Annotated in this window: 50 protein-coding genes, 1 tRNA gene, 3 pseudogenes and 1 riboswitch (2 of these 55 only partly in view); of the genes and pseudogenes, 25 read left to right on the top strand and 29 right to left on the bottom strand. The window is 70.9% G+C overall.

Going from position 1 to position 56,052, the window contains the following annotated elements; translation table 11 throughout:
- A protein-coding gene (locus Leucomu_RS01035) for an LCP family protein (protein WP_128386054.1) crosses the window boundary here: on the bottom strand, positions 1–907 show its 5' portion. The gene continues 419 nt to the left of window position 1, outside the view; 907 of the gene's 1,326 nt are visible here — the first part of the coding sequence; it begins with the start codon at positions 905–907; its stop codon lies off the left edge, out of view.
- A gap of 187 nt (positions 908–1,094) precedes the next feature.
- On the opposite strand from Leucomu_RS01035, the gene Leucomu_RS01030 reads away from it, so the two are divergent.
- The 3 genes from Leucomu_RS01030 to trpS all read left to right on the top strand — a co-directional run bounded on the left by Leucomu_RS01030 (position 1,095) and on the right by trpS (position 4,254).
- Positions 1,095–1,973, top strand: coding sequence for an exodeoxyribonuclease III (locus Leucomu_RS01030; RefSeq protein WP_128386053.1), 879 nt, complete (start codon positions 1,095–1,097; stop codon positions 1,971–1,973).
- A 131-nt stretch (positions 1,974–2,104) separates the two neighbouring features.
- The gene (locus Leucomu_RS01025; protein WP_128386052.1) at positions 2,105–2,974 is read left to right on the top strand and encodes an exodeoxyribonuclease III; all 870 of its coding nucleotides are present in this window, start codon (positions 2,105–2,107) and stop codon (positions 2,972–2,974) included.
- Positions 2,975–3,237: 263 nt separating this feature from the next.
- A complete protein-coding gene (trpS, locus tag Leucomu_RS01020; RefSeq protein ID WP_128386051.1) occupies positions 3,238–4,254 on the top strand; it encodes a tryptophan--tRNA ligase in 1,017 nt (338 codons plus the stop codon).
- 194 nt (positions 4,255–4,448) lie between these two features.
- Here the strand turns inward: trpS and Leucomu_RS01015 are convergent, their stop codons facing one another.
- The gene (locus Leucomu_RS01015; protein ID WP_017884295.1) at positions 4,449–5,486 is read right to left on the bottom strand and encodes a zinc-binding dehydrogenase; all 1,038 of its coding nucleotides are present in this window, start codon (positions 5,484–5,486) and stop codon (positions 4,449–4,451) included.
- 197 nt (positions 5,487–5,683) lie between these two features.
- Between Leucomu_RS01015 and Leucomu_RS01010 the strand changes: the two genes are divergently transcribed.
- The 10 genes and pseudogenes from Leucomu_RS01010 to Leucomu_RS00965 form a co-directional block, all read left to right on the top strand.
- Entirely contained in the window at positions 5,684–7,798 is a 2,115-nt protein-coding gene (locus Leucomu_RS01010) for a bifunctional lysylphosphatidylglycerol flippase/synthetase MprF (RefSeq protein ID WP_128386050.1), read from the top strand.
- A gap of 140 nt (positions 7,799–7,938) precedes the next feature.
- A complete protein-coding gene (locus tag Leucomu_RS01005) occupies positions 7,939–8,535 on the top strand; it encodes a DUF1345 domain-containing protein (protein WP_323368297.1) in 597 nt (198 codons plus the stop codon).
- Positions 8,536–8,594: 59 nt separating this feature from the next.
- Positions 8,595–8,730: riboswitch (FMN riboswitch) on the top strand.
- A gap of 69 nt (positions 8,731–8,799) precedes the next feature.
- Positions 8,800–9,978, top strand: coding sequence for a bifunctional diaminohydroxyphosphoribosylaminopyrimidine deaminase/5-amino-6-(5-phosphoribosylamino)uracil reductase RibD (ribD, locus tag Leucomu_RS01000; protein WP_128386048.1), 1,179 nt, complete (start codon positions 8,800–8,802; stop codon positions 9,976–9,978).
- 2 nt (positions 9,979–9,980) lie between these two features.
- The gene (locus Leucomu_RS00995) at positions 9,981–10,679 is read left to right on the top strand and encodes a riboflavin synthase (RefSeq protein ID WP_128386047.1); all 699 of its coding nucleotides are present in this window, start codon (positions 9,981–9,983) and stop codon (positions 10,677–10,679) included.
- Positions 10,676–11,947 (top strand): 3,4-dihydroxy-2-butanone-4-phosphate synthase, encoded by a 1,272-nt coding sequence (gene ribB, locus Leucomu_RS00990; protein ID WP_128386046.1) that lies wholly within the window; start codon positions 10,676–10,678, stop codon positions 11,945–11,947. The genes Leucomu_RS00995 and ribB overlap by 4 nt, the downstream gene beginning before the upstream one ends.
- Positions 11,948–12,047: 100 nt before the next feature.
- Positions 12,048–12,545 (top strand): 6,7-dimethyl-8-ribityllumazine synthase, encoded by a 498-nt coding sequence (gene ribH, locus Leucomu_RS00985; protein WP_128386045.1) that lies wholly within the window; start codon positions 12,048–12,050, stop codon positions 12,543–12,545.
- 136 nt (positions 12,546–12,681) lie between these two features.
- Positions 12,682–14,817 (top strand): ABC transporter ATP-binding protein, encoded by a 2,136-nt coding sequence (locus Leucomu_RS00980; protein WP_228407167.1) that lies wholly within the window; start codon positions 12,682–12,684, stop codon positions 14,815–14,817.
- A 97-nt stretch (positions 14,818–14,914) separates the two neighbouring features.
- Positions 14,915–15,172, top strand: a pseudogene (locus Leucomu_RS00975) (leucine zipper domain-containing protein); the annotation flags it as partial.
- 90 nt (positions 15,173–15,262) lie between these two features.
- On the top strand, positions 15,263–16,516 hold the full coding sequence (locus tag Leucomu_RS00970; protein WP_228407350.1) for an IS256 family transposase: 1,254 nt from the start codon (positions 15,263–15,265) through the stop codon (positions 16,514–16,516).
- A pseudogene (locus tag Leucomu_RS00965) lies at positions 16,467–17,309 on the top strand (IS481 family transposase); the annotation flags it as partial. The gene Leucomu_RS00970 and the pseudogene Leucomu_RS00965, both read left to right, overlap by 50 nt.
- A gap of 350 nt (positions 17,310–17,659) precedes the next feature.
- Here Leucomu_RS00965 and Leucomu_RS00960 read toward each other — a convergent pair.
- The 8 genes from Leucomu_RS00960 to Leucomu_RS00930 all read right to left on the bottom strand — a co-directional run bounded on the left by Leucomu_RS00960 (position 17,660) and on the right by Leucomu_RS00930 (position 25,482).
- Positions 17,660–18,514 (bottom strand): hypothetical protein, encoded by an 855-nt coding sequence (locus Leucomu_RS00960; RefSeq protein WP_128386044.1) that lies wholly within the window; start codon positions 18,512–18,514, stop codon positions 17,660–17,662.
- A complete protein-coding gene (locus tag Leucomu_RS00955; RefSeq protein WP_128386043.1) occupies positions 18,511–20,238 on the bottom strand; it encodes a polysaccharide deacetylase family protein in 1,728 nt (575 codons plus the stop codon). The genes Leucomu_RS00960 and Leucomu_RS00955 overlap by 4 nt, the downstream gene beginning before the upstream one ends.
- 102 nt (positions 20,239–20,340) lie before the next feature.
- The gene (locus Leucomu_RS00950) at positions 20,341–21,438 is read right to left on the bottom strand and encodes an acyltransferase family protein (protein WP_128386042.1); all 1,098 of its coding nucleotides are present in this window, start codon (positions 21,436–21,438) and stop codon (positions 20,341–20,343) included.
- Positions 21,439–21,515: 77 nt separating this feature from the next.
- Positions 21,516–21,587: transfer RNA gene (locus Leucomu_RS00945), tRNA-Thr, on the bottom strand.
- Positions 21,588–21,730: 143 nt separating this feature from the next.
- Positions 21,731–22,201, bottom strand: coding sequence for an alpha/beta hydrolase (locus tag Leucomu_RS15325; protein WP_228407165.1), 471 nt, complete (start codon positions 22,199–22,201; stop codon positions 21,731–21,733).
- Positions 22,147–23,298 (bottom strand): alpha/beta fold hydrolase, encoded by a 1,152-nt coding sequence (locus tag Leucomu_RS00940; RefSeq protein WP_228407164.1) that lies wholly within the window; start codon positions 23,296–23,298, stop codon positions 22,147–22,149. Before Leucomu_RS00940 ends, Leucomu_RS15325 begins: the two co-directional genes overlap by 55 nt.
- On the bottom strand, positions 23,295–24,461 hold the full coding sequence (locus Leucomu_RS00935; protein WP_128386041.1) for a DNA polymerase III subunit delta': 1,167 nt from the start codon (positions 24,459–24,461) through the stop codon (positions 23,295–23,297). Before Leucomu_RS00935 ends, Leucomu_RS00940 begins: the two co-directional genes overlap by 4 nt.
- A 388-nt stretch (positions 24,462–24,849) precedes the next feature.
- Complete coding sequence (locus tag Leucomu_RS00930; RefSeq protein ID WP_128386040.1) at positions 24,850–25,482, bottom strand: YigZ family protein; 633 nt, start codon at positions 25,480–25,482, stop codon at positions 24,850–24,852.
- Positions 25,483–25,539: 57 nt separating this feature from the next.
- Here Leucomu_RS00930 and Leucomu_RS00925 point away from each other — a divergent pair, with 57 nt between their 5' ends.
- Together Leucomu_RS00925 and Leucomu_RS00920 are read left to right on the top strand one after the other, a co-directional pair.
- Entirely contained in the window at positions 25,540–25,908 is a 369-nt protein-coding gene (locus Leucomu_RS00925; RefSeq protein ID WP_128386039.1) for an RNA-binding S4 domain-containing protein, read from the top strand.
- Positions 25,908–26,918 (top strand): 3-methyladenine DNA glycosylase, encoded by a 1,011-nt coding sequence (locus Leucomu_RS00920; protein ID WP_164884481.1) that lies wholly within the window; start codon positions 25,908–25,910, stop codon positions 26,916–26,918. The genes Leucomu_RS00925 and Leucomu_RS00920 overlap by 1 nt, the downstream gene beginning before the upstream one ends.
- 106 nt (positions 26,919–27,024) lie before the next feature.
- On the opposite strand, the gene Leucomu_RS00915 is transcribed toward Leucomu_RS00920, so the two are convergent.
- The 5 genes from Leucomu_RS00915 to Leucomu_RS00895 all read right to left on the bottom strand — a co-directional run bounded on the left by Leucomu_RS00915 (position 27,025) and on the right by Leucomu_RS00895 (position 31,007).
- Positions 27,025–28,095, bottom strand: a complete 1,071-nt coding sequence (locus Leucomu_RS00915) for an Rv2578c family radical SAM protein (protein ID WP_128386038.1) — start codon at positions 28,093–28,095, stop codon at positions 27,025–27,027.
- 129 nt (positions 28,096–28,224) lie between these two features.
- Positions 28,225–28,521: a chorismate mutase gene (locus tag Leucomu_RS00910; RefSeq protein WP_017884278.1), complete on the bottom strand. Its 297-nt coding sequence runs from the start codon at positions 28,519–28,521 to the stop codon at positions 28,225–28,227.
- Positions 28,522–28,655: 134 nt separating this feature from the next.
- Positions 28,656–29,942 carry an adenylosuccinate synthase gene (locus Leucomu_RS00905; protein WP_017884277.1) on the bottom strand — a complete coding sequence of 429 codons (1,287 nt, stop codon included), beginning with the start codon at positions 29,940–29,942 and terminating at the stop codon, positions 28,656–28,658.
- A 160-nt stretch (positions 29,943–30,102) separates the two neighbouring features.
- A complete protein-coding gene (locus Leucomu_RS00900) occupies positions 30,103–30,516 on the bottom strand; it encodes a DUF3151 domain-containing protein (RefSeq protein WP_017884276.1) in 414 nt (137 codons plus the stop codon).
- Positions 30,517–30,518: 2 nt separating this feature from the next.
- Positions 30,519–31,007 (bottom strand): YajQ family cyclic di-GMP-binding protein, encoded by a 489-nt coding sequence (locus tag Leucomu_RS00895; RefSeq protein WP_128386037.1) that lies wholly within the window; start codon positions 31,005–31,007, stop codon positions 30,519–30,521.
- Positions 31,008–31,285: 278 nt separating this feature from the next.
- On the opposite strand from Leucomu_RS00895, the gene Leucomu_RS00890 reads away from it, so the two are divergent.
- From Leucomu_RS00890 to Leucomu_RS00880, 4 genes are all read left to right on the top strand, one after another.
- Positions 31,286–32,668: a dicarboxylate/amino acid:cation symporter gene (locus tag Leucomu_RS00890; RefSeq protein WP_128387730.1), complete on the top strand. Its 1,383-nt coding sequence runs from the start codon at positions 31,286–31,288 to the stop codon at positions 32,666–32,668.
- Positions 32,669–32,854: 186 nt separating this feature from the next.
- Positions 32,855–33,145, top strand: a complete 291-nt coding sequence (locus Leucomu_RS15320; protein ID WP_228407161.1) for a hypothetical protein — start codon at positions 32,855–32,857, stop codon at positions 33,143–33,145.
- Positions 33,146–33,184: 39 nt separating this feature from the next.
- Positions 33,185–34,204: a M20/M25/M40 family metallo-hydrolase gene (locus Leucomu_RS00885; protein WP_228407159.1), complete on the top strand. Its 1,020-nt coding sequence runs from the start codon at positions 33,185–33,187 to the stop codon at positions 34,202–34,204.
- Positions 34,201–35,733 carry an MFS transporter gene (locus Leucomu_RS00880; protein ID WP_228407157.1) on the top strand — a complete coding sequence of 511 codons (1,533 nt, stop codon included), beginning with the start codon at positions 34,201–34,203 and terminating at the stop codon, positions 35,731–35,733. The genes Leucomu_RS00885 and Leucomu_RS00880 overlap by 4 nt, the downstream gene beginning before the upstream one ends.
- 78 nt (positions 35,734–35,811) lie before the next feature.
- Here the strand turns inward: Leucomu_RS00880 and Leucomu_RS00875 are convergent, their stop codons facing one another.
- From Leucomu_RS00875 to Leucomu_RS00845, 7 genes are all read right to left on the bottom strand, one after another.
- Positions 35,812–36,525: a hypothetical protein gene (locus Leucomu_RS00875; protein WP_017884271.1), complete on the bottom strand. Its 714-nt coding sequence runs from the start codon at positions 36,523–36,525 to the stop codon at positions 35,812–35,814.
- Positions 36,522–37,466, bottom strand: coding sequence for an ABC transporter ATP-binding protein (locus Leucomu_RS00870; protein ID WP_017884270.1), 945 nt, complete (start codon positions 37,464–37,466; stop codon positions 36,522–36,524). Before Leucomu_RS00870 ends, Leucomu_RS00875 begins: the two co-directional genes overlap by 4 nt.
- Complete coding sequence (locus tag Leucomu_RS00865) at positions 37,463–37,885, bottom strand: GntR family transcriptional regulator (RefSeq protein WP_017884269.1); 423 nt, start codon at positions 37,883–37,885, stop codon at positions 37,463–37,465. Before Leucomu_RS00865 ends, Leucomu_RS00870 begins: the two co-directional genes overlap by 4 nt.
- Positions 37,886–38,537: 652 nt before the next feature.
- Positions 38,538–39,311 (bottom strand): response regulator, encoded by a 774-nt coding sequence (locus tag Leucomu_RS00860; protein WP_128386036.1) that lies wholly within the window; start codon positions 39,309–39,311, stop codon positions 38,538–38,540.
- Positions 39,308–40,720, bottom strand: coding sequence for a sensor histidine kinase (locus Leucomu_RS00855; RefSeq protein ID WP_128386035.1), 1,413 nt, complete (start codon positions 40,718–40,720; stop codon positions 39,308–39,310). Before Leucomu_RS00855 ends, Leucomu_RS00860 begins: the two co-directional genes overlap by 4 nt.
- Positions 40,721–40,993: 273 nt before the next feature.
- Positions 40,994–41,833 carry an ABC transporter permease gene (locus Leucomu_RS00850; RefSeq protein WP_128386034.1) on the bottom strand — a complete coding sequence of 280 codons (840 nt, stop codon included), beginning with the start codon at positions 41,831–41,833 and terminating at the stop codon, positions 40,994–40,996.
- Positions 41,830–42,840, bottom strand: a complete 1,011-nt coding sequence (locus Leucomu_RS00845; protein ID WP_128386033.1) for an ABC transporter ATP-binding protein — start codon at positions 42,838–42,840, stop codon at positions 41,830–41,832. The genes Leucomu_RS00850 and Leucomu_RS00845 overlap by 4 nt, the downstream gene beginning before the upstream one ends.
- A gap of 229 nt (positions 42,841–43,069) precedes the next feature.
- Between Leucomu_RS00845 and Leucomu_RS00840 the strand changes: the two genes are divergently transcribed.
- Positions 43,070–44,128 carry a threonine aldolase family protein gene (locus Leucomu_RS00840; protein WP_128386032.1) on the top strand — a complete coding sequence of 353 codons (1,059 nt, stop codon included), beginning with the start codon at positions 43,070–43,072 and terminating at the stop codon, positions 44,126–44,128.
- Between the two features lie 289 nt (positions 44,129–44,417).
- Here the strand turns inward: Leucomu_RS00840 and Leucomu_RS00835 are convergent, their stop codons facing one another.
- Entirely contained in the window at positions 44,418–45,041 is a 624-nt protein-coding gene (locus tag Leucomu_RS00835) for a LysE/ArgO family amino acid transporter (protein ID WP_031290071.1), read from the bottom strand.
- 310 nt (positions 45,042–45,351) lie between these two features.
- On the opposite strand from Leucomu_RS00835, the gene Leucomu_RS15315 reads away from it, so the two are divergent.
- The 5 genes from Leucomu_RS15315 (at position 45,352) to Leucomu_RS00805 (ending at position 50,671) form a co-directional block, all read left to right on the top strand.
- Entirely contained in the window at positions 45,352–46,461 is a 1,110-nt protein-coding gene (locus tag Leucomu_RS15315) for a LysR family transcriptional regulator ArgP (protein WP_228407155.1), read from the top strand.
- Positions 46,462–46,550: 89 nt separating this feature from the next.
- Positions 46,551–47,324: a cyclase family protein gene (locus Leucomu_RS00820; RefSeq protein ID WP_128386031.1), complete on the top strand. Its 774-nt coding sequence runs from the start codon at positions 46,551–46,553 to the stop codon at positions 47,322–47,324.
- Positions 47,324–49,066 (top strand): thiamine pyrophosphate-binding protein, encoded by a 1,743-nt coding sequence (locus Leucomu_RS00815; RefSeq protein WP_128386030.1) that lies wholly within the window; start codon positions 47,324–47,326, stop codon positions 49,064–49,066. The genes Leucomu_RS00820 and Leucomu_RS00815 overlap by 1 nt, the downstream gene beginning before the upstream one ends.
- Positions 49,067–49,073: 7 nt before the next feature.
- Complete coding sequence (locus Leucomu_RS00810; RefSeq protein WP_128386029.1) at positions 49,074–49,991, top strand: AEC family transporter; 918 nt, start codon at positions 49,074–49,076, stop codon at positions 49,989–49,991.
- A gap of 104 nt (positions 49,992–50,095) precedes the next feature.
- Positions 50,096–50,671 carry a nitroreductase family protein gene (locus tag Leucomu_RS00805; protein ID WP_017884258.1) on the top strand — a complete coding sequence of 192 codons (576 nt, stop codon included), beginning with the start codon at positions 50,096–50,098 and terminating at the stop codon, positions 50,669–50,671.
- 189 nt (positions 50,672–50,860) lie between these two features.
- Here the strand turns inward: Leucomu_RS00805 and Leucomu_RS00800 are convergent, their stop codons facing one another.
- The 6 genes and pseudogenes from Leucomu_RS00800 to Leucomu_RS15880 all read right to left on the bottom strand — a co-directional run.
- Positions 50,861–51,652 (bottom strand): uroporphyrinogen-III synthase, encoded by a 792-nt coding sequence (locus tag Leucomu_RS00800; RefSeq protein ID WP_128386027.1) that lies wholly within the window; start codon positions 51,650–51,652, stop codon positions 50,861–50,863.
- Between the two features lie 186 nt (positions 51,653–51,838).
- The gene (locus Leucomu_RS00795) at positions 51,839–52,099 is read right to left on the bottom strand and encodes a DUF3618 domain-containing protein (protein ID WP_017884256.1); all 261 of its coding nucleotides are present in this window, start codon (positions 52,097–52,099) and stop codon (positions 51,839–51,841) included.
- A complete protein-coding gene (locus tag Leucomu_RS00790) occupies positions 52,096–52,560 on the bottom strand; it encodes a phage holin family protein (RefSeq protein WP_017884255.1) in 465 nt (154 codons plus the stop codon). Before Leucomu_RS00790 ends, Leucomu_RS00795 begins: the two co-directional genes overlap by 4 nt.
- A complete protein-coding gene (locus Leucomu_RS00785) occupies positions 52,557–53,024 on the bottom strand; it encodes a YtxH domain-containing protein (protein WP_128386026.1) in 468 nt (155 codons plus the stop codon). Before Leucomu_RS00785 ends, Leucomu_RS00790 begins: the two co-directional genes overlap by 4 nt.
- Positions 53,025–53,163: 139 nt before the next feature.
- On the bottom strand, positions 53,164–54,963 hold the full coding sequence (locus Leucomu_RS15310) for an SdrD B-like domain-containing protein (RefSeq protein ID WP_228407153.1): 1,800 nt from the start codon (positions 54,961–54,963) through the stop codon (positions 53,164–53,166).
- Positions 54,964–55,464: 501 nt separating this feature from the next.
- A pseudogene (locus Leucomu_RS15880) lies at positions 55,465–56,052 on the bottom strand (RCC1 domain-containing protein); its annotated part runs 375 nt beyond the window's last position; the annotation flags it as partial.

The raw sequence follows: 56,052 nt of genomic DNA, 5'->3' as shown, positions 1-56,052 counted from the left end.
CGAAGTTGATGCGGTCGAGGTCGATGTCCTTCACCGTGCCCGCGACCTGCTGCATGAACTGCACGCTCGCCATATTGCTCGAGAGCGTCATGTTGTCGACGCCCGCCTTCGCCAGGCTGTAGACCTTCACGGGGTCGGAGAGCGTCTCCGAGCTCTGCAGCTTGCGCACCAGCGCCGACATGAACACCTGCTGGTTGCTGATGCGGCTCGTGTCGCCGCCGTCGCCGACGCCGTACCGGGTGCGCAGGAACTGGAGCGCGTCCTTGCCCTGCAGCGACACCTCTCCGGCCGGCAGGTCGAGTTCGGTGGCGGGATCGACGATCGGCTGCGCGAGGCAGACCTCGACGCCGCCCAGCGCGTTGGACACGCCGATCACGCCGTCGAAGGTGATGAGGCCCGCGTTCGGGATCTCCATGCCCGTGAGCTCGGAGATCACCCGCGCCACGCAGGGCAGGCCGCCGTACATCATGGCGCTGTTGAGCTGCTGCTCGCTCATGGCGGAGTAGTAGTCCTCTTCGCCGTCGGGGCCGGGGCAGCTGGGGAACGGCACCATCAGATCGCGCGGGAAGCTCACGACGGTGGCGTTCTGGTGGTCGGCCGAGACGTGCAGCATGAGGTTGACGTCGTTGAGCTCGCCCTCCTCGCCGTCCTGGTACGACTGGCCGGCACGCGTGTCGGAGCCCACGAGCAGGATCGTCAGCGCACCGTCGAAGGCCTGGCTGCCCGCAGCCACCGCTTCGGCCGACGCCTCCGTACCCAGGTCGACGGTGCGCACGTCCTGCACCAGCCCCCACACCGCGTAGGCGACGGTGGCGACGCCACTGAGAGCGACCACGATCGCGGCGGTCAGGAAGATGCGCAGGGCGTTGGCCCAGCCGCTCGAACGCCGCAGCTTCCCGTGGCGCACGAAACTCGAACACCCAATGCCTGCAGCGTGATTCTTGGCCATGCAACTTCCCGTCTTCGTCGAGCTCGCCCCCTTCTTTTGGGCGCACTCGGTCGTCGTAAGCCTTCTAAAGTACCGGAGGCGACTGAGCGGCCCCTTGGAATTCCGCGGGGCCGAGCGCGAACTCCACCCCCGCTAGGCTGGATCCATGCGCATCGCCACCTGGAACGTCAACTCGATCCGCACCCGTTTCGGCCGCGTCGCCGACTGGCTCGTGCGCGAGGATATCGACGTGCTCGCCATGCAGGAGATCAAGTGCCGGCCCGACCAGTTCCCTGTCGAGGCCTTCGAACGGGCCGGCTACCAGCTCGAGATCCACGGCCTCAACCAGTGGAACGGCGTCGCCTTCGCGAGCCGCCATGAGATGACCGACGTCGCACGCTCGTTCGAGGGGATGCCCGGCTTCGGCAACCCCGTGAAGGGGCAGGAGGACATTCAGGGGATCGGGCCCAACGGTCTGCCGCTCGAAGCGCGGGCCTTGGGCGTCACGGTCGGCGACCTGCGCCTCTGGAGCCTCTACGTGCCCAACGGGCGCGCCCTCGGCGATCCCCACCTCGACTACAAGCTGAACTGGCTCGACGCCCTGCGCGGCGCGACCGAGTCGTGGCTCGACGCCGATCCCGACCTCCCCCTCGCCCTCATGGGCGACTGGAACATCGCGCCCCTCGACGCCGACATGGGCGACCCCTCCTTCACGGTCGGCGAGTCGACCCACGTCTCCCCCGAGGAGCGCGCCGCGTTCGCCGCGTTCGCGCCCCACCTCGAAGACGTCGTACGCCCGATCGTCCCCGAGGGCTTCACGTTCTGGGACTACAAGGCCGGGCGCTTCCCCAAGAACCAGGGCATGCGCATCGACTTCATCATGGGCTCGCGAGCCTTCGCCGACGCCGTCACCGGCGCCTCGATCGAGCGCGACGAGCGCAAGGGCGACGCCCCCAGCGACCACGTACCCGTGGTCTGCGAGATCGATCCCGGGCTGCTCGGAGGCACGTTCGAAGACGAGTACGACCGCCCCATGGTGTTCTAGCCGCGACCGCTGGGAGCCGATCCGGCACGCGGGCTCCTGCCTCGGCGAGACCGGATCCGCCGAAAGCCTCTCACCGAAGCCCGATCCCCCACCGGGGCCGGCATCCCCGAAGCGGCGGTAAAGTGGAGCGCATGGCTGACTTCCTGCGCGTCGCATCCGTCAACGTCAACGGCATCCGTGCCGCCTTCCGCAAGGGCATGGGCGACTGGCTCGACGCCTCCGGCGCCGACATCGTCGCACTGCAGGAGGTGCGCGCCGCAGACGCCGACATCGCGAAACTCGTCGCCGCGGCCGATGCCGGGGGCTGGCACGTGCTGCACGACCCCTGCCAGATCAAGGGCCGCGCCGGCGTCGCCATCCTCAGCCGTGTGCCCTCGCTCGGGCACCGCGTCGGCCTCGGCGCCCTCGACGCGCAGGAGGCCGTGCAGTCGTCCGGCCGCTGGCTCGAGGCCGACTTCGCGTTCGGCGACGGCGCCCTCACCGTCATCAGCAACTACACCCACTCCGGCGAGGTCGATACCCCTCGCCAGGACGCCAAGTGGGCGTTCCTCGACGCCATGGGCGTGCGCATGAACGAGCTCGCCGACGAGCGCGAGCACGTCGCCATCGTGGGCGACTTCAACGTCGGCCACCGCGAACTCGACATCAAGAACTGGCGCGGCAACGTCAAACGCTCCGGCTTCCTGCCCCGCGAACGCGCCTACTTCGACCGCTTCTTCGGCCCCCGCGGCGAGACCGTCGTCGGCGTCGACGGCACCGAGGGCCCCGGCTTCGGCTGGATCGACGTCGGCCGCCGCTGGGCCGGCGAGGTCGACGGCCCCTACAGCTGGTGGTCGAACCGTGGCCAGGCCTTCGACAACGACACCGGCTGGCGCATCGACTACCACGTCGTCACCCCCGCCCTCGGCGAGCGCGTCGCCGACTACCGGGTCGATCGTTACCCGTCGTACGACACCCGATGGTCGGATCACGCGCCCGTCGTCGTCGACTACCGGCTCTGAGCCGCTGAAGCGGGGGCGAATGCGTCTCGCGCCGCTCGGCCGGGCCTGGCGGGAGCAGCGGGGAGGCCTGGTATTCCTCCGCTCATCCACTCGCGGCCGGTGCTTCGCACTGGTCGCTCCCGCCAGACCCGACCACGCGGAGGAATACCAGGCCCCCGCTGCGGATGGATGAGCGGCGCGAGACGCCTCAGCCCCCGCCTCCCACCGACTCCCCCGGCAGCCGCCGACTCCGTTCTCGTTTGTAAGGCAAGGAAAGCCACACCATGACCGCAACCACCACATCCTCGAAGCCCGTCCTCTTCTCGGGCATGCAGCCGTCGAGCGACTCGCTGCAGCTCGGCAACTACATCGGCGCGCTCAGCCAGTGGACGAAGATGCAGGAGGACTACGACGCCTTCTTCTGCGTGGTGAATCTGCACGCCATCACCGTGCCGCAGGACCCCGCCGAGCTCGTCGCCCGCACCCGCCGCACCGCCGCCCAGTACATCGCGGCCGGCATCGACCCCGAGAAGTCGACGCTGTTCGTGCAGTCGCAGGTGCCCGCACACGCCGAACTGGCCTGGGTGCTCAACACCGTCACCGGTTTCGGCGAGGCGAGCCGCATGACCCAGTTCAAGGACAAGTCGCAGAAGCAGGGCGCCGACGCCGCCTCGGTCGGCCTCTTCACCTACCCGATCCTCATGGCCGCCGACATCCTGCTCTACCGGGCCGAGAGCGTGCCCGTCGGCGAGGATCAGCGGCAGCACGTCGAGCTCACCCGCGACCTGGCGACGCGCTTCAACTCCCGCTTCGGCGACACCTTCGTCGTTCCCGAGGCGCAGATCCCGAAGGGCACCGCCAAGATCTACGATCTGCAGGAGCCCACCGCGAAGATGTCGAAGTCGGCGGAGACCGAGGCCGGTCTCATCAAGGTGCTCGATCCCGCGAACGTCACCAAGAAGAAGATCATGCGCGCGGTCACCGACGCCGACGGCGAGATCCGCTTCGATCGGGAGGCCAAGCCCGGCGTCTCGAACCTGCTCACCATCTACTCGGTGCTGTCGGGCCGCACGATCGACTCCGTCGTCGACGAGTACGCGGGCCGCGGCTACGGCGACCTCAAGAAGGGCCTCGTCGAGGTGGTCGAGGAGAGCCTCGCCCCGGTGCGCAACCGCACCGAGGAGCTGCTGGCCGATCCCGCCGAGCTGGATCGCCTGCTGGCGAAGGCCGCGGATCGCGCGAACGAGGTCGCGAACCGCACCCTCACCGCCGTGTACGACGCGATCGGCCTCATGCGCTGACCTCGTCGGAGGGCGGGGTCCGTGGCGCCGCAGCGCGACCGTTCCTTCGGGGCTCTCCCGACCTTCGGATCGATCGGGGCGATCCCGTCCGAGATGCGGGTGGGCTCCGAAGGACGGGATCCAGCGCACCCCGCAACCGCGAACGCCCCCGCGCCGAGAAGCGCGGGGGCGTTCTTCGCACGAGCGGCCGGCCGCTACGGCACGAGCACGGCGCGGCCCTGGATCTTGCCGTGGTGCAGGTCGTCGAACGCCTGCACGGCGTCGTCGAGCGAGTAGCGCACGACCTCGACGCCGATCTTGCCCTGCCGCGCGAGCGCGACGGCCTGGCGCAGGTCGGACCGGGTGCCGCCGTAGGCGCGCTCGATGTTCACGCCCCACGGCAGGGCGCCGCTGTTCGCCACGTACTCGAACGAGCCCCCGCCGAGGCCGACGAAGCGGATCGCGCCCCCCACTCGCACGACGGCGAGCGCGAGGTCGACCGTGGGCTGCACCCCGACGAAGTCGAAGACCACGTCGGCGCCGACGCCTCGGGTCTCCTCGAGGATGCGGGCGGCCGCCTCGCCGTCGCTCTTGAGCGCCAGGTCGGCGCCGTGCTCGCGGGCGAATGCCAGCTTCTCGTCGTCGGTGTCGAGGGCGATGATGCGGGCACCGGTGGTCGCGGCGAGGATCTGCAGCGCCATGTGGCCGAGGCCGCCGAGGCCGATGGTCACGACGGTCGCGTCGGCGTCGAGGCGGTCGCGCACCGTGTTGATGGCGTGCATGGGGGTGAGCGCCGCGTCGGCGAGGGGAGCGGCATCGACGGGGTCGAGGTCGCCGATCGGGTCGAGGTGGTGGGCCTTCACTGCGATGTAGTCGGCCATGCCTCCGGGGCTGCCGATGCCGGGAGAGAGCGGAGCGAGCGACCCTCGGGGCGAGACGACCTCGCACTGGTTGTCTCGGCCCGCGAGGCACTCGCGGCACTGCCCGCAGGAGAGCACGAGTGCGACGAGCGCGGCGTCGCCCTCCGCCCAGCCCGAGACGTCGGCGCCGATGCGCTCCACGGTGCCCGCGACCTCGTGGCCGAGGGTGCTGCCGATGAGGGGGTTGTCGTCGCCGAAGTTGATGATCGCGATGTCGGAGTGGCAGAGCCCGGCCCCGCCCACCTTCAGCAGCACCTCGTCCGGCGCGATCTCGGGCACCGGCTTGTCCCAGATCTCGACCGTGTCGTTCTTCACATAGGTCACTGCGCGCATCGCTTCTCCTCGATTCTGGCCGCGGTCACGCGACCATTGCGGTTCAGGGCGTCGGATCGGCGTCCTGATTCCAGGCTATCCCCGCGCGAAGCCGCCATGCAGTGGATCCGCTGAAGAGCGCCGAGCGTTCACCCGGCGTGGCACTGCGCGCACCCGAGGTCTCCCGCGAGCGAAGGACTGAAGCTTAGACTGGGTCCATGACCGAGGACGACACCGGAAGCCGCACCGTCGCGGTGATCCGTCGCACCCCCTTCACCACCGCCCTGACCCTCGCGCTCCTCGTGATCGCCGCGGCGACGGGCACACTGACCGCCCCGGCGTCTCAGCAGCCGTGGTTCGAGCGCGTCGCCACCGGCCTGCCCGCCTTCGTCGAGGGCCGCTGGTGGACGGTCGCCACCTCGCCCTTCTTCGTCGACCACCCGCTCGTGCTGCTCACGCTGCTGCCGCTCGTGGTGGGCGGCATCGGCTGGGCGGAGTGGCGGTTCGGATCGCTGCGCACCATCGGCCTCTTCGCCGCCGGGCACGTGGTGGGCGTGCTCGGCGCGGCAGGGATCCTCGCCCTCGTCTCGCCCTCGGGCTGGCCGTGGGCGGTGCGGCTCTCGCAGAGCTACGACGTGGGGCCGTCGTGCGGCGCGCTCACCGCGCTCGTCTTCGCGATCGCCGCGCTGCCGTCGCCGTGGCGCCTGCGCGCGCGCATCGCGGTGGGAGTGTGGACCGGCATCTCGGTGCTCTACCTCGGCCAGCTGCACGACCTGGAGCACGCGGTGTCGATGGCGGCGGCCCTCGCCGTGAGCGGCTGGCTGCCCGCTTTCAGGCGCCCCGCCGGTCGGCCCAGCCAGCGGGAGTGGCGACTCATCGCGCTGTCGCTGCTGATCGCGATCGGCGCGATCCAGGTGCTCGACCTGATGGTGCCGTACGACGGCCCGCTCGGCGCCAACGACCCGGTCTCGTCGTTCACCGACGTGGCGATCGACGTCGTGGTGATCGCGCTCATCGCCAACGGCATCCGGCAGGGATACCGCCTGGCCTGGATCACCGCGCTCGTGCTCGGCTTCTTCAACATCGCGACCGCCGTCGTCGTGCTGCCGCTGCTGCCGCTGCTGGTCGAGGCGGGTGTGCTCGATTCCCCCGCCGAGGTCGTGGGCCTCGTGCTCGCACCGGCCGTCTTCTGGCTCGGGCTCGTCGTGCTGCTCGTGCTGGCGCGCGGCGCGTTCCAGGTGCGGCTGCGCAAGTCCCACCGCAGGCTCGACGCCGAGGCGCTCACCCGCGAGCAGCTCGTCGAGCGCCTCAAGCGCTGCGGGGGCGGCACGATCTCGTGGATGACCACGTGGGACGGCAACCGCCGCATCGCCGCGGGCGAGACGGGCGCGATCGCCTACCAGTCGCACTCCGGGGTGGCGATCATGCTCGGCGACCCGATCGTGTCCGCCGGCGGCGAGGGCGGGGCTCTCGCCGAGTTCGAGCGGGTGGCGCAGCACGCGGGCCTCGTCCCGTGCGTCTTCTCGGCGAGCGCCGCCGCGGCCGAGGCGCGGCCGGCCGGGTGGCGTTCGGTGATCGTGGCCGAGGACACGATCGTGGACCTCTCGGGGCTCGAGTTCAAGGGCAAGGCGTGGGGACCGGTGCGCACCGCGATGAACCGCGCGTCGCGCGAGGGGGTCGAGTTCCGCATGGTGCGGCTCGCTGAGGAGCCGTGGAACGTGCTCGCCCAGGTGCGCGCGATCTCGGAGCAGTGGACCGGCGACAAGGGCCTGCCCGAGATGCGCTTCACCCTGGGCACCGTCGACGAGGCGCTGGATCCCGAGGCGCTCGTCGGCATCGCCGTCGACGGGCAGGGCGACCTGCACGGCGTCACCTCGTGGCTGCCGGTCTACGGGGCCGCCGATCCGGAGAGCGGCGAGACCCGCATCGTGGGGTGGACCCTCGACCTCATGCGCCGCCGCGACGGCGGCTTCGGCCCCGTCATGGAGTTCCTGATCGCGGCGTCGGCGCAGCACCTCTCCGAACAGGGGTATGAGTTCGTCTCTTTGTCGGGCGCCCCGCTCGTGAGGCCGGAGGACGCCGAGGCGGGCCCGGTGGATCAGGTGCTCGAGCAGATCGGCGCCCTCATCGAACCCCTCTACGGTTTCAAGTCGCTGCACCGCTTCAAGCAGAAGTTCAATCCGCGCCACGAGTCGCTCCACCTGCTCTACCGCGACGAGGGCGATCTGCCCCGCATCGGCATCGCGCTCACCCGCGCCTACCTGCCCGACGCCTCGCTGCGCGATCTCGTGGCATCGGCCGCGTCGACCGCGTCGGCCGGTGCACCCGCCTGATCCGCCCCGCTCCCCTACAGTTGGATCATGTCGACCCCGAGCCCCGCCCGCACCGGCATCAGCGCCGCGCTCAGCATCACCGGCGAGATCGCCGGCGCCCTGATGCAGCTGCTGCTCATCTGGATCGCGGCCCAGATCGTGTGGGGCGCCGACGACCCCGACGACGAGACGCTGCTGCGCCTGCTCTGGTGCGTGCTGGCCTCGCTCTACCTCGGCGCGACGATCGTGTCGCTCAACGTGCTCGTGCGGCTCGACGTGCCCGATCCGCGCGCCACGCGCGTGCTCGTGGGGCACCCGATCGCCCGAGCAGGCTCGCGACGCTCGTCACCTTCGGCGCGAGCCTGCTCGGCCTCGCCGTCGCGACGGATCTGATCTCGGCGCTGGGTCTCGGGGTGCACGATCCGGTGGCCGAGCTCAGCGCGATCTGGACGATGCTGCTCTCGTGGGCGATGTTCAACTGGGGGTACTCGCGCATCTACTTCTCGCGATACCACCGCGAAGCCGATCCGCCCCTCTCGTTCCCCGGAACCGAGGAGCCCCGGCTCGTCGACTTCGTCTACCTCGCGTTCACCAACGCGACCGCCTTCGCCGTCTCCGACGTGCAGGTGCGCTCGACGCGGATGCGCTGGACCATCGTCTGGCACACCACCCTCGCCTTCTTCTTCAACGCGCTCATCATCGCGCTCGTGATCAACGTGATCACGAAGGGCGAGTTCCTCTCGCAGCTCCTCGAGTAGCCCGGGCGTCATACGACGTCGCCGCGCAGGCGGCGCTCACCGGAAACGGGTACAGTGGAAGCGTGTTCCGGGGTCGGTGTGATTCCGAACCGGCGGTGACAGCCCGCGAACCTCGCACCCGCGAGGCCGAATCGGTGGAATTCCGATGCCGACGGTAATGGGCGCGAGCCCTAGTCCGGATGAGAGGAACGCTGAGCTCCGCGCTGCGCGGAGAGGTTTTCAGCACCCCGGATCCGCTGCACACGGATGAGACGGGGGATCGGGATGCTCGAGCAGGCGCTCCTCGAGGACGCGATGCGTCGCGCGCTCGTCATCGCGGGCCGCGGGCCTTCCGCCGATCCGAACCCGCAGGTGGGCTGCGTGCTGCTCGACCCCGCCGGGCGCATCGTCGCCGAGGGCTGGCACCTCGGCGCGGGCACCCCCCACGCCGAGACCGCCGCGCTGGCCCAGCTGCCCGCCGAGTGGCGCGCGCGGGCCGGCGAGCTCACGGCGGTGGTCACGCTCGAACCCTGCAATCACACGGGTCGCACCGGCCCCTGCGCGGTCGCGCTGATCGAGAGCGGGATCGGCGCCGTCGTCTACGCGCTGAGCGATCCCGGCGACGCGTCGGCCGGGGGGGCCGAGCGGCTGCGCGCGGCCGGTGTCGAGGTGCGCGGGGGCGTGCTGCCCGGCGAGGCGCGAATCGTGCTGGGGCCGTGGCTGGCGCGGCAGGCCGCCAGCATCGACGACGAGGCGCGCGACGCGCCGGCCCGCCCGCACGTCACGGTGAAGTGGGCGCAGACGCTCGACGGGCGGGCCGCCGCCGCCGACGGATCGAGCCGGTGGATCACCGGGGTCGACGCCCGCGCCGACGTGCACCGCCGCCGCGCCGAGGCCGACGCGATCCTCGTGGGCACGGGCACCCTCATCGCCGACGACCCCGAGCTCACGTCGCGGGCCGAGCACGGCGGTCTGCTGGTTCCGGCTGCCGAGCAGCCGATCCCGGTCGTGCTCGGCCACCGGTCCGTGCCGCCCGGCGCGCGGGTACGACAGCACCCCGCGCTCGCCGCCCACGGTCTCTCGGAGCCCCTGCGCATCACGGGCGACGACCTCGCGGCCGACCTCGCCGCGTTGCACGCCCGCGGGGTGCGCCGCCTCTTCGTCGAGGGCGGGCCCACGGTCGCGAGCGCGCTCATCGCGGCGGGTCTCGCCGACGAGGTGCTCGTCTACCTGGCCCCCGCACTGCTCGGCGGCCCTCGCCTCGCGCTCGGCGACCTCGGCATCGTCGACATGGCCGGCATCGAGCGTCTGCGCGTCTCGCGCACGGCCCAGCTCGGCGCAGACCTGCTCATCAAGGCCGCGCTCGCCTCGCCGCACCCCGACGAGGCTGCCAGGCGATCCCGTCCCACCGCGGCTGCGACGCAGACCGCGCAGTCCCACGCCGACCCAGAGGAAGAGGGGTAACCATGTTCACCGGACTCATCGAGGAGATCGGCGAGGTCATCGCCGTCGAACAGGTGGCCGGCGGCCCCGAAGCCTCCGCCGGCGCTGACTCGATCCGGCTCACCATCGCCGGCCCCGTCGTGACGAGCGACGCCACCCACGGCGCGTCGATCTGCGTCTCGGGCGTGTGCCTCACCGTCGTCGAGCAGGGCGTCGCGACCGACGGCGAGGGGGCGAACCGGGGCACGTTCTCCGCCGACGTGATGCGGCAGTCGCTCCGCATGTCGACCCTCGGCGAGCTGCAGCCCGGCAGCCGCGTCAACCTCGAGCGCGCGGTGCGCGCCGACACCCGCCTCGGGGGCCACATCGTGCAGGGCCACGTCGACGGCACGGCGACGCTGCTCTCGGTCGCGGCGCACCCCGACTGGCGCACGCTCCGCTTCTCCCTCTCCCCCGAGCTCGCGCCCCTGCTCGTCGACAAGGGCTCGGTCACGCTCTCAGGCGTCTCGCTCACCGTGTCGGCGATCTCGGATCCGCCCGCGCCCGACGAGCCCGGCGACCGCCAGTGGTTCGAGGTGTCGCTGATCCCCGAGACCCTCTCGGCGACCACCCTCGGCGCGCTCGAGCCGGGCGACCGCGTCAACGTCGAGACCGACATCCTCGCGCGCCACCTCGCGCGCATGCGCAACTTCTTCACCACGACCGAAGGAATCTCAGAATGAGCCCCACCACGCCAGGCATCAGCGGCATCGAAGACGCGGTGGCCGCGATCAAGGCCGGCCGCCCGGTGATCGTCGCCGACAACGAGGATCGCGAGAACGAGGGCGACGTCATCCTCTCGGCCCAGCTCGCCACCCCCGAGTGGATCGCGTGGACCGTGCAGCGGTCGTCGGGTCTGCTCTGCGCACCCATGACCAACGAGGTGGCGGATCGACTCGATCTGCCCATGATGGTCGACCGCAACGAGGACGTACGCGGAACGGCATACACCGTCACCGTCGACGCGACCCACGGCGTCACGACCGGGATCAGCGCCAGCGACCGGGCGACCACGCTGCGGGCGCTCGCCAACCCGGACGCGGTGCCCGGCGATGTGCGGCGGCCCGGCCACGTGCTGCCCCTGCGCGCGGTCGACGGCGGTGTGCGCGCCCGCGACGGGCACACCGAGGCGGGCGTCGAGCTCATGCGTCTCGCCGGCCTCAGCCCCGTCGCGGTGATCGGCGAGATCGTCGCCGACGACGGCGAGATGATGCGGCTGCCCGAGCTGATCCAGCTGGGCCAGCGCGAGAACGTGCCGGTCATCACGATCGAGCAGCTCATCGCATACCTCGACGAGCATGACCCCGTGGATGTTCCCGCCGAGCAGGTGCAGCACCGCAGCGTGAGCCTGCGCGCCGAGACGCTGCTGCCCACCGAGCACGGCGACTTCCGCACGCGCGCCTACCGCGACCGGCGCCTCGGTATTGACCACATCGCACTCATCGCCCCCAGCCCCGACGGCTCGATGCCCGGCGACGAGGCGCTCGTGCGCGTGCACTCCGAGTGCATCACCGGCGAGGCGTTCGGCTCGCTCAAGTGCGAGTGCGGCCCGCAGCTCGACGCCGCACTCGACCTCATTCACGAGCGGGGCGGCATCGTCGTATACCTGCGCGGGCATGAGGGCCGCGGCATCGGCCTCGCCAACAAGCTGCGCGCCTACCAGCTGCAAGAACAGGGCAGCGACACCCTCGATGCCAACCTGCAGCTCGGGCTGCCCGCAGACGACCGCGACTACACCGCGGCCGCCGAGATCCTCGCCGAACTCGGCGTCGAGCGGGTGCGCCTGCTCACGAACAACCCCGACAAGGCGCGCCAGCTCGAAGCGCACGGCATCGTCGTCTCCGAGCGGGTGCCGCTGCTCGTCGGAGTGACCGAGCAGAACATCGGCTACCTGGCGACGAAGCGCGACCGCATGGGCCACGACCTGCCCGCCGACGTGCACGAGCAGTAGCCCGACGCCGCCCTCGAGCGGCGCGCCCTCACCAGACCCGCCCCTGAGTCGTAGAGGGGGCGATCCCGAACCCCGAACCACACGACCCAAGGAGCACCCCATGAGCGGAGCCGGAGCCCCCAACCTCACCGTCGACGCGAGCGGACTGCGCATCGCCATCATCGCCGGCAGCTGGCACGACGAGATCATGTCCTCGCTGATCGAGGGAGCCCAGACCACAGTGGCGGCGTCGGGCGCCGAGCACTCCCTCTTCCGGGTGGCGGGTGCGTTCGAGCTGCCCCTCGCCGCTCAGGCGGCGCTCACGCCCGCCGAGCAGGGCGGGGGCGGCTTCGACGCCGCGATCTGCCTCGGCGTGATCATCCGCGGCGGCACACCGCACTTCGACTACGTGTGCAACGCCGTCACCGACGGGCTCACGCGCGTGCAGCTCGATGCCGGTCTGCCCGTCGGCTTCGGCGTGCTCACGACCGACGACGAGCAGCAGGCGCTCGACCGCTCGGGCCGCCCCGGCTCCTCGGAATCGAAGGGGCAGGAGGCCGCCGAGGCCGCCCTGCACCTCGCGATCGCCACGCGCACGATCGCCGCCACCGCGCTCTGAGCGCGGGCCGGGACCGGGCGCCGGGCCGGCGCAGCCCCGCCGTCGGGCGTACGCCGGGCCGGCGTCGGGCCCGATGGGGCACAGGGGCGTCCTGACTGCCCCGAAGTCACGCGTGTGGCCCTTTCGGGAGCCGTCGATGGTCCACACGCGTGACCTCGACTCGACCGGCGGGCGCGCGGGCTGCGGCACGGCGAGCGGGCGCGGGCTGCGGCACGGCGAGCGGGCGCAGGCGAGTTGCCAGGCGCGCTGGCTTAGAGTGGTGGCCGTGGCTGGCACATCCGACGAGACCGCAACCGACGCCGCGACGCCGCGACAGCGCGGGCGCGCACCCCGCCCCGCACCCCGCGGCCCCCGGGCCTCGCTGCGGCAGCTGATCCCGTACCTCTTCGAGCAGCGCGGCCCGCTCGCACTCGCGATCGTGCTCGGCCTCGTGGCGGCGGTCGCCTCGCTCGTGCAGCCGCCGCTGCTCGGCCAGGTGATCACCCGCGTCGAGAGCGGCCAGGCGCTCGGCGGGCTGCTCGCGGCCCTCACCGCGATCGTGATCGTGGGCGCGCTGCTGAGCGGCCTGCAGCACTACGTGCTGCAGCGCATGGGCGAAGGAGTGGTGCTCACGAGCCGCCGTCGACTCATCGCGAAGATCCTGCACCTGCCGATCTCGCAGTTCGACCGCCGTCGCACCGGCGACCTCGTGTCGCGCGTCGGCAGCGACACCACGCTGCTGCGGGCGGTGCTCACGCAGGGGCTCGTCGAGGCGATCAGCGGCATGCTGGTCTTCGTCGGCGCGCTCATCGGCATGCTCGTCATCGATCCGATGCTGTTCGGGATCACCTTCGATGTAGTGCTCGTCGCACTCGTGGTGGTGGTGCTCGTGTCGAGCCGCATCCGCCCCGCGGTCGCGAAGGCGCAGGAGAAGGTGGGCGATCTCGCCGCCCAGGTGGATCGCACCATATCGTCGATCCGCACCATCCGGGCCGCTGGCGCCGCAGAGCGGGAGCAGCGACTCACCGAGCGCGACGCCGAGGAGGCCTACGTGCTGGGCGTCAAGGTCGCGAAGATCTCGGCATTCATCGTGCCGGTCTCGTTCCTCGCGATGCAGCTCTCGTTCCTCGTGGTGCTCGGGCTCGGCGGGTACCGCGTGGCGACGGGCGCCATCACGATCGCCCAGCTCGTGACGTTCATCATCTTCCTGTTCCTCATGGTGATGCCCCTGGGGCAGGCGTTCGGGGCGATCGCGGCGGTCAACCAGGCGCTCGGCGCGCTCGGCCGCATCCAGGAGATCTCCGAACTGCCCACCGAGACCGAGCACGATGCGCGGCTCTCGCCGCTCGGCCGTACCGTGCCCCTCGAGTCCTCCAGGCTCGACTACGCTGCCGCGATCCGCTTCTCCGGCGTGCACTTCACCTACCGTTCCGCCGCCCCCGACCGGGCCGACGCCCGCGAGCTCGTGAGCGGCGGCGGTCGCGGCGCGCGCCGCGACGCGGAGGCGGCTCCGGCCGAGATCATCGAGACCCCCGTGCTGCACGGCGTGAGCTTCGAGGTGCCCCGCGGATCGCGCGTCGCGCTCGTGGGCCCCTCGGGCGCCGGCAAGTCGACGGTGCTCGGGCTCATCGAGCGCTTCTACGACCCCGACCGGGGCGCCGTCTCCCTGTACGGCGCCGACCTGCGCACGCTCGACCGCTCCGAGGTGCGCGCGCAGATGGGCTACGTCGAGCAGGACGCCCCCGTGCTCGCCGGTAGTCTGCGCGACAACCTGCGCCTCGCCGCTCCCGAGGCTTCCGACGCCGCCTGCGAGCGCGTGCTGCGGGCGGTGAACCTCGGAGGCCTGCTGGATCGCTCGGTCGCGGGGGCCGGCCGCTCCCCCGACGCCGCGGTCGACGCGACCGTCACCGCCCTCTCCGACGCGCAGCTCGCCCGCGCCCTCGATCAGCAGGTCGGCGAGAACGGCATCATGCTGTCGGGCGGCGAGAAGCAGCGGCTCGCGATCGCCCGAGCGCTGCTCACGGCGCCGCCGATCCTGCTGCTCGACGAGTCGACCGCCAGCCTCGACGGCGTGAACGAGCGGCTGATGCGCGACGCGCTCGACTCGGTGGCGACGGGCCGCACCCTGCTGGTGATCGCGCACCGCCTCTCCACGGTGGTCGACTCCGACAAGATCATCGTGCTCGACGGGGGCCGCGTCGTCGGCGAGGGCACCCACGCCGAACTGCTCGAGACGACGCCCCTCTACCGCGAGCTCGCGAAGCACCAGCTGCTCGTGTCCGACGACGGCTAGGTGTAGTTCCTTGGGACGTTGTGAACGCGTAGCAGACTAAAGAAGACCTCCGGCAGGATGTGGGTTACCACACACACGTCCTCAACCGGAGGTCTTCATGCCCCACGCTAACGCACCCCTCACCCCTATCGGCAGACAACGTCTCGCAGTATTGATTGTCGATCAGGGATGGACCATCCGCCGTGCCGCGGAACGGTTCCAAGTGTCACCCGCGACCGCTGCAAAATGGGCTGCGAGATACCGGGCCGATGACACCCTCCAGGATCGTTCCTCACGCCCGCACACCTCACCCAATCGCCTCTCGAAACGACGCGAGCATCGCATCATCAGTCTGCGTTTCACCCGTCAGTGGGGGGACTGTCTGAATAATGGTGTGTGAGGGTCCGGCCTGATCCGAAAGGAGATGGCCGTGGCTGACACGACCACTGTCGTTGTTGACGACGAGATGATTGATCCCGTGACCGGGGAGATCATCGATCAGAAAGAACTCGCAGAACGCTTGCTCGCGCAGGCGAAGGAGCAGGGCGTGAGCCTGACGGGGCCGGGCGGCCTGCTCAGCCAGCTCACGAAGAACGTCCTCGAGACCGCGCTGAATGCCGAGTTGACCGAGCACCTCGGCCACGAGCACGGCGGGACCCCAATCGGCGAGAACATGCGTAACGGGACGCGGGTCAAGACGGTGCTGACAGAGATCGGCCCCGTCGAGATCGAAGTCCCGCGAGATCGAGACGGGTCGTTCGAGCCGGTGATCGTCCCCAAGCGGAAACGCCGACTGGACGGCATCGATCAGATCGTTCTGTCCCTTTCCGCTCGGGGGTTGACGACCGGTGAGATCGCTGCGCATTTCGACGAGGTCTATGGGGCGAAGGTCTCCAAGGACACGATCAGCCGGATCACCGAGAAGGTCGCCGGGGAACTCGCCGAATGGTCGAGCAGGCCGTTGGATGCGCTCTACCCGGTGATCTTCGTCGACGCGATCGTGGTGAAGGTCCGTGACGGGCAGGTGAGGAACACCCCGTTCTATGTCGTGATGGGCGTCACCGTGAACGGGGAACGCGACATCCTCGGCATCTGGGCCGGTGACGGTCAGGAGGGTGCGAGGTTCTGGCTGCAGGTGTTCACCGAGCTGAAGAACCGGGGTGTCGAGGACGTGCTCATCGCGGTCTGCGACGGGCTGAAGGGTCTCCCGGAGGCGATCAACACCACTTGGGAGCAAACGGTCGTCCAGCAGTGCATCGTCCATCTGATCCGCAACAGCTTCCGCTACGCCGGGCGGCAACACCGCGACGCGATCGTCCGTTCCCTCAAACCCGTCTACACGGCCCCGTCGGAGCAGGCGGCGAAGGATCGGTTCGAGGAGTTCGCCGCCGAGTGGGGCGGACGGTATCCGGCGATCGTGCAGCTCTGGAAGAACAGCTGGGCGGAGTTCGTGCCGTTCCTCGAGTATGACGTCGAGATCCGGCGGGTGATCTGCACGACCAACGCGATCGAGTCAATCAACGCTCGCTATCGGCGCGCCGTGAGAGCTCGGGGGCACTTTCCCAACGAGGCCGCCGCGCTGAAATGTCTCTACCTCGTGACGCGGTCGCTTGACCCGACTGGCGGCGGAAGGGCACGCTGGGTGATGAGGTGGAAGCCCGCGCTGAACGCGTTCGCGATCACCTTCGCCGGACGGTTCGAGAAAACCACTCACGAATGAAAACCGCCGGATCCCACACACCGTTTATCGGACAGACCCTCAGTGGGGGCCGCATCGCATTAGTTACCACCTCGGTATCCCGCGTTCCACGATCGAGCGGGTCTTGAACCGATATCGAATGCCGCATCTGGCCCATCTTGACCGCGCGACCGGTCTTCCCGTGAGGAAGCCTCGCATCATGAGGTACGAGAAACAGATCCCGGGAGAGCTCGTGCACGTTGATATCAAGAAACTCGGCCGTATTCCCACTGGGGGCGGATGGCGTGTGCACGGACGCGGATCCGCGCAAGATCGTCAAGCGGGCAGTGCTCGTGACCGTGCGGCACGTACTGGCGCAGCATCCTCGCGCGGCTACGCGTTCTTACATCACGCGGTCGATGATTACTCGCGATTGGCGTACTCCGAGATACTGAACGATGAAAAGAAAGAGACCGCGGCAGCGTTTTGGGATCGGGCGCGTAAGTTCTTCACCCAGGCTGGAATCGTGGTGACCGCTGTCATGACAGACAACGGGTCTTGTTACCGATCCCACGCGTTCGCGAGCGCGCTCGGCCCCGGAGTCAAGCATCATCGCACGCGCCCGTATCGGCCACAGACGAACGGGAAAGTCGAACGTTTCAACCGCACGCTCGCAGCAGAGTGGGCGTACGCCGGCATGTATGAGAGTGATGCAGCCAGGGCCGCAACATACGACGCTTGGCTGCATCACTACAATCATCACCGACCCCATACCGGGATCGGTGGTCTCACACCGTCAGATCGTGTTCACAACCTCACGAGGAACTACAGCTAGGCCGCCGTTCGCCCCTCGATCGCCTCTCGTTCCCCTCTCGTTTGCCGGGGCCTCGATCGCCGGGGCCTCGATCGCCCGCGCGGTCGTGGATGCACGAGCCGAGGTGAAGACCTCGGCCGGCGTGCCGGTTCCGGCGCTTCGCGTGCACGCAGCGGCACCGATCGATGCTCCGGCACCCCGAATCCCTGAGTCGAGGTGCCGGAGCATCAATCGGTGCCGGAACGGGGAGGCCGGGAGGAGGAGGAGGAGGGGCCGGCCGGGGCCGGGGTGAAGCGCTGAGCGCAGCGTAGGGAGTCGGAGTCGGCCGACAGACTCGGCCGAGCCGACGCCCCGTCGCCCGACGCGACCGGTCAGCGCGCCGAGATCGTCTCCAGCAGAGCCGACAGCGCCGGCCGGTAGCGATCGATCGAGTGCTCGCCCGCATCGGCTCGCAGCGTGATGCGCTGGGAACCCGTGTCGATCACGGCGACGATCAGGCCCCCGGCGTCGATGTGCTGCACGTCGAGGCCCGAGGCCAGCGTCTCAGTGCGAACGGCGGAGCTCTGGCTTTCGTCGGGGCGCCCGGGGAGCCCAGTCCCCGCGGCGCCCGCGGCGGGGCCGGGATCCGCGGCGGGGCCGGGATCCGCGGCGGGATCATCAGCAGGATCCGCCGTTCCGGCACTCTCGGCGCCCTCGGCACTCTCGGCGCCCTCGGCTTCCTCCGCATCCGGGGAGGGTTCTGAGCCCGCCCCCGTTGCCCCGCTCTCCGAGCGCAACCACGCGAGCGCCGCCCCCTCCGCCGAGCCGCTCAGCACGTCGATCTCGACCCGCAGCCGCTGATCGGGTGAGAGCAGCAGCACGCCGGTCTGCTCATCGAACAGCACCGACCAGTCTTTCAGCGAGGGCAGCGGCGGCCACTCGACGAGATCGCGCACGAGCGGCTGCACGACCCAGTCGCGCTCGGGCACGAACTGCGCCCCCGCCCCCACCTCGACCGCGGTCGCACCGTCTGCAGGAGCAGCCCGCAGCTTCGCATAGTGCTCGGGCGCAAGGGTGACCGCGTAGGCCGCGACCGCCACGGCGAGCAGCAGCACGGTGAGCACCACCGCGGTCACCCACCTGCGAGTGCGCACCGACCGCCGCGAGCCCTCGCCCGCCGGCCGCCCCGCCTGCTCGACCACCACGCGGGCCTGCGCCGCGCGCTTCCGCTCGCCCCTGCGGCTCATCGTCGTGTCACCCGCCCTGCGGGCACGCTGCCGCCGAACAACTGCTCGACCGTCACGAGCGTGAAGCCTCGATCGCGCAGCCCGCGCAGCACCACGTCGGCGTTCTCGACGGTCTCGGCGTGCAGGTCGTGGAAGAGGATGATGTCGCCCGGGGTCGCGACGCCCACGGAGCGACGCGCGAGCTCTTCGCGGCCAGGCTTCTTCCAGTCGAGCGTGTCGATCGACCAGAGGATCGCCGGCTGCCCCACCGCGGCGAGCACCTTGTCGTCGACCGCGCCGTAGGGCGGGCGGTAGATGCCGACCGCGCGGCCGGTCAGCTTCGTCAGCAACGCCTCGACGTCGACCACCTCCTTGCGCGCCTTCTCGGGGGTCAGCGTGGTGAGATCGGTGTGGGTCATGGTGTGGCTGCCGATGCCGTGGCCCTCGGCGGCGACTCGCCGCGCCACGTCGGGGAGCGCGCTCACCGAGCTGCCCACCATGAAGAAGGTGGCGGTCGACTGCTCGGTGCGCAGCGTGTCGAGCAGCTTCGCGGTGTGGATGGAGGGCCCGTCGTCGTAGGTCACCGCGACGCAGGCGAGCAGCCCGCAGTCGACCGGCTGGTCGGCCCTCCACTCCGGCAGACCCGCGAACGGCGAGCCCCGCTGGGCCTGCATCGTCGACCCGAGCTCGCTCATCCACGCCGAGAGCTCCTCGGCGCCGATGTCGACGACGACGGGAGCGGTGGTGGCCTTGACGCCGAGACCGCCGAGCTCGGGCGCGGCGATGCCGGCGGGCAGGGTGAAGCGAGCGCCGCTCTCGGTGAAGCGCGCCGCATCGAGCGCGCCGCGCGCCAACGCCACCTGCTCGTCGGTCGGCGCACTCACCGGCGCCGCGCTCAGACCGCCGGCCTGTCGTCGCAGCAGTTCGACTGCGCGCAACCAGAGCTGCTCCGCCGCCTCGGCGCTCCACAGCTCGCCCGACTCGTGCACCGCCCCCGTCGAGAGTTCGGCGTAGAGGGTGACCGCCGAGTCGGTCGTGACACTCTCGGGGCCGCCGATGACCGTTCTCGCCGTCACCCCCACGAAGTCGCCGAACGCCGCCGTGATGTCGCAGACGAACGAGGTGCCGGCTCCCGTGCCGTCGAGCGGCCCGGTCTCGGGTTCGGCCAGCACGCTGGCAGCCGGCCAGCTCGCCGAGCCCGGAACGCATCCCCCGTGGGACAGCCCTGCTGAGACCGGGAACACTTCGGGTTTGATCACCGTGCCCGTCGAGGCGACCGCGGTGCTCAGCAGCTCCGACATGCGCACGTTGAAGCGGTGCCAGCCGGGGATTTCGACGTACCGCGCCTGCAGTCGGGCACGGTCGTTGCGCAGTCGACGCTCGACGAAACCGAGTTTCTGGCCGCTCGTGGCGGTCGCCCCCTCGGCGACGGAGCCCACGCCGACGCCCTCGGCGCTGCCTCCTGCCCCGCTGTCGGCCCCCGCATCGGCGCCGGCCTCGGAACCGCCTTCGCCCGCAGCACCGCCCTCCGCACCGCCGCCATCGCCACCGCCTTCACCCTGGGCAGCCCCCTCGGCCAGCACGAGGCGGGCGCCCGAATCATCGGGCCATGCCGGCGGCTGCCAGTCGACGACGGGGGCGATCTGAGCGCAGCCCGCGAGCAGTGCCGCGGCCGTCAGCGCAGCGACGAGCCGCGCGGCGCGCGGAGGACGCGCGCCGCGCCGACCCCGCCCGCTCCGCTCCATGGTCTCCTCCTCGGTGCACCCGCCGCCGGCGAGGTGTCTGGTCTGAACGTACCGCGTGCCTCCGACATTTCGAGAGCACGACGCGCCGAGGTTGCCCGCTCGTTACGAGCGGGCCAGCAGCCGGTCGACGCGCGGTTCGATGACCGCCCGGAAGACGCGCGTGATCCACGTCATCGAGAGCAGCACGGTGAGCGCGATCCCGAGCATCACGAGCAGCAGCACCCCGGCGGCGCCCCACGCGTCGATCGCGTCGATCACCCCCGAGGAGCGGAGCACCCACACCACCGGGCCGTGCAGCAGGTAGATGTAGAGCGTGCGGGCTCCCCACGCGGTGATGACGCTGCGGCGTCTGGGGGCGATGATCAGCACCGCCAGCGTCATGGCGGCGGCGAGCGCCAGGAGCACAGCGGTCACGGCGGCACCGCCGAGCGCCGCCGCGCCCCAGGTGTCCGGCTGCCAGTCGCCGATCGGCGCACGCTCGAACACGCCGAGGTAGTCGTCGCGCCAGGTGAGCCAGCGGTCGATGCGCCACACGCGGCTGAGCTGCGGCAGCAGCGCGAACAGCAGCGCGAGCGCTCCGAGCAGCCCCCACGCCGAGATGCGGGCAGCCCTGGCGGGCTGCACGAACCACTGGCCGTCGAGCCAGCCCCGTTCACGGATCAGCCAGCCCGCGACAAAGAACGGCAGGAACACCAGTGTTCGCGAGGCCGAGAACGCCGTACCGATCGCCGGGATCAGCCCTGAGCCGAGTGCGAGTGCGATCGAGAAGAGCAGCGGGTGGCGAAGCCTCGCGATGTAGGGCAGCAGAATGCGCATCGTGACGAGCGAGACCAGGAACCACAGCGTCCAGGCCGGGTTGACGAGGAACCCGGCGCCCGGGCCGCGGCCCTCGGCCACGGCCCTGATCCCGGCCCAGATGCCCTCCCACAGCAGCCAGGTGACGAGCAGCTGCACGGTCGACGCGATCGCCTTCGGAGTGACCTCGGGCTTCGAGAAGAGGCCCGAGAGCAGGATCATCGCGGGCATGTGGAACAGGTAGATGAACGAGTAGAGCGCGAAGCCGAACGCCGAGTCGGTGCGCACCGTCGAGATCACGTGGCCGACCACCACCAGCACGATCAGCAGGAAGCGCGCATTGTCCCAGTAGGCGATGCGCGGCTTCGAGGCGGCGGGCGCGGCGGCGACGGCACGTTCGTTCACGCCACCAGCCTACGGGCCGCCGCGGGCGCCGCCGAAAACGGCGACAGCCCCCGCCGAGGCGGGGGCTGTCGATACGGAGCCGCCTGTCGGATTTGAACCGACGACCTGTTCTTTACGAGGGAACTGCTCTACCCCTGAGCTAAGGCGGCCTGGCGCAGGATCGCTCCCGCACACAAGCGCCTACTTTACCACAATCGGAAGGCCCGATTCGAGCTGTCGGGCCCGCCCCGGGGAGCGCCCGGCGCGGGGCCGCGGGGTCTCCGGGCCGGGCGCATCGCGCTTCGCGGAGCGGCTACGAGCAGAGCGGATCCTGCGCGGGCACCACGCCCTGCAGCAGGTAGGCGTTCACCACGTCGTCGACGCAGGCGTTCCCCCCGTAGGCGGTGTGCCCCTCTCCGCGGTACGTGACGAGCACGCCGCTCTCGAGCTGGTCGGCGAGCGACTCCGCCCAGCGGTAGGGGGTCGCGGGATCGCCCGTGGTGCCGACGACGAGGATCGGCTCGGCGCCGGCCGCCCGCACCGGCTGGCGATCGGCTGCGCCCTGCACCGGCCACTCCGCGCACGACACGTCGCCGAAGCCCTGGAAGCGGCCGATGGTGGGTGCGATCTTGTCGAGCTCGGCGGCCTCGGCGCGCATGCGCTCGCGGTCGAGCTCGCCGCCCGGGTAGTCGAGGCAGTTGATGGCCGAGAAAGCCTCGGTCGAGTTGCTCACGTACTCGCCGCCGACGCGGTCATAGTAGAAGTCGGCCAGCGAGAGCGCCACGTCGGCGTCGCCCTGGTCGACGGTGGTGAAGAGCTGGTCGAGGTAGCCCCAGTTGCTCTGCGAGTACAGGGGGTGATGATCGCGGTGAGCATGGTGCCGGCCGCGAGCGTGCGGCCGTCGGATCCGGTGAGCGGGTTCGCGTCGACGCGGTCGAGCAGGCCTCCGATGATGCTCATGGCGTCGTCGACGCTGCCCCTGAAGGGGCAGTCGTTGCGCTGCAGGCAGTCGGCGAGGTAGGCCCGCAGGGCGAGCTCGAAGCCGCGGGTCTGCTCGCGCACCACATCGGGGAGGGTGCTCGTCGGGTCCATGGCGCCGTCGAGCACGAGTCGACCCACGCGGTCGGGGTAGGCGTCTGCGTAGCGGGCGCCGATGTAGGTGCCGTACGAGAAGCCCAGGTAGTGCAGCCGGTCGTCGCCGGCGATCGCGCGGAGCATGTCGAGGTCGCGCACGGTGTCTGCGGTGCTCACGTGCGCGATGAGGTCGCCGGTGCGCTGCTCGCACGCCTCGCCGAAGGTGCGCGACTGCTCGACGGCCGCGTCGATCCAGGCGTCGCTGCCGCGTTCGAGGCCCGCCTCTTCGCCGAGCCCGAACAGGTAGTCGTCCATGCCCGCGGCGTCGAGGCAGCGCACCTGCGTCGACTCGCCCACGCCGCGCGGATCCCATCCGACCACGTCGTAGGCGCGCTGCACGTCGGCCGGGATGACCGAGTCGATGTTCTCTGCCACGTAGTCGGCGCCGGAAGCGCCGGGGCCTCCCGGGTTCACGAAGAGCGTGCCAATGCGGTCGCCGCCGGTGGCGGGGTGCTTCACGAGGCGCAGTGTGATGGTCTCGCCCGCGGGATCGCTCCAGTCGAGCGGCGCGTACACGTCGGCGCACTCCATGCCGTCGCCGCACGACGCCCAGACGGGCTGCTGCGCGGCGAAGCCCTCGAGGCCCCCCGTGGGGCGCTCGGGCAGTTCGTAGCCGCGCGATTCGTCGCCGCCGAGCAGCGAGAGGATCGGCGTGCAGGCCGTGAGCAGCATCAGTGAGGCCGCGAGGATCGCCGCGCCCGACGCTCGCAGCCCGGCCCGGCGGCGGGTCGCCCCCGCGGCGCTCATCGGCGGGCTCCCGGCGCCCCGGCCGTCGCGGGCGACACGATCGCCGCGAACAGGGCCTCGAGCACGAGCCCCGGCGTGATGCCGCGCGAGAGCCGCTCCCGCGCGGTCTCGACCGCGGTCACCATGGCGAGCGCGCGCTCGGGCGACCACCGCTCTGCGAGGTCTTCGATGCGCGCGCCCTGCTCGCGGTTGACGAGCTCGGGCGCGGCGCCGAGCGCCACGAGCAGCACGTCGCGGTAGAGCGACAGCAGGTCGGTGAGGATGCGGTCGATGCCGTCGCGCAGACTGCGGGTCGCGCGGCGCTTCTGATCCTCTTCGAGCGCTCGCACCTGCGCGCGCATCTGGGGCGGGATCGCGGCGCCGGGCGCGAGGCCGAGGCTGCGCAGCGCCTCGTCGCGCTCGCGGGCGTCGAGCTGCTCGGTGAGGGCCGCGGCGTCGGCCTCGGCCACTTTCACGAGCGAGGCGGCGGCACGCATCGCGTCGCCCAGCGTCTCGATCGAGAGCGCCACCTCGATGGAGCGGTCGCGACGCGCCAGCGACTCGGGATCGCTCGCGAGCCGCCTGGCCATGCCGATGTGGCTCTGGGCGAGGCGGGCGGCGCGCTCGGCGGCACCGGCGTCGATGCCGTCGCGCTCGTGGAGCAGCCGCGCGATGTCGTCGGGGCTCGGGGTGACGAGGCGCAGCGAGCGCGTGCGCGAGCGGATGGTGGGCAGCAGGTCGGCCTCGCTGGGGGCGCAGAGCACCCAGATCGTGCGCTCCGGAGGCTCCTCGAGCGCCTTCAGCAGCACGTTGGAGGTGCGCTCGGGCATGCGATCGGCGTCTTCGATGACGATCACCCGGAAGCGCCCCTCGGCGGGCGCGTAGTGCGCCGTGGTGACGATCTCGCGCGCCGCTTTGATGTCGATGAGCAGCTTCTGGGTGGTGAGCACCCCGAGGTCGGGGTGCGTGCGCGCGCGCACCTGTTCGAAGACCGGCGGCCGGTCGGCCTCGGTGCGCGCGATGAGGGCGGCGGCGAAGCGGAAGGCGAGGTTGGAGCGCCCGGATCCGGGCGGGCCGGTGATGAGCCACGCGTGCGCGGGGGGCGCCGGGGCCGCGGGATCGGCGGCCTGCTGCAAGGTGCGCACAGCCTCAGGCTGGCCGACGATCTCTGCCCAGAAGTTCACCCTCACAGGGTATCGCGCGCCACCGACAGAGAACTGCGGGGCGGGATGGGGCTCGATCGCGCTTTTCACCCTTTACTCCCGCTTCACCCGGCAACGGGTGAAAGGGCGGGTGAAGTTCGATGCTTCTCGCACCTGTGCGAAAACTACGCGTTTAGTATCAATATTGGCGCTCAACCCAGTTCCCCCCGGGAAGACGCTAGCCTCTCCCGCCGGTGTCCATAAATCCAACGGGAGGGGTTGAGCCCCCGGTCCTGTCCCCCAGGCCGCCGGGGGCTTCCTCGCGCCCCTCGATGCCCTTCTGAGGGGCACGAGGCCCCTCGCTACGGCAGCAAGAGGCACCCCGCCCACCCCCCCCTCTCGCGACCTCGCAGCCCCGCGGCTTCACCCCCTATCCGGGCAGGTCGACGTAGGCCGCATCACCCGGCACCACCACGGCCGATCCGGCGCTGATCTCGGCGGCGAGCGCCGCGAGCGCCGCGACCTCCGCCTCTGCGACGAGGTAGCGCTGCGCCACCCGATCGCTGTAGTCGGCGGCGCCGATCCCGTAGCCCCGGCGCCGCGCCTCGGCCTCGATCTGCGGCGCCGGCTCGTACCCGGTCGTGACCAGCACCTCCCTGCGCAGCCCGCGGCGCAGGCGCTCGGCGCGCAGCACGGCCTCGGCCACCGCCGCGCGGTAGGCGCGGGTGAGGCCGCCCGCGCCGAGCAGCACGCCCCCGAAGTACCGGGTGACGACCGCGACGACGTCGCTGAGGCCCGCCGAGACGAGCGCGTCGAGCATCGGCGCCCCGGCGGTGCCGCTCGGCTCGCCGTCGTCGTTGGAGCGCTGCACACGGCCGTCGGAGCCGAGCACGAACGCCGAGCAGTGGTGCCGCGCCCGCGGGTGCTCCCCGCGCATCCGGGCGATCGTCTCGCGCGCCTGCTCTTCGGTCTCGACCCGCTCGAGCCTCGTCAGGAACCGGGATCGCGATATCTCGAGTTCGGCGTCGACCGGTGCGGCGATGGTCTCGTACTCGGCGCTCATGATCCCATCCTGCCCGATCGCGGAGAGCGCGAAGCGAGGACGGGTACCCTGATCTGCATGGATTCGGTGCGACTCGACAGCTGGGTGTGGGCCGTGCGGCTCGCGAAGACCCGCAGCCAGGCCACGGCGGCGTGCCGGGCCGGGCACGTGCGCGTGAACGACCAGCCGGCGAAGGCCGCGCAGCCGGTGCGGGTGGGCGACGAGGTTCGGGTGCGGTTGCACGGCTTCGATCGCGTCTACCGCGTGACGGGGCTCGCCTCGCGACGGGGAAGCGCCGCCGACGCGGCACGCTACTTCGAGGATCTGACTCCGCCGGCCCCGCCTCGCGTGGAGCGCCCGGCCCCGGTGCTGCGGGATCGCGGCGCGGGACGCCCCACGAAGCGGGAGCGGCGCGAGCTCGACCGTCTGCGCGGCGTGGAGCGCTGATGCTGCTGCGGCACGACGAGTGGCGGGCGCGCGAGGCCGCCCATCAGCTGCGCGCCGACGCGCTCACCGCGGCGCATCGAGCGCGCAAGCAGCGCGGGGAGCGGCACCCGGTCGAGGATTTCCTCTGGACCTACTACTCGGTGAAGCCGGGCGAGCTGCGGCGATGGCATCCGGGCGCCGCGGCGGTACTCGAAGGCGGGGCTCGGGATCGCGCCTCCTGGAAGCACTACGCAGCCGTCGGCCGCTCGAACGGTGCGCGCACGGCGGCGGGCGCACGACCGGCGGGCGGCGCGCGCACCTCGGCAGGCAGGCGCCCGGCCACCGGTGACGCGCACGGCGACGACGCGATCGTCGACGCCGCCGCGTTCTTCGCGAAGCGGGGCGGCACGGTCGACTATGTCGAGACGCTGCTGCGGCAGACGCTCGACCGCGCGCCGCGCTTCGGCTGCTTCGGCCTGCACGAGTGGGCGATGGTCTACCGCATGACCCCCGAGCAGTTGCGGCACACGGCGCTGCCGTTGCGGATCGGGCACGCGGCCACCGACCTCGTGGTCGAGAGCCACCCGATCGGGTGCACCCACTTCGACGCGTTCCGCTTCTTCACCGCCGAGGCCGCGCCGCTCAATGCGGTGCAGCCCACCCGCGAGACGCAGCCCGAGCTCGAGCAGCCCGGCTGCCTGCACGCGGGCATGGACGTCTACAAGTGGGCGGCGAAGCTCGGTCCGATCGTGCCCGGAGAGGTGCTGCTCGACGCCTTCGAGCTGGCGCGCGACATCCGCGAGGTCGACATGCAGGCGTCGCCCTACGACGTGACCGGCTTCGTCGGAGCGTCGGGGGCGCCGCTCGCGCCGATCCCGATCGAGGCGGCCGACGGGAAGCGGGAGTATGCGCGCCGACAGCGCGGCTTCGCCGAGCGCGGGAACGCGCTGCGGCTGCGGGTGCTGGAGGCGATCGCGGAGGCGCGCGCGGCGTCGGCCGCGGGCGAAGCGGGAGCGCGGTCGGCGGCCTGAGCCCGGCGGTGCCGACCGCGGTCCGCAGCCCCGCAGTCCGCGCTGATCGAGGTGCCGTCGGCCGGCCCGCCCCGAGCCTCGTACGTGGAGCCGCTCGGGTCGCGCCTCAGAAGAGGGTGGGCGCGGGCGCGCCGGGGGTGGCGAGCGCATCGACGGGCATCGGCCGGGCGGCGGCGCCGCGACGCGGGTGGGCAGGATCGCGGGGCACGGCCCACTCGAGGCCGAGGCGTCTGATGATGGGGCGGATGCGCGCCGCCAGCTCCATACGGTACGCCTGCGGGGCGCTGCTGGCGCTGCCCGGGTAGAGCGAGCGGTAGGCGGGCACGAGCTCGGGGTGCTCGCGCTCGAGCCAGGCGAAGAACCAGGGCTTCACGTGCGAGCGCAGGTGCAGGGGGCCGTACATGACCGAGCGGGCGCCGGCGGCGCGGATGTCGCGCAGCAGGGCGCCGAGCTGAGCGGTCGAGTCGGTGAGATGCGGCAGCACCGGCATCACGAAGACGTCGGGCTCGAATCCCGCGTCTCGGGCGGCGGCGATCGTGTCGAGCCGCGCCCTCGCGCTGGGCACGCCGGGCTCGATCGACCGCTGCAGATCGGGATCGGCGACGGCGATCGACATCGACAGCGCAACGGGAGCGCGCTGCGCCGCCTCGACGAGTTGCGGCAGATCGCGGCGCAGCAGCGTGCCCTTGGTGAGGATCGACATCGGCGTGCCGCTGCGGGCGAGGGCGTCGATGATGCCGGGCATGAGCCGGTAGCGGCCCTCGGCCCGCTGATACGGGTCGGTGTTGGTGCCGAGCGCGACGTGCTCGCCCTGCCAGCCGGGCTTGCCCAGCTCACGGCCGAGCACCTCGGCGATGTTGACCTTCACCACGATCTGCGAGTCGAAGTCGCGGCCGGTGTCGAGGTCGAGGTATCGGTGGGAGCCCCTGGCGAAGCAGTAGACGCAGGCGTGGGAGCAGCCGCGGTAGGGGTTGATGGTCCATGAGAACGGCATCGAAGACGAGGCGGGCACCCGGTTGAGCGCGCTCTTCGCGATCACCTCGTGGAAGACGAGCCCGGCGAACTCGGGGGCGCGCACCGTGCGCAGGTGCCCCGGCACCGCGGCGACCTCGCCGAGACCGAGCCCGGGCAGCGCCGTCTCCGACGTCGCATCGACCCGCTGCCCGCTCCACCTCATGGATTCATTCGAACATATGTTCGAATGAATCGCAAGACTCGATTGCGCGCGCGGCTCGCAGGGAAACCCTCGGCGCATCGACCCGAGCGCTTCCCCGAAGCCCGCGGCACCCGGCGCCGCCGGCCCGAGTCAGCGCTCGGAGGCGATGTGCTGGTGGTGCCGGATCACCTCGGCCACCACGAAGTTGAACCACTTCTCGGCGAACTCGGGATCGAGGTGGGCGTCTTCGGCGAGGGAGCGCAGGCGCTCGATCTGCCGCGCCTCGCGACTCGGATCCGACGGCGGCATGTCGTGGTCGGCCTTCAGGCGGCCCACCTCCTGGGTGCAGCGGAAGCGCTCGGCGAGCATGTGCACGAGCGCCGCATCGATGTTGTCGATGCTCGAGCGCAGCGCAGCCAGGCGCTCCTGCGGGGTCGGATCACTCATGGGTTGCTCCAAATCGTCGTTCCGCGTCATGCGGCTGCTTGCTGCCGGGGAGGCGGGGCCTCGACCCCGAGGGGTGAGGAGCCGCAGGATCTCACGCGCCCGAGGATCCCGCGACTCCACTCAGGACGACGGCCTCAGTCGAGCAGATCGTGGAGCACCACGACCTGCTCGCGCTCCGGGCCCACGCCGACGGCCGAGATGCGGGCGCCGCTCATCGCCTCGAGGGCGCGGATGTACTCCTGCGCGTTCTTCGGCAGCTCCTCGAAGCGGCGCGCTCCCGAGATGTCCTCGGACCAGCCGGGGAACTCCTCGTAGATCGGCTTCGCGTGGTGGAAGTCGCTCTGATTGACGGGCATCTCGTCATGGCGCACGCCGTTCACGTCGTAGGCGACGCAGACCGGGATCGTCTCGAGCCCCGACAGCACGTCGAGCTTGGTGAGCACGAAGTCGGTGACGCCGTTGATGCGGGCCGCGTAGCGGGCGATGGGGGCGTCGTACCAGCCGCAGCGGCGCGCGCGCCCCGTCGTGGTGCCGTACTCGTGGCCGACGCTCGCCAGGTGCTCGCCGAACTCGTCGAAGAGCTCGGTGGGGAACGGACCGGCGCCCACGCGCGTGGTGTAGGCCTTGACGACCGAGATGACGCGGTCGAGCTGGTGGGGCGGCAGACCCGATCCGGTGCTCGCCCCGCCCGCGGTCGCGTTCGAGGAGGTCACGAAGGGGTAGGTGCCGTGGTCGATGTCGAGCATGGTCGCCTGACCGGCCTCGAACAGCACGGTCTTGCCGTCCTGCATCGCCTCGTGCAGCAGCAGACCGGTGTCGCAGACCATCGGCTCGAGCATCTCGCGGAAGCTCAGCAGGTCGGCGATCACCTCGTCGGCCTCGATGGCCCGGCGATTGTAGATCTTGACGAGCACCTGGTTCTTGAACTCGAGCGCGGCCTCCACCTTCTGGCGCAGGATGCTCTCGTCGAAGAGGTCTTGGATGCGGATGCCCACGCGGTTGATCTTGTCGGCGTAGGCGGGGCCGATCCCGCGCCCCGTCGTGCCGATCTGGCGCTTGCCCAGGAAGCGCTCGGTCACCTTGTCGAGCGTGCGGTGGTAGGCGGTGATGACGTGCGCGTTCGCGCTCACCTTGAGGCGCGACACGTCGACGCCGCGGCTGCTGAGGGCGTCGAGCTCCTGCTTGAGCACACCGAGGTCGATGACCACGCCGTTGCCGATCACGGGCACGACGCCGGGCGTCAGGATGCCGGACGGAAGCAGGTGCAGCGCGTACTTCTCGTCGCCGACGACGACGGTGTGGCCGGCGTTGTTGCCGCCGTTGAACTTGACCACGTATTCGACGCGGCTGCCGAGCAGATCGGTCGCTCGTCCCTTCCCCTCGTCGCCCCACTGGGCACCGGTGATGAGCACTGCGGGCATCTCAGCCCCTTCCTTTGCAGCTGTGGCAGATACCGGCCCAGTCTACCCGGCACCTGTGGCGGAGGATCCCGAGGGCTCCGTGGGAGATTCGGCGTCGGTGAGACCGAGCCCGCGGATCCGGCCTCACGGACGCCGGATCTCTCGCCAGGAGCGGGTGGTGCTACTGCGCCTCGATGGCTGGGATCGCGCCAGGGTCGGCCCCGTCGAGGAACTCGGTGAGCCGGTCGACCTCGCTCTGCTCGCCGATGCGGGCCGCGGATCGGCGCAGCGCGTAGAGGGCGCGCAGCACGCCGCGGTTGGGCTCGTGCGACCAGGGCACGGGCCCGGCGCCGCGCCAGCCCGACTTGCGCAGCGCGTCGAGGCCTCGGTGGTAGCCGACGCGCGCGAAGGCGTAGGCCTCGATGTCGCGGCCTTCTGCATCGGCGCGGTCGGCGAGCACCACCCACGCGAGCGGCGATTCGGGATGTTCGCGCACGACGGCTTCGGGATCCGCCCCCGCGGCGAGCGCCGCGGTGACGGCGGGCTCCTGCGCGAGAAGGGTGGGTTCGGGCCCCAGCAGGTTCTCTCCGATCATGCTCAGCGGAAGTTCACGAACTGCAGGGCCACGTCGACGTCGGCGCCCTTGAGCAGGGAGATGGTGCCCGGCAGGTCGTCGCGGCTCTTCGAGCTGACGCGCAGCTCGTCGCCCTGGATCTGCGACTTGACACCCTTCGGCGCCTCATCGCGGATCAGCTTGTTCAGCTTCTTGGCGGTGGCCTGGTCGATGCCCTCCTTGAGCTTGGAGTCGATGCGGTACTCCTTGCCGCTCGCGTAGGGCTCGCCGCTGTCGAGCGCCTTGAGCGAGAGGCCGCGCTTGATGAACTTCGACTGCAGCACGTCGAGCACGGCGTTCGCGCGCTCCTCGGTGTTGGCCTTGATCTGAATGCTCTCACCCGAGAGGGTCACGTCGGCTCCCACACCCTTGAAGTCGTAGCGCTGCTCGACCTCCTTGCGGGCCTGGTTGACCGCGTTCTCGACCTCCATCGAGTCGATCTTGCTCACCACGTCAAACGAAGAATCTGCCATAGGGCCAGACTACCCGGCCTCGCAGCGGAGCGGCAGACCCGCCGACAGGCACGCGAGCGGACGGGCGCGCGAGCACCCCAACTCAACGGTTCGCAATACCTGGAATAACTTTCGCGAATAGGTTGCTAGACTCTTCTGCGGCCCGGGCTTCGCGCCCGCATGCACTCCGCGCGGATCCGCCCCTATCGCCCGATCCCGCGCTTCCCCACCGAAAGGAACCCCTCGTCGTGTCGACAACTCCGACCGCCCCCGAAACGCGGCGCCGCCTCCCCAAGTGGATGACGTCGTTCGGCTGGCAGATCCTCGCCGCCCTGGTCCTCGGCCTCGTGCTCGGCGGCATCGCGATGTCGCTCGGCGCCGATGCCGAGGGCAACAAGAACGGCCTGCACGCCACCCTCTCCACCATCGGCAGCAGCTACGTCTCGCTGCTGCGCGCCGCCGTCGTGCCGCTCATCTTCACCGCGATCGTGTCGAGCATCGTCGGCCTGCGACAGGTCACGAACGCCGCACGCCTGGCCGGTCAGACCCTGCTGTGGTTCGCGATCACCGCGCTCATCGCGGTGACCATCGGCATCGTGCTCGGCGTGACGCTGCAGCCCGGCTCCCACGCCTCGCAGGCCGAGCTCGAGACCGGCGACCCCTACGCCGTCGGCACCTGGTGGAACTTCCTGACCGGCCTCGTGCCCTCGAACTTCCTGGGCCTCGGCGTGAGCGGCGGCGTCGACGCCGACACCGGCGCGTTCACCGGATCCGCGAGCTTCAACGTGCTGCAGGTGATCGTCATCTCGGTCGCGGTCGGCATCGCCGCGCTCAAGATCGGCGAGAAGGCCGAGCCGTTCATCCGCCTCACCGAGTCGGCGCTCGCGGTGATCCAGAAGGTGCTGTGGCGGATCATCCGCATCGCACCCCTCGGCACCCTCGGCCTCATCGGCAACGCCGTCGCCGAGTACGGCTGGAACAAGATGGGCTCGCTCACCTGGTTCGTGGCGGTGCTCTACCTCGGCCTCGCACTCGTGCTGTTCGTCGTCTACCCCGTGCTGGTGAAGGCTCACGGCCTCTCGGTCAGGCAGTACTTCTCGGGCGTGTGGCCCGCGGTGCAGCTCGGCTTCGTGAGCCGCTCGTCGATCGGCACCCTGCCGCTCACCCAGCGGGTCACGGAGCGCAACCTGGGCGTACCCCGCGGTTACGCCTCGTTCGCGGTGCCCCTGGGCGCGACCACCAAGATGGACGGCTGCGCCGCGATCTACCCGGCCGTGGCCGCGATCTTCATCGCGCAGTTCTTCGGCATCGACCTGACGATCGTGCAGTACCTGCTGATCGTGCTCGTCTCGGTGGTGGGCTCGGCCGCGACCGCCGGCACCACCGGCGCCACCGTCATGCTCACGCTGACCCTGTCGACGCTCGGCCTGCCCCTCGAGGGAGTCGGCCTGCTGCTCGCGGTCGACCCGATCATCGACATGGGCCGCACCGCGGTCAACGTAGCCGGCCAGGCGCTCGTGCCCGCCATCGTCGCGAAGCGCGAGGGCATCCTCGATGTCGATCTCTACAACGCCCCCCGCAAGGGCCAGGCCTTCGACAACACCGACGTGGAGGCCGCGGCCGATCGCCCCGAGGGCCCGTCGTCGGACGAGATCCGGGATCCGGCACCCGCGAAGGTGTAGCGCGCCTGGGCCCTCGCAGGGCCCCTCCCCCGACTCGGAGTCCCGCACCGCCGCATCCCCCGGGAAGCAGCGGTGCGGGACTCCGCGTTCGCGCCGGGAGAATGCAGAGTTCCTTCCAGACGCGCTGACTCCCGCATCCGACGGGCGTCGACGGCGGCGGCACCGGCACCGAAATATACTGGCCCGATGGCAGCCAACGTCGATGTCACTCCCCGTCCGGGCGCCGAGTCGCGCCTCTCGCGCATGATCCGCATCCCGACGGTCTCGGCCGAGCTCGCGCAGCGCGGCCAGGAGCCCTTCGAGACCTTCGTCGAACTGCTCGAAGAGCTCTACCCGCTCGTGCACGAACACCTGGAGCGCGAGCGCATCACCGAGTTCGGCCTGCTCTTCCGCTGGCCGGGCCGCAACGCCGCCGCCGATCCCGCCGTGCTCATGGCCCACTACGACGTGGTGCCGGTGCACCCCGATGACGGATAGCGCTTTCCCGCGTTCGAGGGCCGCGTCGAGGGCGGCTTCGTGCACGGCCGGGGCGCGCTCGACGACAAGGGCCCCCTGCTGGTGGTGCTCGAGGCCGTCGAGAACCTGCTCGCCGCCGGGTTCACGCCGGCGCGAGACGTGCTGCTGTCGTTCGGCGGCAACGAGGAGACCTTCGGCGCCGCCGCCAGGGTCATCTCGGACACGCTGCACGAGCGAGGCATCAGGCCGTGGATCGTGCTCGACGAGGGCGGCGCCGTGACCGACGCGCCGCTGCCGTTCGTCACCGGCACCGCCGCGATGGTGGGGGTGGGAGAGAAGGGGATCGTCACCGTGCGGATCAGCGCGAGGGGCGAGGGCGGGCACGCCTCCGTGCCGCCCGACCTCACCGCCGTGGGCCGCGTCGCCCGCGCCGTGAACCGGCTGTCGCCCGGCACGTTCCGGGCCCGAGCGCCCCGCGCGATCCCGCGCATGCTCGGACTCTTCGCGCCGCGGTCGCGCGGGATCGGGCGGCCGCTCTACCGGCTGCTCGCCGCGTGGCCCTGGCTGAACGCGCGCGTCTTCGCCGCGCTCGGCGGGGAGGCGGCGGCGCTCGTGCGCACGACGATCGCGCCGACCAGGCTCTCGGGCGGCACCGCGAACAACGTGCTGCCCTCGGAGGCGAGCGCCACGGTCAACCTGCGGCTCGCACTCGGCGAGACGGTGGAGGGCGCGGCGCGGCGGCTGCGGCGCCGCATCGGGGACGAGGCGGTGTCGGTCGAGGTGCTCGAGGGCAACGACGCGTCACCCGAGTCCCCCTCGGACGGCCCGCAGTTCGCGCTGATCGCCGACGCGATCGCGGCGTCGCACCCCGACGCGGTGGCCGTGCCGTACGTGACGATGGCGGCGACCGACTCCCGCTACTTCCACCGCTACGCCCCGGCGACCTACCGCTTCGCACCGCTCATGATGAACGCCGAGCAGCGCGCCTCGATCCACGGCGTCGACGAGCGCGTCGAGGTCTCCGAGCTGGCGCGCGGCGAGCTCTTCCACCGCCGTCTCATCGAAGGGCTGCCGGCATGAGCACGACTCCTCGCGATCGCGACGCCTCGACCGGCGCACCGCGCTTCTCCGGCCTCGCCGGCGTCGGCCCCTCCCCCGCCACGAAGCCACGCGTGCGACTGGGTGCCCTCGCGGGAGTCGTCGGTTTCCTGGCCTTCGTCGAGCTCACGAGCGGCATCCTGCAGGGCTACTACACGCCGATGCTCACCGACATCGCCCGGCACCTCGGCGTGCACGACGCCGACGTGAACTGGCTCGAGGGCACGCAGCTCATGCTCTCGGCGCTCGTGGTGCCCGCCTTCGCGAAGCTGGGCGACATGTTCGGGCACAAGCGCATGCTGCTGTGGTCGACCGCGCTCACCGCGGCCGCGTCGCTCGCGCTGCCGTTCACCGACTCGTTCGCGGTGTTCCTGGTGGCCTGGGCCCTGCAGGGCTTCTACGTGGTCTGGCTGCCGCTCGAGATCGCGATCATCTGGTCCCGCAGCCGCGGCCGCGAGGGCTCGTCGCTGCTGACCGCGCGGGCCGCCGGCATTCTCGTGGCGTTCCTCGAGCTCGGCGCGATCCTCGGGGCGCTGCTCGGGGGCCGGCTCATCGACCTGCTGCCGCTGCAGGTCGTGCTGCTCGTGCCCGCGGCCTTCGTCGTCGCGTGCTTCTTCGTCGTCGCGTTCGGCGTGCGCGAGACCGACCTGCGACCGGGCGGGCGGCTCGACCTCGCGGGGCTCGTGCTGGTCTCGCTCGCGCTCATCGCCTTCACCGGCGGCCTCAGCCTGCTGCGGCTGAACGGCCCCGCCGATCCCGCGGCCTGGATCGTGACCGCGCTCGGCCTCGCCCTCGTCGTGCCGTTCGTGCTCGTCGAGCTGCGGCAGCCCGACCCGCTCATCGACGTGCGCATGTTCCGCTCGCCGGCACTGGCACCGGTGTTTATCACCGCGGGGCTCTTCGGCGTCAGCGTGCTCGGTGCGCAGGCCCCGCTGTCGACCTTCGCGCGCACCGACCCCGAAGTGTACGGTTACGGGCTCGGCACCAGCGGCTTCACGACCTCGCTCATCATCGGGCTGTACCTCGTGGCGATGATCGCGGGTGCCCTGCTCTTCCCGAAGATCGCCCGCTGGACCACCCCGCGGATCACCCTCATCGGCGCCGCGGGCCTGGTGGGGGTGGGATACCTGCTGTTCCTGCCGCTCCACGAGAGCTACGCGCAGGTCACCGCCAACATGATGATCGCGGGCGTCGGCTCCGGCGCGCTCGTCGCCGCGCTCCCGGCCGCCGCGGCCTCGGCGGCGCCCGCCGCGCAGACGGGGGTGGCGACCGGGCTCACGAACTCGGTGAAGACGGTCGGCGGCGCGGTCGCATCGGCCGCCTTCGGCATCGCCCTCATGCACGGCGCGACGGGCGCCGCCGCCGAGGGCACCGCCGGATCCCTCGCCGGATACTTCACCGTGTGGGCGATCTGCGGCGTCACCGCGCTCGTCGCCGCGGCGCTGCTCTGCTTCGTTCCGAAGAACGCGTTCACCGACGGGGCCAGCGCGAGGCTCCCTGCGGCTCTCTGAGCCGCGAAGCGGGGGTCGGGGCGGTGGCGGGTCGCGGCCGGCCGCGGCGTCGGGTCGCGCCCGGTCGGAGCCGGGCCTCTACCGCACCGATGCCCGGCGCATCGCGAACCAGGTGCCGATCAGGCAGACCACCATCACCAGCACGGCGACGAGCGCGAGCCACGCCCCGGTGATCCCCGCGACGATCTCTCCGAGCTGCGGTGCGAGCAGCAGCAGCCCGATGGCGAGCACGAGGCCCAGTGCGAGGCCCATGATCGCCGGACCCTTCGGGCCGAATCGCACCCACACCGCGCCGAAGAGGCCGCCGATCGTGAGGCAGGACAGCGTTCCGAGGAAGCCGGCGAGCCCCAGGATCACGGGGTCGCCCGACCCCGTCACGTAGACGTCGAGCACGTACAGGCCCATGAACCAGTGGTTCGTCGCGAGCTCGAGGCCGAGCAGCACGAGCAGCAGCACCGCCACGTAGGCTGCCTGCACCGCGTTCGCGAGCGCGGTGCCGAGGATGAAGTTGCGGCGGGTCACACCGAGCGCCAGCCCGAACGGGTAGGTCGTCGCGATGGCCTGCACTCCGTAGTAGACGAGGAATCCCGGGAGCGACCACAGGATCGCCTGGTTCCAGCGGGCGTTCTCGGCGTACTCGGGCGACGACGGACCGACGCCGGTGCTGCGCTGGATCGCGAGCTGGATGATGATCGAGATCACCATCACCACGGCCAGGATCATGAGCGGGGTGACCGCGTAGGTGCCGATCTTGTTGAGGTGCAGCTTCGTCACCTTGATGACGCGATTCATGATGCGCTCCTTTCACTGAGCGGCGAGACGGTGGCGAGTTCGGGATCGGCCGGATCGCCGTCGTCGACGGCGTCTCCCAGACCGTAGGCGGCGACGAGATCCTGCAGCGAGACCGGCGTGATCTCGAGCCCCCCGGAGGCGGCCTCCGCCCGATCCTCGTCTCCGAGCACTCCCTCGAGCACGGCGGTGCCGAGCCCCCCGATGGTGCGGCGCGAGAGCGCCCGGCGGTCCCGCACGAACCGTTCGACCGCGGCGGCCTTACCCGCCACCTGGTACGCGCCGCCGCGCAGCTCGTCGACGTCGGCGTGCCGCACGACTCGGCCCTGATCGAGCACGATCACCCGCTCGAGCAGACGGTCCATCTCGTCGATGAGGTGCGTCGAGAGGATGATGGTGCGCGGGTGCGCCGCGTAGTCGCGCAGCAGCTCGTCGTAGAAGATGCCGCGCGCGGTGGCGTCGAGACCCAGGTAGGGCTCGTCGAAGAAGGTGATCGGCGAGCGCGAGGCGAGACCCAGCACGATACCGAGGGCCGACAGCTGGCCGCGCGAGAACTTCTTGATCACTGGCTTCGAGGGGATGCGGAACAGCTCGATGAGCCGATCGGCGAGCTGCTGCGACCAGTGGGGGTAGAAGATCGAGGCCGCGCGGATGGCGTGCTTCAGCTTGTAGTCGTCGGGGTAGCGCTGGTTGTCGCGCACGAAGCACATCTGCTCGATGATCTCGGCGTGCTCGAACGGGTCGCGGCCGTTCACGCTCACGGTGCCGGCACTCGGCCGATCCTGCGCCGTGATGAGTGACATGAGCGTGGTCTTGCCCGCCCCGTTGCGGCCCAGCAGCCCGGTGATCACACCGGGCTCGATGTCGAGTGTGACGTCTTCGAGCGCTGCCGCGCCCTTGTAGCGGCGGGTGAGGCCGCGAGTGGTGATGACTGATGCGGTCATTGTTCTTCCTTCGCTTGCTGCGCCGCGGGTGGGGCGACGGCTTGCCGTTCGGCGGCCTGCTGCTCGACTGCCTGCTGCTCGACGAGCCGTACGACGGCAGGCGCATCGAGCCCGAGGCTGCGCGCCTCGGTCAGCAGCGGCACGATGAATCGCTGCACGAACGCCCGCTGGCGTTCGCTCGCGATGAGGGATCGGGCGCCGGGCGCGACGAACATGCCGATGCCGCGACGCTTGTAGAGCACGCCTCGCTCGACGAGCAGGCCGAGGCCCTTGCCCGCGGTCGCCGGATTGATGCGCAGGTGCGCGGCCAGCTCGTTGGTGGAGGGCACCTGCTCCTCTTCGGCGTAGACCCCCCGCAGCACGTCGTCGGCGATGCGATCGGCGAGCTGCTGGAAGATCGGGCGCGTGTCGTCGAACACCCGGCGCCTCCGTTCTCTCGGTGGTGGAAGGGAGGGATCTTCGATCCGCGCGCTTCCCTGGTTCATTACTTCACTAATGAACCTACGCGCCTCGTCCCGCCCCTGTCAAGCACCGATGCGGGAGGGCGGGCACAGCTCGGCCCCGAGGAGCTCTCCCGGAGACGGAACTACAGGAGTGTCATTATCCACAGGCGCAGCTCGGGGCTGTGGGGAATCAGGTGCTCGGATCACCACAGACGCGCCCGTCGACCTGCACTGCGGCGCTCTCGCGGCGATCCGCGGGCGGGGGCGCCCCGAACTACAACGGTGCAATTATCCACAGGGCTGGTGCGAGTCGGAGAAGACCGCGCGGGATCCGGCAGCCCGGGGTCGCCGCAGCGGGCTCGGCGGAGTGAGCGTGACCATCGCGCGCTTCGGCCGCCCGAGGCGGCGAATTACAGCGGTGTAATTATCCACAGACGCGGATCGCGCCTGTGGGAAACGATCGGGCACGGCTGTGCTCGGGGCGGTGCGCGGGCCGCTTCTGCGGCGATTCCACGCGGATGCGGCGGCCGCGCTACTCAGAATTACACCGGTGTAATTATCCACAGCCCTGCGCCGAGGAGGTGCCTCGTTCGCCGAACTTCGAGTGCGTCGGCTGGAGCAGGCTCCCTCAGATCAGGTCGAGCTGCATCGCTCGGATCACGGCGCGGGTGCGGTCGGAGACGGCGAGCTTCTCGAAGACGTGCAGCAGATGGGTCTTCACGGTCGACTCTCCGATGAACAGGCGCGCAGCGATCTCGGGGTTGCTCAGCCCCTCGGCGACGAGGGCGAGGATCTCGGTTTCGCGAGCGGTCAGCCGCGGCGAGGGATCCGACGCTCGCTCGCCGCCCGCGGCTCCGCGCTCGCCTGTTCCGGTGGGCGCGCTCGCGCCGCCGACTCGGGTTGCATCCCCGGGTGCGCTCGCACCCCTGGACCCGCTCGCATCCCCGGCTCCGCTTTCGCTCGCGCGCCCACGCGCCGCCGTCGCCAGGGCCGCTGCTACCGAGGGGGCGAGCACCGTCTGCCCGGCGGCGACCGCTCGCACTCCCGCCGCGAGCTCTTCGGCGGGTGCGGCCTTCACGAGGTAGCCGCCCGCGCCGGCTTCCATCGCCGCGAGGATCTGGTCGTCGTCTTCGTAAGTGGTGAAGACGAGCACGCGCACGGGCCCGTCGGCGGCGGCTCCGGCCGCCCACTCCGCGATGCGCCGTGTGGCCTCGACCCCGCCCATGCCGGGCATGCGCAGGTCCATGAGCACCACGTCGGGTCGGACAGCGGGCACCAGCTCGATCGCCTGCTCGCCCGACTGCGCCTCGGCGATCACTTCGAAGTCTGGCTCGGTGTCGAGCAGCCCCACGATACCGGCGCGCACGATGGGGTGGTCGTCGACCACCATGACTCGGATCATGAGCTCTCTCCTCTCACCGCTTCGAGGCGCACTTCGAGGCGCGCACCGCCGAGCGGAGACGCCCCGAATCCGACCGCTCCCCCGACGACGCGGGCCCGGGCGGCCAGCCCGCTCAGACCGAAGCCCCCGCTGGAGTCGAACTCGCCCGCCGAGCCGGTGCGGCCACCCGCCTCGGAGGAATCATCGCGCTGATCACCCCGGCCATCCGGGCCACCGGCACCCAAGTCGCGGGTGTCGAGATCGCCGACATCCGCGCCACGGGCGTTCAGCCCACTAGCGGCGTGGCGGTGTTCTTCGCTCGTCGGACGGCGCCCGACGGGCCCCACCCCGTCATCGTCGACCCGCAGCAGCGCCCCGCCGCCCCCAGCGGGTTCGAGCTGCACGTGCACCCGCGAGGCGTTCGCGTGCCGCCGGGCGTTCGCCAGCCCCTCCTGCACCGCGCGCAGCAGCACGACCTGGCGCTCGCGATCGAGCGGCACCGACTGCAGCTCGCAGCTCACGTCGAGCCCGGTATCGGCGCGCAGTCGCGACACGACGCGCTCGATCGCCGCTTCGAGCCCGCCATCGCCGAGCGGCTGGGTGGTCGCCACGAGCGCCCGGGCCTCGGCCACCGCCTCTCGAGCCGCCGATTCGACGCGCGCGACGCGATCCCGCGCCAGATCGGCATCGCCCGCGGCGAGCGCGCGATCCGCCTGCTCGCTCAGCATGACCAGCCCCGCGAGCGTCTGCGTGAGCGTGTCGTGCAACTCGCGCGAGAGGCGCTCCCTCTCGCGCCCCGCCCCGGCCTGCTCCGATAGCGCCGACACCTCGGCCTGCGACGCGCGCAGCTGCTCGGCGAGCAGGCGATAGCGCTCACCCTGCTGGAAGATGCGCGTGATCCAGGTGCCCATCACCACGGCGAACGTGAACGAGAGCAGCGCGATCACGGCCGCCCCGCCCAGGCCGCCCATGAGGTCGAAGCGGCCGAAGGCCAGCAGGAAACCGCCGCCCACCGAGAGTGCGAGCGCGGCGCTCCAGACGACGGCGTCGCGGTAGCGCGGCACCACCGTCCAGATCATCGGATAGGCGACCGCCTGCAGCGTCGCGTAGTTCGGCACGACCACGGTCGCCGCGCCGATGAGCAGCACGAGCACCCCCAGGTAGACGTCATCGACGCGACGGCCGGTCTCGTCGCACGCCGCCCGGCGCAGCACCGAGCGCCCCAGCCCGAGATACCAGATCACCAACAGTGCGAGCGCCCCGACCGCGAGCGCCACATCGAGCGGAGTGCCGGGCTCGTCGTCGACGACCACATCGACCACGCCGATCGTGCCCAGCACCACCACCGTGGTCGCCACACCCAGATCCCACCACAGCAGCACCGGGCGGCGGCGGGGCATGGCCCCGATCTCGTCGTGCTGCGTGCTCATGGCTTCACTCTCTCATGCACCTCTGACACTGACCGGTCGGGCGTGATCCCCAGCCCCGTTCGCCGCCCCCAGATGACGCACGTGGCCGCTCCCGCCCCGCAACACGGCCACTCGCGTCATCTCGACCGGCTCCGGCGAGGCCCCCGGCCCCAAGCCCCGGCGCACGGCGAACGCTGGCGCGTCCGCTCATGTGCGTCGCTCACCCCGCGCTCCGCTCCGTGGGCGGCCGCAGAAGCGGCCCCAGCTCCGCACGGCGAACGCCGGCGCGTCCGCTCATGTGCGTCGCTGCCACTTGAACGTGAAGAGGCTCAGCACGAGGCCCGCCACGAGCCAGACGGCGAGCATCAGCACCACGAGGCCCAGATCCCACGCCCCCGACGGCTCGAGCGTGGCGAAGCTCTCGGGCAGGAACACCGAGCGCATCCCCTGCGCCAACCACTTCAGCGGGAACACCGCGGCGATGTTCTGCAGCCACTCCGGCAGCATCGAGAACTGCAGGTAGACGCCCGAGATGAACTGCAGCAGCAGCACGATCGGCAGCACGACCGCGGTCGCGCTGCGCGACGAGCGCGGCACCGCCGAGAGCGCGATCCCGAGCATCGTCATCGTCGCGATCCCGAGCAGGAACAGCCACGCGAACCGCACCCACAGCTCCGGTTCCGAGGGCAGTTCGACCCCGAGCACGATCGCCGCGAAGGCGAGCAGCAGGGCGAGCTGCGCGAGCGAGGTGACGAGGATCATGCCCGCCTTGCCGATGAAGTACGACACCGGCGAGATGGGGGTGCCGCCGAGCCGCCGCAGCCAGCCCTCGCTCTTCTCCCGGGCGATGTCGACCGCGAGGTTCTGCACGCCGGTGAGCAGCAGACCCGCCGCGACCATGCCTGGCAGGTAGTAGGCCGCCATCGTGACGCCCGGGGCGATCTCGCCCATGGATTCGAACGCGACCCCGAAGATGCCCAGGATCAGCACGGGGAACAGGAACGTGAAGAACACGGTGTCGGGCGTGCGGAAGTAGGCGCGCAGTTCGAGGCCGATCGCGGCCACCCCCGCTCGCAGGATCCCCGGTGCGGCGGCCTCGAAGCCGCCGGTGCGCGTCATGGTTGCGGTGCTCATCGGCTCGTTCCGTTCTCGTCGGTCAGGATCGCCGCGCGCTCGGCGGCGGGGTCTGCTGAGGCGGCGGATCGGCCGGCACCGGCGCTTCGGCCGCCGCTCTCGCCCGCGTCGGCCGCGGACCCGTCTGCGGTCCGTTCGATGAGGCCGAGGTAGATCTGCTCGAGCGACGGGCGCCGCACTTCGAGCTCGGCGGGCTCCCCGCCGGGCTCCCCGGCGGCATCGGCCGCACCGCAGAGCTCGGCGACGAGGCGGGCGGGCCTTTCGGTGCGCTGCTCGCGCAGCACGCCCGTCGCGTCGCGCCAGCTCACCACGGGCACGCGAGCCTGCGGGCCGCCGAGCTCGCCGGGCGGGGCCTCCGCCACGATCCGCCCGCCCGACAGCACGCCGACGCGGTCGGCGAGGTGCGCCGCCTCGTCGAGATAGTGGGTGGTGAGCAGGATCGCGGCGCCCTCGCCCGTGAGCGCCGAGAGCATGTCCCAGAATCGGCGCCGCGCCTCGGGGTCGAAACCGGTGGTGGGCTCGTCGAGGAACAGCAGCTCGGGCCGCCCCACGATCCCGAGCGCGACGTCGAGGCGCCGCTGCTGGCCGCCGGACAGCTTGGTCGCGCGCTTGCCGGCGTGCTCGGTGAGGCCGACGAGCTCGAGCACCTCGTCGGTGCTGCGCGGCCGGGGGTAGAGCGCGCCGAAGTGGGCGACGAGTTCGCGCGCCGTGTACGGGCCGAGATCCCCCGTGCCCTGCGCGACGACGCCGATCCGCGACCGCCACGAGCGGGGTGCGCTCAGCGGCTGCTCGCCGAGCACGCGCACCTCGCCGGAGTCGGGTCGGCGGATCCCCTCGAGGATCTCGATGGTGGTGCTCTTGCCCGCACCGTTCGGGCCGAGCAGCGCGTAGGTCTCGCCGGCCGCGATGTCGAGGTCGATGCCGTCGAGCACGGTCTGCTCCCGGTATCGTTTGGTGAGCCCGCGCACGCTGACCACCGCGTCGCGGCCGTTCTGCTGATCGTTCATGCTTCCAGCCTGGCCTGCGCCCGCGCGCGTCGGCAGCGACCGGTGGGGGGATCTTCGCGGCCTCACGCATCCACCGGTCGGTGGATGCGGGATCGCGGGCGGGCCGTGCCGAGTCGGCCTACTTGTATCGAGTCGGCCCAGAAGGCGCGCGAATTGCGGGCCGGCTCAATACAAATAGGCCGACTCGACGCAGAGAACCACGACCACGGCGCGGGCGTAGGCTGAACGGGTGAACAACAGCACCAGCGCTCCCACCATCTCCTTCGCCTCCGACAACTGGGCCGGCGCCCACCCCGAGGTGCTCGAGGCGATTGCGGCTGCGAACGCGGGCCACGCGCCGGCGTACGGCGGCGACCCGTGGACGGCGCGCTTCCAACGGCTCGCGCGAACCCTCTTCGGCGACGACGCCGAGGCGTTCCCGGTGCTGAGCGGCACGGGCGCGAACGTGCTCGCCCTGCAGGCGGCCCTGCCCCGCTGGGGCGCGGTGATCTGCGCGGGCACCGCCCACATCCACACCGACGAGACGGGCGCCCCCGAGAAGACGGGCGGGCTCAAGCTGCTGCCGGTGGAGGCGCCGGGCGGCAAGCTCACCCCCGAACTCGTGGCGCGGGAGGCGTGGGGCTGGGGCAACGAGCACCGTGCCGAGCCGCTCGCGGTCTCGATCACGCAGTCGACCGAGCTGGGCACCTGCTACACCCCCGACGAGATCCGCGCGCTGGCCGACCAGGCGCACGAGCACGGCATGGTGCTGCACCTCGACGGCTCGCGGCTGGGCAACGCCGCGGCGAGCCTGGGCGTCTCGCTGGGCGAGCTCACGAGCGGCGCGGGCGTCGACCTGCTGAGCCTGGGCGGCACGAAGAACGGCCTGCTCGGCGCGGAGGCCGTGGTGGTGCTGCGCCCCGGATCCGCCCCCGGTCTGCCCTACCTGCGCAAGATGAACCTGCAGCTCGCCTCGAAGATGCGCTTCGTGTCGGCGCAGCTGCTCGCGCTGTACGAGGGCGATCTGTGGGTGCGCTCGGCGAGCCACGCCAACGCGATGGCGGCTCGGCTCGCGACGGGGCTCGAGGAGCTCGCCACGGCGGGCGCGGTGCCCGGGCTGCGGATCGCGCACCCCGTCGAGGTGAACTCGGTCTTCGCGACGCTGCCCGCCGACGTGGCCGACCGGGTGCGCTCGCGGTTCGCGTTCGGCGCGTGGCCCACGGACCCGGGGCTCTACCGCCTCATGTGCGCCTTCGACACGCAGCCCGAGCACGTCGACGCGCTGCTGGCCGCGATCGCCGAGGGCTGAGCGCCCCGATCCGGATCGCGATCCCGGGTCGATGCCCGCCGCCCCGGCCCGATCACGCCGCACCTGTGCATCCCTCCCCTCCAGCAGCACCGATCGAGCCTCGAACACCCCGATCGCGCGCAACGGGGTGCTGCTGCGTCGATCGGTGCGCGAGGAGGCGCAGGAGAGACGTAGGGTGCAGAAGGGGAAGGATGCAGGAGGCGCGGAGACGCAGAGGGCGCGGAACCGCAGGCGCGGAACCGCAGGAGGCGCGGGGGCGCGGGAAGGCGCGACGAGCGCAGGCCCCCGCCTACACCCCGATGCCGCCGAAGATCAGCCTGGCCGCGATCACCAGCATGATCGCCGCGACGATCCAGTCGAGCACCTGCCACGAGCGCTGCGTCGCGAAGAAGCGGGTGAGGGCGCGAGCGCCGTAGCCGAGCAGGAAGAACCAGGCGATGCTCGCGAGCGCGCCGCCCAGCACGAACCACCATCGGGCGGGATCGCCCTGCGCGTTGCCGATGGATCCCATGAGCACCATCGTGTCGAGGTAGACGTGCGGGTTGAGGTAGGTGATGGCGAGGCAGGCGAGGATCGTGCGCTTGAGGCTGCTGCGCGAGCCCTCGGGCCCGTCTCCCGCGACGAGCACCTCGGGGTTCATGGCCCGCCGGGCGGCCGACCAGGCGTACCAGAGCAGGAAGGCGACGCCGCCCCAGCGCACGATCTCGAGCAGGATCGGCGCGCGTTCGACGACGAGGCCGATGCCGGCGACGCCGAGCAGTTCGAGCAGCGCGTCGGTAAGGCCGCAGATGAGCACCACGGGCAGCACGTGCTCGCGGCGGATCCCCTGCCGCAGCACGAAGGCGTTCTGCGCGCCGATGGCGACGATGAGGGAGAGGCCGCTGCCGGCACCGATGAGAAGGGGGAGGATCACGCAGACGACGTTACGTGCGCGGAGCACGCCCCCGCTAGTTCAGCAGGGCTATGGTTTCTGATGCAGCTTAAGCTGCGCTTCAGGTAGCGTGGGGTGCGCGCCGGTGGCGCGGCCGATGCCTCGGGGCTCGGCGATGTTTCGGATCCCTCGCCGGGATACTTCCGAGACACGGGTGAGTTCCGAAGCAACGGCGGCTGCTCGGCGGCTGCTCAGCTGCCACGCGGCGCCCGCACGATGCCCGCACGGCGGCTGCTCGATGGGCGGGCAGCCGTAAGAGACCCGGATCCCCCACCCGAACCCGAGGAGCCCCATGGACCTGCCAGTCGAGCACCTCGCGACCTTCGCCGCCATCGTCGACGAGGGCAGCTTCGAGGGCGCGGCGCGGCGCCTGCACATCACACCATCGGCGGTGAGCCAGCGCGTGCGCGCGATGGAGCAGCGGGTGGGGTCGGTGCTGCTGCGGCGCACGCGGCCGGTCGAGCCGACGGCGGCGGGATCGGCGGTGCTGCGCGCGGCCCGCCAGGTCGAGCGCGTGCTCGACGACGTGGCCGACGAGCTGGGGCAGGGACCGTCGGGCGGCACGCTCATACCGGTCGTCGTCAACGCCGATTCGCTGGCGACCTGGTTCGTGCCCGCACTGGCTCGGGCGGCGCGGGAGACGGGCGCGCGCTTCGAGGTGGTGCGCTCTGACGAGACGCTGTCGACGGAGCGGCTGCGCAGCGGCGAAGTGATGGCGGCGCTCACGGCGACGGCCGAGGCGGTGCCGGGCTGCACGTCGACCCTCATCGGGGTCGACCGCTACCTCGCGGTGGCCGCGCCCGGTTTCACCGCCGCGCACTTCGGCGACGGCGTCACGGCCGCCGCGCTCGCGACGGCGCCGGTAATCGAGTTCGACCGCCACGACATGTTCCAGCGGCGCTTCATCGATCGCATCGCGGCCGGGCACGCCGAGGCTCGGGATCACGCCGCCTCGGATCGCTCCGCAGCACCGGATCGCTCCGCAGCGCCAGATTGCCCCGCTGCTCCGAATCGCCCTGCCGCCCCGGATCGCCCCGCCGCCCCGGATCGCCCCGCTGCCCCGGATCGCCCTGCCGCCCCGGATCGCCCCGCCGCCCCGGCGGGCGAGCCGGCCGGGGGCGGCCCCGCCGACGCGCGAATCGAGCCGCCGCGCCACTTCGTGCCGTCGTCGGCGGAGTTCGCGACGGCGATCGAACTGGGCATGGGCTGGGGCATGCTGCCGCGCCTGCAGTGCGCCGAAGCGCTCGCGCGGGGTCGCCTGGTCGAGCTGATGCCGGGGTCGGCGTTCGAGCTGCCGCTCTACTGGCAGCGCTGGAATCTGCGCTCCCCCGTGCTCGACCGGCTGTCGGCGATCATCGCCGAGGACGCGGCGCTCGCACTCGATGTCGGCGGTGCGCGGTAGCCTGGAACGGCATCAGGGCGTCTCGCCGGTGTCTGAGCTTCGGAGGCGCGCCCACTCACCGCACCTCTGTGCCTCGACGAGGAGGATCCATGTCCCTCATTCCAGAACTGCTCGGCGCCATCGGCTCGGGATCGCTGCGCGTGGTCGATCTCACCAACAAGCTGCAGGCCTCGACCCCCACCCTGCGCCTGCCCGAGCCCTTCGCCAACCTGATCGACTTCTCGCTCGAGACGGTCAGCGAGTACGACGAGCCGGGCCCGTTCTGGAAGCACGCGAACATCCACACCGGCGAGCACATCGGCACGCACATCGACGCGCCGATCCACTGGATCAGCGGTCGCGAGGGCCACGACGTCTCCAAGATCCCGCCCGCGCGCCTCTTCGGCCCGGCCGCGGTGCTCGACTTCTCGGCCGAGGCCGCGGCCGACAACGACTTCCTGCTCGACGTGCACCACGTCGAGGCGTGGGAAGCCGAGCACGGCGCCTTCGAGCACGGCACCTGGCTGCTGCTGCGCACCGGCTGGGATCGCTTCTCCGATTCGCAGCAGGCGTTCCTCAATGCCGACGAGACCGGCTCGCACACACCGGGGTTCACGGCGGAGTGCGCCGCCTGGCTGGCCGGCCGCGCCGAGATCTCGGGCGTGGGAGTCGAGACCGTCGGCATCGATGCGGGCCGCGGGGCCGAACTGGATCCGCCCTTCCCCGTGCACTACCACCTGCTCGGCGCCGACAAGTACGGCATCACCTCGCTGCAGAATCTCTCGCTGCTGCCCCCGAAGGGCGCTGCGATCGTGGTGGCGCCGCTGCCCATCGTGGACGGCACCGGCAGCCCGGCCCGCGTGTACGCCCTCGTGGAGGCCTGATGGCCGGCGCCACCGTGGCCGAGCTCGTGGGGCACGCGCTCGCGCGCCTCGGCGCCGGCCACTGCTTCGGGGTGGTCGGTTCGGGCAACTTCGCGGTGACGAACGCGCTGCGCGAGGCGGGCGTTCCCTTCACCGCGACGCGGCACGAGGGCGGGGCCGCCACCATGGCCGACGCCTTCTCCCGCATGTCGGGCACGGTGGCACTGGTGTCGGTGCACCAGGGCTGCGGTCTCACCAACGCGGCGACGGGCATCGGAGAGGCGGCGAAGAGCCGCACCCCGATGATCGTGCTGGCGGCCGAGGCGTCGGGCGCGGCCGTCGGGTCGAACTTCTCGATGGACCAGCCGGGCTTCGCGCGGTCGGTGCTCGCGGAGTCTCACCGCGTGCACTCCCCAGAAAGCGCACTCGTCGATGTGGTGCGGGCCTTCCGCGCGGCGCGCGATGAGCGGCGCACCGTGGTGCTCAATCTGCCGCTCGACGTGCAGGCGCAGCCGGCCTCCGCCGACGCACTGCGCACCCTCGAGAGCCTCGCCCCACCGCCGGCTCCGGCGCCGCCACGGGCCGACGCCGAGGCCGTGTCGGCCCTCGCACAGCTGATCTCGACGGCCGAGCGGCCGGTGATCGTCGCCGGGCGGGGTGCGCGCGGCGCGGGGCCCGAGCTGCGGGCGCTCGCCTCCGCCGCGGGGGCGCTGCTCGCGACCTCGGCTGTGGCGAAGGGGCTGTTCGCCGGCGACCCGTTCGACCTCGGCATCTCGGGCGGTTTCTCGTCGCCCCTCACCGCAGAGCTGATCTCGCAGGCCGACCTCATCATCGGCGCGGGGTGCGCCCTGAACATGTGGACCATGCGGCACGGCCGTCTGATCGGCGAGCGCGCCCGGGTGGCGCAGATCGATCTCGAGGTGTCGGCGCTCGGGGCGCAGCGCCCGATCGATCTCGGGGTGGTCGGCGACGCGGCCTCGACCGCCACCGCGGTGCTCGCCGAGCTCACGCGCTTCTCCTCCGGTCTCGAACCCCGCTACCGCACCCCGGGCATCGCGGCCCGCATCGCGGCTGAGAGCCGGTGGAGCGACGTGCCGCTCGACCCGCCCGACCTCGGCGGCCCCGGCACCGGCGCCGCCTCAGACCCCGGTCCTCTCGAAGACGGCCCCGAGATCCGCATCGATCCGAGGGTGCTCAGCCGCGAGCTGAACCGCCTGCTGCCCGTCGAACGCATCATCTCGGTCGACTCGGGCAACTTCATGGGCTACCCGTCGGCCTACCTCGACGTTCCCGACGAGCACGGCTTCTGCTTCACGCAGGCGTTCCAGGCGATCGGCCTCGGGCTCGCGACCGCGATCGGCGCTGCGCTCGCCCGCCCCGATCGGCTGCCGGTGCTGGGCACCGGCGACGGCGGCTTCCTGATGGGCGTCGCCGAGCTCGAGACGGCGGTGCGGCTCGGTCTTCCGCTGCTCGTGGTGGTCTACAACGACGACGCCTACGGCGCCGAGATCCACCACTTCGGCGTGAGCGACGACCCCGACTTCGTCGCCCCCGACCTCGGCACCGTGACATTCCCCCGCGTCGACATCGCGAGCCTCGCTCGCGGCTTCGGCGCACAGGGCGTCACCGTGCGCGGGCCCAAAGATCTCGACGCGGTGCGCGCCTGGCTCGACTCCGATCCTCGCTCGCCACTCGTGCTCGACGCCCGCATCGCCTCCGACGGGGGCGCGTGGTGGCTGGCCGAAGCGTTCCGAGGGCACTAGGCCTCCGATGCTGGGTGTGCTGCAGGGCTTCGCACTGATCCTCGGGGTGATCGGCGCCGGCTACCTCACCGCGCTGTTCAAGGTGGTGCAGGGGGATCAGCGGCGCGTGCTCAACAACGTGGCGTTCTACATCGCCACCCCCGCTCTGCTGTTCACGGTGCTGAGCCGCAGCGATCCCGGCGTGATCCTCTCGCCCGTCATCCTGGTGACGAGCGCGGGTGCCGTGATCGTCGCGGCCGTGTTCGTGATCGCGTCTCGGCTGTGGTTCAAGCGGGATCTCGCGAGCACGACGCTCGGGGCGACGTGCGCGGGCTACGTCAATGCGAACAACCTCGGCCTGCCCGTCGCGGTCTACATCCTGGGCGACGCCGCCTACGTGGCCCCGCTGATGCTGGTGCAGCTGCTGTTCTTCGCTCCGGCGGTGCTCGCGATCCTCGAGAGCGTGCGCGGCAACCAGCGCGGCTTCCTGGTGGCGCTCGGGCGGGCGCTCTCGAACCCGATCATCGTCGGGTCGATCGCGGGCCTCGTCGTGGCGCTGACCGGCCTGCCCGTGCCGCAGCTCGTGATGGCGCCGCTCGACATGCTCGGCGCCGCCGCGATCCCGATGGTGCTGCTGAGCTTCGGCATCTCGCTGCGCGGCCAGCGCGCGCTGCAACCCGGAACGGGTCGGGCCGCGGTGTTCACGGCGAGCGGTCTGAAGGTGCTGCTCATGCCGCTCGTCACGTGGCTGATCGCGATCGCGGTGGGGCTGAGCTCCCACGAGATCTTCGTGGCGACCACCATCGCGGCGCTGCCGACGGCGCAGAACGTCTACAACTACGCAGCCACATATCGGCGGGCCGAGACCGCGACGCGCGACACGGTGTTCCTCACCACCTTCGCGTCGCTGCCCGTCATCGCCCTCATCGCGTGGCTGCTGGGCTGAGCGGGACACCGAGGGCGGGAATAGCGGGGCACGATCCGGCGTTGCAACGAGGCGGAATGCGGGCCGGATCGCGGCCCGCCGTGTCACCCGTAAGGAGCCTCCCAGTGAGTTCGCGCATCGCCCAGACCACCGCACCCGTTCTCGACACTCTCGCGCAGCGGTGGAGCCCCCGAGCCTTCGACGCCGAGCACGCCTTCCCCGAGGGCGCCCTGCGCAGCGTGTTCGAGGCCGCGCGCTGGGCCCCGAGCGCGAACAACACCCAGCCCTGGCGGTTCATCGTGGCCCGCCGCGGCAGCGAGAGCTACGCCCGTATCGAGCAGGCCCTGCTCGGCTTCAACCGCGAGTGGGCGGTGTCGGCCGCGGCGCTCATCGTGAACATCGCCGAGGTCATCGACCCCGAGGGCAAGCCCCGCAAGTGGGCCGAGTACGATCTCGGACAGGCGGTCGCCCACCTCACCGTGCAGGCGCACGCCGACGGCTACTACACGCATCAGATGGGCGGCTTCGACCGCGAGGCGATCAGCGCCGCGTTCGACCTCGATGAGCGTCTGCTGCCCGTCTCGATCACCGCGATCGGCGCGATCGGCACCCCCGAGCAGCTGTCGGAGGTGCTGCGCGAGCGCGAGACCGCTCCCCGCACGCGGCTGTCGCTCGAAGAGCTCGTGATCGTGCGCGACTGACGCACAGGAAGGGCGTGTCTCGCCCTCAGGCCTCTCGAGGCTCCTAGCCCCTAGCCCCCTAGTTGCTGAGGCCTGCAGCCCGCGCACTGTCCCGGCCGTTATGCAGCGAAAGGCGGATTTCGCTCGTCGATCTCGAAGATCACATGCGAAATCCGCCTTTCGGCGTCGTCCGGCGCAGGGGAGCCCGGGTCAGTCGAGCATGTCGCTCTGCTCGATGACCGATTCCACGGTCTCGATCAGGGCGCGCTTGGTCTCGTAGAGCGGGTGCGAGGGCTGGTCGGCTTCCGAGGGCAGGCCGAGGGCCGCGGCCGCCTCGATCGTGTTCACGCCCACGCAGGGCACGATCGTGGTGTCGGGGATGTCGGGGAACTGCGACGCGACCTCCTCGGCGATCCGTGCGGATGCGACGAGCACCGCGTTGATGCGGCCCGACTCGATATCTTCGCGGATGTGCACCGACGCGGGCACCCCGACGGTGCGGAACGCGAGCACCTGCGTGACGTCGTGGCCGCGTTCGATAAGCCCCTGGGTGAGCACCGGGATCGCGACGTCTGAGCGCAGCGTGAGCACGCGCAGCACCTCGCCGGTGTCGATCTCGGGCCACTCTTCGAGCAGGGCGTGGGTGCTGTTCTCGCGCTCGGGGGTGCAGGTGATGTGGTACCCGGCGTCGCGGAAGGCGACCGCGGTCGCCTCGCCGACGATCGCGACCTTGGTCTCGGGCGGGATCACGGCGTTGTGGTGCTGCAACACGTCGGCGACGGTGGAACTGGTCGCGGTCATCCAGTCGAAGCCACCCTCTTCGAGGGTCTTCAGGGCTTCGACCAGCTTCTCTTCTTCGCGCGTATGGGCGAAGTCAACGAGCGGAGCGATCACCGTGTGGGCTCCCTGCTCACGCAGCGCCTTGGAGACGATGTCTCCCCAGGTGCCGCCCCTCGGCACGAGCACCCGCAGGCCGCTGAGCGGTTTCGCCTCTACCGACATACACCCCACTCACTCGACACCAATACAAAAGCCATACGATCAGTCTTGAACGAACCCTCGGTATGGCTGGGATGGAAAACCATCTGTCCCTATTCTTACTCCGCGTCTCCCCAGGAAGCAAAACGAGGCCCGGCGGCCCTGGGAACGCAACTCAACTGTGACCTGCCCGCGGCGGGCCGGATCGACTCACTCGAAGCGCTTGATGACGGCGCTGGTGACCGTCCAGACACCCAGACCGACGATGGCGGCGGCGCCCGCGACTCCGATCGCGAAGGCGAGCGGGTTGCGCCGCTTCTGCTCGGCAACGCGATGCTTCATGTCGTCGACCGCGTCGTCGACGCGCTGCGCATAGTTGAGGCGATCCTTCAGCTGCGCGAGGGTGTCGTACAGTTCGGCGCGCGCCTGCGCGGCCGCGACTACACCCTGCTGCTTCTCGTGTGCGTTCATCGCCAGTTCCCTTCCTCGCCGACTCGCGGCATCTGCGAGCCCGCGGGCCGCGATGTCGGGGGCTCGGCGTTGATCCGCACTTCGCTGATGGCAGAGATGTCGTCGCCCACGCGCTCGAGCGTCTCTTCCGGTACGGGGTTGCCGCGCTTGATGAGCGCGACGCCGGCGAGGATCGCGAGGGCCGCGAGCACGAGCAGCGCTGCGGCGACGACGAGCGCGGCCAGCCACCAGGGCCACACCAGGGCCAGGGCGGCGATCGCGGCGATCACGAGCGCCTCGAGCATGAAGAACACGAAGAACAGGGCGATGACGATCGCTCCGGCGCCGATGCCGGCCTTCTTGGCCTTCGAGATGATCTCGCGCTTGGCGTTCTCGTACTCGATCTTGGCGAGCGAGACGATCTGCTGCGGCAGCCGCGTCAGCAGTTCGAAGGTGCCCGCCTGATCCTTCTTGCGACTCATGCGTCACCGCCCGACTTCGCGGACGCCCCCGAACCGCGCTTCTTGGACGCGGCCGACCCGCTGCTCTTGCTCGACGACGAATTCGAGGAGGCGCTCTTCGAGGAACCGCCCGAATCGCTCTTCGACGAACTGTTCGAATCGCTCTTCTCGGACGCCGCAGAGCCCACAGCGGCCTTCGACGCCGTCGATGCGTTGGTGGTGCCCGCGGTGGAGCGCTTGTCGCTCTCGTCGTCGCGCAGGAACGCCGCCATGGCGCTCTTGCCCGCACGGGTGGCGGACGCCTTGAGCTCGTCGACCCGGGTCTGCGCCACGTCGCGCACGAAGCTGACGCCGCGCTGCACGGGGGCGGTGTGCCAGAGCGTCTGAGCGCCGTTCTTGATCTGCTCGTAGCGCTCACGACCGGCCCGAGTGCCGAGCACGTAGCCGACTGCCGCGCCGAGAACGAATGCGATCTTGCCCTTCATCATTGCCTCCCGCCGTTGGCGTTTCAATAGCCTGCCGCTAGACTACCGCCCGCGACACCGTTCATCCCGCTTCGGGAATTCCGGTGGTCACGGCGGCAGGATTTCTGTATGATTCGCGGCTGCCGGCTCCGCGGTCGGTTCACGGGACCGCGGATCGTCGGCGCCGCCGGGTCACGGTCGCGGCGGCCGCGGCGGCGACGACGAGGCCGCCCCACAGTCCGTACATCCACGCCGCGTCGCCGCCGAGCACGGGCAGCCCGAACGCGAACCACGGCGGGGTGCAGTGCTGGGTGCGGCACGGGCTCGCCTTCGCGCACTGCTGGGGCGGCACGATGCCGTCGCCGTGGGCGAGGTTGAGGATCGTGACGTCGTAGGCGTCGTTCTTCACGGTGACCGTATACACCGCCGATACCGACTGGCCGGGCGCCACGGCGGGCACCTGCCAGGTGAGGATCGCGCCTGCGCGGCTGAGACCGGCGGGCAGCGCGCCCGAGAGGCGCGCGCTGTTCAGCACCTGGGAGGCGTCATCGGTGACGACGAGGTGGTCGAGTGACACGAGGCCCGTGTTCGTCACGGTGAGCACGTAGCTGATGTCGTCTCCGGGCCGCACGACCGTGCCGTCGTGCAGGGGGTCGCCGCCCGCCGTGGTCGCGGTCTTCGTCATCGTCCACTGGGGCGTGCCGATCGCGGCTTCGAACGGGTCGCTGGCCTCGACGAACTGGCCGGTCTCGACGCCCTTGCCGGTGACCGCGATCACGTTGCGGTGCGCGGGCCCGTAGGAGTCGGCGGGGTTCATGCTCGGCAGGGTGCCCGTGCAGTCGACCGACTGCCCGACCGCGAGCACGAACTCGGCGAGCGTGCTCGTGCGCACGGGGTTGTCGGCGGCGCGCAGCGCGGTGCCGTCGTTCGGGTTCACGCAGGCGAGCGAGGTCATGGTGCGGCCGGTGGCGGTGGTGTCGACGAGCCGCAGCCCGCCCAGCGGTTCGTCGCCGGTGTTGGTGAACCGCATCTTCACGGTGAGCGGGTCGCTCGTGCCGTTCGCGCGGGGCGGCAGCACGGCCGGATCGCCGAGGTCGCTGGTCTTGTCGATCACGAGTTTCGCGGTGTCGAGTGTGAGGCCCGCGTTGACGTACTCCGTGACGGCGCCCGCGAGCACCGGCACCGGGTGCGAGCGGGAGGTGGTCGGGCTCGCGCACGACGCATCGACCATGCACGACGGCGCCCGCGCGGTCACCCCGTACGTGTACCCCGCGGGGTCGAGCCCCGAGCCGAGCACCGTGTCGAGGGTCGGCTGCGAGGGGTGCGTGCCCAGCACCGCGAACTCGACGGTGTAGCCGGTGCCCGGCGCGATGTTCGTGAACGCGTAGGCGCCGTCGGCGTCGGTGACCGCCTCGCCCACCTTCGCCCCGGAGGAGTTGTAGAGCGCGACCGCCACCCCCGCGACGCGCGGCTCGGCGGCGGGCGCGCCCATCCGCCCATCGTGGTTCGCGTCGGCCCACACGGTGCCGCGCACCCCGCCCGGCGTGTTCTTCGCCAGCGGGATGCGCACCGGAACCTGGTCGCACGAGTCGGGAGTGGTGCTGTTCTGCCCGTCGACGTCGGTGTCGCAGGAGGGGTTGCCCGGAATACCCGCGGGATTGGGAGTCGCGGCCGGGTCGGCGGGCAGGATCGGCTTCGCCCGGCCCGCCCCCGCGTTCTTCGCAATGCCCGCGTAGGGCGTCGAGGGCGAGGTGAACCAGGCCTGATTCAGCAGGTTCGCGTCGGCAGCGCCCTGGTTCACCTTGCCGCGCACCACGATCGAGAGCGACTCCCCGACGGGTATCGTGGATATCGGGTACTGACGCTCGATGAAGCCGTCGATACGTTGTGCCGAGGAAGCCAGGACACCGTCGTTCAGCAGGAAGAGTTCAGGCAGTCCCCGTACGGTTTCGGCGACCAAGTTATCGCCAGTGCCGTCATTTCCAACGAGTCTCTCGGATCCCCACGCCAGAACAGAGCCGTCCTGTGCAACTCCTGCTATCGCATGGCCTTCTACTAGCTCATCGTCTTCGTTTTCGTAATAGGCACTCCCGGGCTCAGCAGCTTGCTTCACACCGCTGAATCCTCCCAGGGCGGTCGCGACGGCGCTGCTGAAGGACAGGGAAGGGGCGTTTCCCCAAGCGTAGAGCTCTCCGGAGGAGGTGACAGCCGCAAAGACTCGAAACCGCTGAATCACGGATCGGACTGCGACATTCTCGAGTCTCTGCACCGGGGCCGCGATCAGATTGTTCGCGGTGCTTCCATTGCCATTCCGGTGGTTCAATCCAGTTCCCCAAGCAAAAAGACTTCCATCCTCGGTCAGGGCAAATGCACCCCCGTAACTGGGGAACAGCTCTTTGACTTCAACGCTTTCTAGCCCCAGCACGGGAAGGGCAACCGCGCTATTCTCCGTAGTCCCGTTTCCCAGTGCGCCATGTGCACCATTTCCCCAGGCGTAGACGCCACCATTCGCAGTAAGCGCGTAGAAGGATCCGCTGGCCCACACGCTCTCGATAGCGATACCCTCGAGGCCGGGGACCACCTGCGCAGACAGTTTGTAGCCGCTACCCGTATATTGTTGGCTGCCCCAGACGTACAGCGCACCCGTCGAAGTGATCGCAAAGCCGCCATCAGGGTGACCGACCAGTTTTTGAACCGTCACCCCTTCAAGCCCTAGTACCGGTTTCGCCGAAAGGTTGTCCTGCTGAGTCCCGTTCCCGGCGCGGCCGAAGTTACCGTTGCCCCACGCAAGCACTCGCCCAGTCGATGTCACTCCGTACCCGGTCCAGGAGCCCGCGTCGAGCTCGACGATCGTTACGCCAGTAAGACCTTGGACTGGCTGAGCGGAGAGGTTATTGGTAAATCCACCGTTTCCGTTCTCCCCGTTAATCCCGCGCCCCCAGGAGTACACCTGCCCGGCAGAGGTGAGAGCATAGGCGCCCCATGGACGAACAGCTATCTTCTCGACGACCACTTGCTCAAGTCCGAGCACGGGAGCGGCAGTAGCAGA

The organism is Leucobacter muris (genome assembly GCF_004028235.1).
Lineage (GTDB): Bacteria > Actinomycetota > Actinomycetes > Actinomycetales > Microbacteriaceae > Leucobacter > Leucobacter muris.
This window is presented reverse-complemented; position numbering and strand designations above follow the sequence as displayed.

Coding starts and splice junctions, on each gene's coding strand:
- Leucomu_RS00895 (WP_128386037.1), bottom strand. CDS start 31,007: ATGGCAGATTCTTCGTTTGACGTGGTGAGCAAGATCGACTCGATGGAG.
- Leucomu_RS00900 (WP_017884276.1), bottom strand. CDS start 30,516: ATGATCGGAGAGAACCTGCTGGGGCCCGAACCCACCCTTCTCGCGCAG.
- Leucomu_RS00860 (WP_128386036.1), bottom strand. CDS start 39,311: ATGATCCGAGTCATGGTGGTCGACGACCACCCCATCGTGCGCGCCGGT.
- Leucomu_RS01015 (WP_017884295.1), bottom strand. CDS start 5,486: ATGCGCGCAGTGACCTATGTGAAGAACGACACGGTCGAGATCTGGGAC.
- Leucomu_RS00875 (WP_017884271.1), bottom strand. CDS start 36,525: ATGAATCGCGTCATCAAGGTGACGAAGCTGCACCTCAACAAGATCGGC.
- Leucomu_RS00810 (WP_128386029.1), top strand. CDS start 49,074: ATGCTGGGTGTGCTGCAGGGCTTCGCACTGATCCTCGGGGTGATCGGC.
- Leucomu_RS00970 (WP_228407350.1), top strand. CDS start 15,263: ATGATTGATCCCGTGACCGGGGAGATCATCGATCAGAAAGAACTCGCA.
- Leucomu_RS00920 (WP_164884481.1), top strand. CDS start 25,908: ATGCTGCTGCGGCACGACGAGTGGCGGGCGCGCGAGGCCGCCCATCAG.
- Leucomu_RS00995 (WP_128386047.1), top strand. CDS start 9,981: ATGTTCACCGGACTCATCGAGGAGATCGGCGAGGTCATCGCCGTCGAA.
- Leucomu_RS00800 (WP_128386027.1), bottom strand. CDS start 51,652: ATGTCGGTAGAGGCGAAACCGCTCAGCGGCCTGCGGGTGCTCGTGCCG.
- Leucomu_RS00795 (WP_017884256.1), bottom strand. CDS start 52,099: ATGAACGCACACGAGAAGCAGCAGGGTGTAGTCGCGGCCGCGCAGGCG.
- ribD (WP_128386048.1), top strand. CDS start 8,800: ATGCTCGAGCAGGCGCTCCTCGAGGACGCGATGCGTCGCGCGCTCGTC.
- Leucomu_RS00910 (WP_017884278.1), bottom strand. CDS start 28,521: ATGAGTGATCCGACCCCGCAGGAGCGCCTGGCTGCGCTGCGCTCGAGC.
- ribB (WP_128386046.1), top strand. CDS start 10,676: ATGAGCCCCACCACGCCAGGCATCAGCGGCATCGAAGACGCGGTGGCC.
- Leucomu_RS15320 (WP_228407161.1), top strand. CDS start 32,855: ATGGCAGCCAACGTCGATGTCACTCCCCGTCCGGGCGCCGAGTCGCGC.
- Leucomu_RS00820 (WP_128386031.1), top strand. CDS start 46,551: ATGTCCCTCATTCCAGAACTGCTCGGCGCCATCGGCTCGGGATCGCTG.
- Leucomu_RS00785 (WP_128386026.1), bottom strand. CDS start 53,024: ATGAAGGGCAAGATCGCATTCGTTCTCGGCGCGGCAGTCGGCTACGTG.
- Leucomu_RS00980 (WP_228407167.1), top strand. CDS start 12,682: ATGGTCCACACGCGTGACCTCGACTCGACCGGCGGGCGCGCGGGCTGC.
- Leucomu_RS00845 (WP_128386033.1), bottom strand. CDS start 42,840: ATGAACGATCAGCAGAACGGCCGCGACGCGGTGGTCAGCGTGCGCGGG.
- Leucomu_RS00870 (WP_017884270.1), bottom strand. CDS start 37,466: ATGACCGCATCAGTCATCACCACTCGCGGCCTCACCCGCCGCTACAAG.
- ribH (WP_128386045.1), top strand. CDS start 12,048: ATGAGCGGAGCCGGAGCCCCCAACCTCACCGTCGACGCGAGCGGACTG.
- Leucomu_RS00815 (WP_128386030.1), top strand. CDS start 47,324: ATGGCCGGCGCCACCGTGGCCGAGCTCGTGGGGCACGCGCTCGCGCGC.
- Leucomu_RS00880 (WP_228407157.1), top strand. CDS start 34,201: ATGAGCACGACTCCTCGCGATCGCGACGCCTCGACCGGCGCACCGCGC.
- Leucomu_RS00955 (WP_128386043.1), bottom strand. CDS start 20,238: ATGGAGCGGAGCGGGCGGGGTCGGCGCGGCGCGCGTCCTCCGCGCGCC.
- Leucomu_RS15315 (WP_228407155.1), top strand. CDS start 45,352: ATGGACCTGCCAGTCGAGCACCTCGCGACCTTCGCCGCCATCGTCGAC.
- Leucomu_RS00940 (WP_228407164.1), bottom strand. CDS start 23,298: ATGAGCGCCGCGGGGGCGACCCGCCGCCGGGCCGGGCTGCGAGCGTCG.
- Leucomu_RS00930 (WP_128386040.1), bottom strand. CDS start 25,482: ATGAGCGCCGAGTACGAGACCATCGCCGCACCGGTCGACGCCGAACTC.
- Leucomu_RS00905 (WP_017884277.1), bottom strand. CDS start 29,942: ATGCCCGCAGTGCTCATCACCGGTGCCCAGTGGGGCGACGAGGGGAAG.
- Leucomu_RS00855 (WP_128386035.1), bottom strand. CDS start 40,720: ATGAGCACGCAGCACGACGAGATCGGGGCCATGCCCCGCCGCCGCCCG.
- Leucomu_RS00790 (WP_017884255.1), bottom strand. CDS start 52,560: ATGAGTCGCAAGAAGGATCAGGCGGGCACCTTCGAACTGCTGACGCGG.
- Leucomu_RS00960 (WP_128386044.1), bottom strand. CDS start 18,514: ATGAGCCGCAGGGGCGAGCGGAAGCGCGCGGCGCAGGCCCGCGTGGTG.
- Leucomu_RS00915 (WP_128386038.1), bottom strand. CDS start 28,095: ATGAGGTGGAGCGGGCAGCGGGTCGATGCGACGTCGGAGACGGCGCTG.
- Leucomu_RS01030 (WP_128386053.1), top strand. CDS start 1,095: ATGCGCATCGCCACCTGGAACGTCAACTCGATCCGCACCCGTTTCGGC.
- Leucomu_RS01010 (WP_128386050.1), top strand. CDS start 5,684: ATGACCGAGGACGACACCGGAAGCCGCACCGTCGCGGTGATCCGTCGC.
- trpS (WP_128386051.1), top strand. CDS start 3,238: ATGACCGCAACCACCACATCCTCGAAGCCCGTCCTCTTCTCGGGCATG.
- Leucomu_RS00925 (WP_128386039.1), top strand. CDS start 25,540: ATGGATTCGGTGCGACTCGACAGCTGGGTGTGGGCCGTGCGGCTCGCG.
- Leucomu_RS01025 (WP_128386052.1), top strand. CDS start 2,105: ATGGCTGACTTCCTGCGCGTCGCATCCGTCAACGTCAACGGCATCCGT.
- Leucomu_RS00890 (WP_128387730.1), top strand. CDS start 31,286: ATGACGTCGTTCGGCTGGCAGATCCTCGCCGCCCTGGTCCTCGGCCTC.
- Leucomu_RS00850 (WP_128386034.1), bottom strand. CDS start 41,833: ATGAGCACCGCAACCATGACGCGCACCGGCGGCTTCGAGGCCGCCGCA.